General features: G+C 70.3%; 52 protein-coding genes and 1 tRNA gene. 23 read left to right on the top strand and 30 right to left on the bottom strand.

All coding sequences use genetic code 11. From position 1 onward, the window contains the following. Nucleotides 1–400: 400 nt before the first annotated feature. Together VNF07_10950 and VNF07_10945 are read right to left on the bottom strand one after the other, a co-directional pair. Nucleotides 401–1,678: a hypothetical protein gene (locus VNF07_10950; protein HVB06749.1), complete on the bottom strand. Its 1,278-nt coding sequence runs from the start codon at nt 1,676–1,678 to the stop codon at nt 401–403. Further along, nucleotides 1,675–2,292, bottom strand: a complete 618-nt coding sequence (locus tag VNF07_10945; protein HVB06748.1) for an RNA polymerase sigma factor — start codon at nt 2,290–2,292, stop codon at nt 1,675–1,677. The genes VNF07_10950 and VNF07_10945 overlap by 4 nt, the downstream gene beginning before the upstream one ends. A 979-nt stretch (nt 2,293–3,271) precedes the next feature. Between VNF07_10945 and VNF07_10940 the strand changes: the two genes are divergently transcribed. Next, on the top strand, nt 3,272–4,960 hold the full coding sequence (locus tag VNF07_10940) for a glycosyltransferase family 39 protein (GenBank protein HVB06747.1): 1,689 nt from the start codon (nt 3,272–3,274) through the stop codon (nt 4,958–4,960). Nucleotides 4,961–5,309: 349 nt separating this feature from the next. Here the strand turns inward: VNF07_10940 and VNF07_10935 are convergent, their stop codons facing one another. Further along, on the bottom strand, nt 5,310–5,669 hold the full coding sequence (locus tag VNF07_10935; GenBank protein HVB06746.1) for a GNAT family protein: 360 nt from the start codon (nt 5,667–5,669) through the stop codon (nt 5,310–5,312). Between VNF07_10935 and VNF07_10930 the strand changes: the two genes are divergently transcribed. Genes VNF07_10930 through VNF07_10915 form a run of 4 tightly spaced genes read left to right on the top strand, consistent with a single transcriptional unit; the run spans nt 5,602 to nt 7,726 of the window. Continuing rightward, the gene (locus tag VNF07_10930) at nt 5,602–5,832 is read left to right on the top strand and encodes an MGMT family protein (protein HVB06745.1); all 231 of its coding nucleotides are present in this window, start codon (nt 5,602–5,604) and stop codon (nt 5,830–5,832) included. The genes VNF07_10935 and VNF07_10930 overlap by 68 nt on opposite strands. Before the next feature lie 42 nt (nt 5,833–5,874). Next, complete coding sequence (locus tag VNF07_10925) at nt 5,875–6,375, top strand: RNA polymerase sigma factor (protein ID HVB06744.1); 501 nt, start codon at nt 5,875–5,877, stop codon at nt 6,373–6,375. Next, entirely contained in the window at nt 6,375–6,998 is a 624-nt protein-coding gene (locus tag VNF07_10920; protein HVB06743.1) for a methylated-DNA--[protein]-cysteine S-methyltransferase, read from the top strand. The genes VNF07_10925 and VNF07_10920 overlap by 1 nt, the downstream gene beginning before the upstream one ends. After that, a complete protein-coding gene (locus VNF07_10915; GenBank protein HVB06742.1) occupies nt 6,995–7,726 on the top strand; it encodes a 2OG-Fe(II) oxygenase in 732 nt (243 codons plus the stop codon). The genes VNF07_10920 and VNF07_10915 overlap by 4 nt, the downstream gene beginning before the upstream one ends. A 70-nt stretch (nt 7,727–7,796) precedes the next feature. Here the strand turns inward: VNF07_10915 and VNF07_10910 are convergent, their stop codons facing one another. The 4 genes from VNF07_10910 to VNF07_10895 form a co-directional block, all read right to left on the bottom strand. Further along, on the bottom strand, nt 7,797–8,327 hold the full coding sequence (locus tag VNF07_10910; protein HVB06741.1) for a GNAT family N-acetyltransferase: 531 nt from the start codon (nt 8,325–8,327) through the stop codon (nt 7,797–7,799). A gap of 41 nt (nt 8,328–8,368) precedes the next feature. Next, nucleotides 8,369–9,538, bottom strand: a complete 1,170-nt coding sequence (locus VNF07_10905) for an LLM class flavin-dependent oxidoreductase (GenBank protein ID HVB06740.1) — start codon at nt 9,536–9,538, stop codon at nt 8,369–8,371. Between the two features lie 69 nt (nt 9,539–9,607). Next, entirely contained in the window at nt 9,608–11,341 is a 1,734-nt protein-coding gene (locus tag VNF07_10900) for a hypothetical protein (protein HVB06739.1), read from the bottom strand. A gap of 30 nt (nt 11,342–11,371) precedes the next feature. After that, nucleotides 11,372–11,848, bottom strand: coding sequence for a MarR family transcriptional regulator (locus VNF07_10895; protein HVB06738.1), 477 nt, complete (start codon nt 11,846–11,848; stop codon nt 11,372–11,374). 207 nt (nt 11,849–12,055) lie between these two features. Here VNF07_10895 and VNF07_10890 point away from each other — a divergent pair, with 207 nt between their 5' ends. The 3 genes from VNF07_10890 (at nt 12,056) to VNF07_10880 (ending at nt 14,748) form a co-directional block, all read left to right on the top strand. Then, the gene (locus VNF07_10890) at nt 12,056–12,259 is read left to right on the top strand and encodes a hypothetical protein (protein HVB06737.1); all 204 of its coding nucleotides are present in this window, start codon (nt 12,056–12,058) and stop codon (nt 12,257–12,259) included. A 178-nt stretch (nt 12,260–12,437) separates the two neighbouring features. Beyond that, complete coding sequence (locus tag VNF07_10885; GenBank protein ID HVB06736.1) at nt 12,438–13,286, top strand: LLM class F420-dependent oxidoreductase; 849 nt, start codon at nt 12,438–12,440, stop codon at nt 13,284–13,286. Nucleotides 13,287–13,317: 31 nt separating this feature from the next. Continuing rightward, complete coding sequence (locus tag VNF07_10880) at nt 13,318–14,748, top strand: MFS transporter (GenBank protein HVB06735.1); 1,431 nt, start codon at nt 13,318–13,320, stop codon at nt 14,746–14,748. Between the two features lie 14 nt (nt 14,749–14,762). Here VNF07_10880 and VNF07_10875 read toward each other — a convergent pair whose 3' ends face one another. Beyond that, complete coding sequence (locus VNF07_10875; protein HVB06734.1) at nt 14,763–15,353, bottom strand: carboxymuconolactone decarboxylase family protein; 591 nt, start codon at nt 15,351–15,353, stop codon at nt 14,763–14,765. A gap of 22 nt (nt 15,354–15,375) precedes the next feature. Next, the gene (locus VNF07_10870) at nt 15,376–15,894 is read right to left on the bottom strand and encodes a GNAT family N-acetyltransferase (GenBank protein HVB06733.1); all 519 of its coding nucleotides are present in this window, start codon (nt 15,892–15,894) and stop codon (nt 15,376–15,378) included. A gap of 98 nt (nt 15,895–15,992) precedes the next feature. Between VNF07_10870 and acs the strand changes: the two genes are divergently transcribed. After that, nucleotides 15,993–17,975 carry an acetate--CoA ligase gene (gene acs, locus VNF07_10865; protein HVB06732.1) on the top strand — a complete coding sequence of 661 codons (1,983 nt, stop codon included), beginning with the start codon at nt 15,993–15,995 and terminating at the stop codon, nt 17,973–17,975. 60 nt (nt 17,976–18,035) lie between these two features. Beyond that, complete coding sequence (locus VNF07_10860; protein ID HVB06731.1) at nt 18,036–19,157, top strand: hypothetical protein; 1,122 nt, start codon at nt 18,036–18,038, stop codon at nt 19,155–19,157. A gap of 1 nt (nt 19,158) precedes the next feature. Here the strand turns inward: VNF07_10860 and VNF07_10855 are convergent, their stop codons facing one another. The 4 genes from VNF07_10855 to VNF07_10840 all read right to left on the bottom strand — a co-directional run bounded on the left by VNF07_10855 (nt 19,159) and on the right by VNF07_10840 (nt 26,119). After that, nucleotides 19,159–20,235: a hypothetical protein gene (locus VNF07_10855; protein HVB06730.1), complete on the bottom strand. Its 1,077-nt coding sequence runs from the start codon at nt 20,233–20,235 to the stop codon at nt 19,159–19,161. Then, a complete protein-coding gene (gene tmk, locus VNF07_10850) occupies nt 20,232–20,855 on the bottom strand; it encodes a dTMP kinase (protein ID HVB06729.1) in 624 nt (207 codons plus the stop codon). Before tmk ends, VNF07_10855 begins: the two co-directional genes overlap by 4 nt. Before the next feature lie 47 nt (nt 20,856–20,902). Continuing rightward, nucleotides 20,903–23,695 (bottom strand): type I DNA topoisomerase, encoded by a 2,793-nt coding sequence (gene topA / locus VNF07_10845; protein HVB06728.1) that lies wholly within the window; start codon nt 23,693–23,695, stop codon nt 20,903–20,905. A 72-nt stretch (nt 23,696–23,767) separates the two neighbouring features. Next, nucleotides 23,768–26,119 (bottom strand): amino acid permease, encoded by a 2,352-nt coding sequence (locus VNF07_10840; protein HVB06727.1) that lies wholly within the window; start codon nt 26,117–26,119, stop codon nt 23,768–23,770. A 94-nt stretch (nt 26,120–26,213) separates the two neighbouring features. Between VNF07_10840 and VNF07_10835 the strand changes: the two genes are divergently transcribed. The 3 genes from VNF07_10835 to VNF07_10825 are packed head-to-tail and all read left to right on the top strand — an operon-like array spanning nt 26,214 to nt 28,401. Further along, complete coding sequence (locus VNF07_10835; GenBank protein ID HVB06726.1) at nt 26,214–26,900, top strand: TrkA family potassium uptake protein; 687 nt, start codon at nt 26,214–26,216, stop codon at nt 26,898–26,900. Continuing rightward, nucleotides 26,897–27,559, top strand: a complete 663-nt coding sequence (locus VNF07_10830; protein HVB06725.1) for an NAD-binding protein — start codon at nt 26,897–26,899, stop codon at nt 27,557–27,559. The genes VNF07_10835 and VNF07_10830 overlap by 4 nt, the downstream gene beginning before the upstream one ends. Next, nucleotides 27,556–28,401, top strand: a complete 846-nt coding sequence (locus tag VNF07_10825) for an HAD-IB family hydrolase (GenBank protein HVB06724.1) — start codon at nt 27,556–27,558, stop codon at nt 28,399–28,401. Before VNF07_10830 ends, VNF07_10825 begins: the two co-directional genes overlap by 4 nt. Nucleotides 28,402–28,769: 368 nt before the next feature. Here the strand turns inward: VNF07_10825 and VNF07_10820 are convergent, their stop codons facing one another. From VNF07_10820 to VNF07_10785, 8 genes are all read right to left on the bottom strand, one after another. Beyond that, on the bottom strand, nt 28,770–29,447 hold the full coding sequence (locus VNF07_10820) for a response regulator transcription factor (GenBank protein HVB06723.1): 678 nt from the start codon (nt 29,445–29,447) through the stop codon (nt 28,770–28,772). Then, nucleotides 29,448–30,860, bottom strand: coding sequence for a HAMP domain-containing sensor histidine kinase (locus VNF07_10815; protein HVB06722.1), 1,413 nt, complete (start codon nt 30,858–30,860; stop codon nt 29,448–29,450). Nucleotides 30,861–30,942: 82 nt separating this feature from the next. Continuing rightward, a complete protein-coding gene (locus VNF07_10810; protein ID HVB06721.1) occupies nt 30,943–31,452 on the bottom strand; it encodes a hypothetical protein in 510 nt (169 codons plus the stop codon). A gap of 277 nt (nt 31,453–31,729) precedes the next feature. Next, nucleotides 31,730–33,076 carry an NADH-ubiquinone oxidoreductase-F iron-sulfur binding region domain-containing protein gene (locus VNF07_10805; protein HVB06720.1) on the bottom strand — a complete coding sequence of 449 codons (1,347 nt, stop codon included), beginning with the start codon at nt 33,074–33,076 and terminating at the stop codon, nt 31,730–31,732. Continuing rightward, nucleotides 33,073–33,816, bottom strand: a complete 744-nt coding sequence (locus tag VNF07_10800; protein HVB06719.1) for a hypothetical protein — start codon at nt 33,814–33,816, stop codon at nt 33,073–33,075. Before VNF07_10800 ends, VNF07_10805 begins: the two co-directional genes overlap by 4 nt. Continuing rightward, the gene (locus VNF07_10795) at nt 33,801–34,727 is read right to left on the bottom strand and encodes an FAD:protein FMN transferase (protein ID HVB06718.1); all 927 of its coding nucleotides are present in this window, start codon (nt 34,725–34,727) and stop codon (nt 33,801–33,803) included. The genes VNF07_10800 and VNF07_10795 overlap by 16 nt, the downstream gene beginning before the upstream one ends. Before the next feature lie 73 nt (nt 34,728–34,800). Continuing rightward, on the bottom strand, nt 34,801–35,337 hold the full coding sequence (locus VNF07_10790) for a hypothetical protein (protein ID HVB06717.1): 537 nt from the start codon (nt 35,335–35,337) through the stop codon (nt 34,801–34,803). Further along, complete coding sequence (locus tag VNF07_10785; protein ID HVB06716.1) at nt 35,318–35,836, bottom strand: hypothetical protein; 519 nt, start codon at nt 35,834–35,836, stop codon at nt 35,318–35,320. The genes VNF07_10790 and VNF07_10785 overlap by 20 nt, the downstream gene beginning before the upstream one ends. A 333-nt stretch (nt 35,837–36,169) precedes the next feature. Between VNF07_10785 and VNF07_10780 the strand changes: the two genes are divergently transcribed. Further along, the gene (locus tag VNF07_10780) at nt 36,170–37,111 is read left to right on the top strand and encodes a helix-turn-helix transcriptional regulator (GenBank protein ID HVB06715.1); all 942 of its coding nucleotides are present in this window, start codon (nt 36,170–36,172) and stop codon (nt 37,109–37,111) included. A 31-nt stretch (nt 37,112–37,142) separates the two neighbouring features. Here the strand turns inward: VNF07_10780 and VNF07_10775 are convergent, their stop codons facing one another. After that, nucleotides 37,143–42,560 carry a hypothetical protein gene (locus VNF07_10775; protein ID HVB06714.1) on the bottom strand — a complete coding sequence of 1,806 codons (5,418 nt, stop codon included), beginning with the start codon at nt 42,558–42,560 and terminating at the stop codon, nt 37,143–37,145. Here VNF07_10775 and VNF07_10770 point away from each other — a divergent pair. Next, nucleotides 42,535–43,293 (top strand): hypothetical protein, encoded by a 759-nt coding sequence (locus tag VNF07_10770; GenBank protein HVB06713.1) that lies wholly within the window; start codon nt 42,535–42,537, stop codon nt 43,291–43,293. The genes VNF07_10775 and VNF07_10770 overlap by 26 nt on opposite strands. Before the next feature lie 243 nt (nt 43,294–43,536). Here VNF07_10770 and VNF07_10765 read toward each other — a convergent pair whose 3' ends face one another. The 3 genes from VNF07_10765 to VNF07_10755 form a co-directional block, all read right to left on the bottom strand. Continuing rightward, nucleotides 43,537–44,475: a sigma-70 family RNA polymerase sigma factor gene (locus VNF07_10765; protein HVB06712.1), complete on the bottom strand. Its 939-nt coding sequence runs from the start codon at nt 44,473–44,475 to the stop codon at nt 43,537–43,539. Nucleotides 44,476–44,670: 195 nt separating this feature from the next. Continuing rightward, a complete protein-coding gene (locus VNF07_10760) occupies nt 44,671–45,195 on the bottom strand; it encodes a hypothetical protein (GenBank protein ID HVB06711.1) in 525 nt (174 codons plus the stop codon). Then, nucleotides 45,192–46,928 (bottom strand): NAD+ synthase, encoded by a 1,737-nt coding sequence (locus tag VNF07_10755; protein HVB06710.1) that lies wholly within the window; start codon nt 46,926–46,928, stop codon nt 45,192–45,194. Before VNF07_10755 ends, VNF07_10760 begins: the two co-directional genes overlap by 4 nt. A 111-nt stretch (nt 46,929–47,039) precedes the next feature. On the opposite strand from VNF07_10755, the gene VNF07_10750 reads away from it, so the two are divergent. Together VNF07_10750 and VNF07_10745 are read left to right on the top strand one after the other, a co-directional pair. Then, the gene (locus VNF07_10750) at nt 47,040–48,377 is read left to right on the top strand and encodes a glutamine synthetase family protein (protein ID HVB06709.1); all 1,338 of its coding nucleotides are present in this window, start codon (nt 47,040–47,042) and stop codon (nt 48,375–48,377) included. 2 nt (nt 48,378–48,379) lie between these two features. Then, nucleotides 48,380–49,060, top strand: a complete 681-nt coding sequence (locus VNF07_10745) for a response regulator transcription factor (protein ID HVB06708.1) — start codon at nt 48,380–48,382, stop codon at nt 49,058–49,060. 18 nt (nt 49,061–49,078) lie between these two features. On the opposite strand, the gene VNF07_10740 is transcribed toward VNF07_10745, so the two are convergent. Genes VNF07_10740 through erpA form a run of 3 tightly spaced genes read right to left on the bottom strand, consistent with a single transcriptional unit; the run spans nt 49,079 to nt 51,002 of the window. After that, nucleotides 49,079–50,239, bottom strand: a complete 1,161-nt coding sequence (locus VNF07_10740) for a YncE family protein (protein ID HVB06707.1) — start codon at nt 50,237–50,239, stop codon at nt 49,079–49,081. A gap of 13 nt (nt 50,240–50,252) precedes the next feature. Beyond that, the gene (locus VNF07_10735) at nt 50,253–50,624 is read right to left on the bottom strand and encodes a RidA family protein (GenBank protein ID HVB06706.1); all 372 of its coding nucleotides are present in this window, start codon (nt 50,622–50,624) and stop codon (nt 50,253–50,255) included. Nucleotides 50,625–50,633: 9 nt separating this feature from the next. After that, a complete protein-coding gene (erpA, locus tag VNF07_10730) occupies nt 50,634–51,002 on the bottom strand; it encodes an iron-sulfur cluster insertion protein ErpA (protein ID HVB06705.1) in 369 nt (122 codons plus the stop codon). A gap of 110 nt (nt 51,003–51,112) precedes the next feature. Between erpA and VNF07_10725 the strand changes: the two genes are divergently transcribed. Beyond that, the gene (locus tag VNF07_10725) at nt 51,113–52,261 is read left to right on the top strand and encodes an Mrp/NBP35 family ATP-binding protein (protein HVB06704.1); all 1,149 of its coding nucleotides are present in this window, start codon (nt 51,113–51,115) and stop codon (nt 52,259–52,261) included. Here the strand turns inward: VNF07_10725 and VNF07_10720 are convergent. Both VNF07_10720 and VNF07_10715 read right to left on the bottom strand, forming a co-directional pair. Further along, on the bottom strand, nt 52,245–53,096 hold the full coding sequence (locus VNF07_10720; protein ID HVB06703.1) for an MBL fold metallo-hydrolase: 852 nt from the start codon (nt 53,094–53,096) through the stop codon (nt 52,245–52,247). The genes VNF07_10725 and VNF07_10720 overlap by 17 nt on opposite strands. A gap of 20 nt (nt 53,097–53,116) precedes the next feature. Then, a complete protein-coding gene (locus VNF07_10715) occupies nt 53,117–53,380 on the bottom strand; it encodes a WhiB family transcriptional regulator (protein ID HVB06702.1) in 264 nt (87 codons plus the stop codon). 164 nt (nt 53,381–53,544) lie between these two features. Between VNF07_10715 and VNF07_10710 the strand changes: the two genes are divergently transcribed. The 5 genes from VNF07_10710 (at nt 53,545) to VNF07_10690 (ending at nt 56,872) form a co-directional block, all read left to right on the top strand. Then, on the top strand, nt 53,545–54,495 hold the full coding sequence (locus VNF07_10710; protein HVB06701.1) for an ArsA-related P-loop ATPase: 951 nt from the start codon (nt 53,545–53,547) through the stop codon (nt 54,493–54,495). Then, a complete protein-coding gene (locus VNF07_10705; GenBank protein HVB06700.1) occupies nt 54,492–55,556 on the top strand; it encodes an ArsA-related P-loop ATPase in 1,065 nt (354 codons plus the stop codon). Before VNF07_10710 ends, VNF07_10705 begins: the two co-directional genes overlap by 4 nt. Nucleotides 55,557–55,560: 4 nt before the next feature. Next, complete coding sequence (locus VNF07_10700) at nt 55,561–55,977, top strand: response regulator (GenBank protein HVB06699.1); 417 nt, start codon at nt 55,561–55,563, stop codon at nt 55,975–55,977. A 16-nt stretch (nt 55,978–55,993) separates the two neighbouring features. Then, on the top strand, nt 55,994–56,794 hold the full coding sequence (locus VNF07_10695; GenBank protein ID HVB06698.1) for a transporter associated domain-containing protein: 801 nt from the start codon (nt 55,994–55,996) through the stop codon (nt 56,792–56,794). Next, nucleotides 56,795–56,872, top strand: a tRNA-Pro gene (locus tag VNF07_10690). The last annotated feature ends 364 nt before the right edge of the window (nt 56,873–57,236 follow it).

The raw sequence follows: 57,236 nt of genomic DNA, 5'->3' as shown, positions 1-57,236 counted from the left end.
CTCCTGAAGGTCCGGAGGCATCGATTGGCCGTGATCTGAGACCGTCCGGCGGGAAGCCGGCGTCTACCGACACACAGATCGCAGATCGCCGGGGATCGGGCCGCTCGGCGCCCTGAGGAACTGTGCGACAGCCTCGTCAGGAGCCATAAAACAACAGACGCCTCCGGCGATCCAGAGGACCGCTCTGCCAAGAGATTGTGAGCGAGGGGGGTCCTTGTCTTTCTCGGACCCCTTCACGTTGTCGCCGCGAGAGGCGACAACGCAATCACCAAGGATGCGTCAGGTCGTCATCACGCTCATTGACGCTCCAGCTGCTCATCGTGAGCAGGCAACGTGTCGCTCAACAGTGCCTCGCGTATGCCACGCGGGAGTAACGATTGCCGCATCGTCGCGGCCAACGTCAGCTGGTACCTGCTCCCGAGCTGCCCTCAGACGGACGGGCACCTACACCGTTCACAACTGAGAGCGGTCCGAAGGTCGTCGAATAGTCGACCGTTCCGAGCGGATTGTCGGAGGTGGTGCTCGACCCGCTGACTTCCTCCTGTTCGAGGAGTTGCCCGGTGGATGGGTTGATCACGAACACCTTGCCGGTGCTCGGGTCCTCGATCGCTGTGCCTGATCGACCGAGCGCGTCTGTCACCGTGCCGACGTTCTCGACGCCGGGGAGCTGGGCAAGCAGGTTATAGAGCGCGGGGCCGAGGAGCGCTGGTCCTTGCGGCGCACCCAGCAGGTTCTCCGCGATGTCGAACTGTGCCGAGACAGGGCAGACGGCTCCGGGTGGGAAGACTTCCTGAGCGTCACCTGCCTTCGATGGGCACCGGCCGCTGGCCGGAAGCACCTGTCCAATGTCGTTGACGCGGCCCGCCGCGATCAGTGCGCCGAGCTTCTCTGGGTCGGTTGGCAGGGAGACGATGACCTCGCCGCTCTTCGCCGATTCGTCGAATGTGTTGAGTTGCGACAGGACGGGATAGGCACAGAGCTGCAGTGACGGCGAACCCGCCGCTTGCCACGCTTGTTCCTCGCTCGGAGAGCCGAAGGTTCCGGTCCCATCCACGCTCTCTTGAAGACCACCAGCGAAGTCATCGTTCTGCCACTCCTCGCGAAACAGCGGTTGGGTGTACGCGAAGGCTGTCGAGGTCGTTGGCTGCGACGGGGAGGTAGTTGTCGCGGAATCGGACGGAGCAATCGTGCTCGCAGGCGTCGAACTGCCAGCAGAGCCCGCGGAGACACTCGCTTGTCCGGAAGCGACCGTCGTCAACTGACAGGTTGTACGACTTGTGACGATGTTCTTTTCGTAGAAGTACTGGCCGGGCGCAAGCGTCGGAACGCTCGTCGTCTGCGCAGCGACCTTCGCGGCGTCGGTCAAGAACACAACGACGCTGGCATGGGACGGTGACTGGCTGTGTCCGGTCGACGCAGCCTGACGCGGGGAGGATGGTTGGGGAACGTCGATTGCAATGATCAAGGCCGCCGCCGCGCACGCGGCGAGCAACGCACCAGCGGCCATCCGTCGCCGCTGACGTGAGCGCCGAGGGTGCCACGCGACGCGGGCTTCGTGGCGCGATGTCGCCAGGATTGACGAGAGCAGGGCGTGGTCATCCGCTGACGCCTCGTCGCCCGAGTCCGATCGGGCCGGATTGCGCACGGCAAGGTCGTCGAGGACGTTTGGCGACTTCATAGTGACTCTCCTTGAATTGACAACGAACTGGTCTCACCGGCGCGAACGGCCCGGATCACGGGCGTTTCGTTCGGACTGCTCTTTGACAACCGTCTGGCATCCGAGGTCGATTGCGATTCCGGCGCGTCTTCCAGTTCAAGCAGTCGAAGAAGACGGCGACGCGCTCGGTGGACGCGGACTTTGAACGTGGGCAGAGAGCATCCGAGAACGAATGCGGCGTCCGCTGCACTGAGCGACTCCCAGGCGATCAAGCGCAGCACCTCCCGATCGGATTCGCTCAGACGACGAAACGCAGTGGCCCAACTATCCAGCTCGACGACTTCCTCGCTCGGGTCTGGTCCTACCGGTTCCGGTGCGAGGCGAACTGGTGCCCGCTCCTCCGATCGCGCCAGCGACCGCCGCCAGTTGCTCACCTGAAACGCGGCAGCGCGATACAGCCAGGGCAGCGCAAAAGCTGGCACGTCGTCCAGATTCCGCCAAGCGACGAGGAACGTATCGGCCACGATGTCTTGTGCCGAGTCGTCGCCAACGCGACGGCGTGCATAGGCAAGGACAGGCGCTCGGAACGCGTCGAAGATCGCGGTGAAGCGTTGCTCGTCGGATTGTTCGCTCATCACTCCACTTACATCCGCTCGGCCTCAGAAGTTACAGGCGACCGCAGAATGCGCTCGGAGTTGTTCCGAACCGAGTCCGCGCGGTCACGGCGGCGTTCGTCGTCTGTCTGAATCGCCGCCAGAGCCAGCGCGCGGAGACGCGGCCTGAGGACGCGGGCATCACCGGGGCCGCGCCCCGCGCCCCCGTTGCCGACGGGTCCTCGGGCGGACGCGAAGAACGTCCTGCCCTACATTTTCGACCTACCTGAGATTTCGCCGGTTCCGGCGGCCCGCCATGTTTGGGAACTTGTGCCAGAACTTGTCGCGTACCCTCGGGCCAGATTGTTCGCCCGCTGAGCACCGCCCAGGGCTCGCCGTGACGAATCGCGACCGGCGTCTCGACGTCGAGTCCGGCCGGTCGCTGAGCGGGCCGAGAGGCGAAAGGGCTTTGCGACTGGACGGGGCCGAGGAGGATCCTCCTCGGGCGGGCCGAAACCGTCCAAGCCCTCGACCCTCGAGAGATACCAAAGTGATGGAGAAGCTACGCCGCGTTGGCAGCGTCCGTTCTGGCGCGCTCGACCCCGAGCACCTTGGTCGAAGTCGAGGGGTATGGAGTCGGTGTAGGTGACCTCGAGCTCGATGGGTGCCGCAGCCTCGTGGATCGCCGCTTCGTCCGCGTCGGGACGCAGCCGGATGGCAGCTGTCCAGCGGCCGTTCTCGAATCGCGCGCTGAACCTGGCGATGCCGTTGAGACGTCGACGAGCGAACCGGTGTGCCAGCCAGCCGTCCACCTCGCCGGCCGCCTCGCCCGGGCCGGGCGGCCAGAGCGCCTCGAGGTAGTCGCCAAGGTCGCTCCCCGTCGTAAACGAGGGCCGATGATCCCCCGGCGTCGCTCGCCCGTAGAACGAGTCGATTCGTTGCTGCGAGTGGCAGACGTCGATTAGTCGAAGCCTATGGCGGCCCCTCGGCGAAGGGCCTCAGGCTGCCATTACTCCTCCTGTTGACCCGAACCACGATCGTCACGCGACGCAGGCGCATCGTCATTTGGCATACCCGCGAGCAGAGAGGTCGGATCATGGAAGGTACTGGCTCGGACAGCGCACTCCTCGGGGGCGCCACTTCGACGCCCTCGGGCCGAGGCGGAGTCGCTTCGTTGTTGGCGCCCTCGACGATGCTGATGCCTGCGGCCGGGCGCGGCGAGGCGAGCCGAGCCCGCTTCGACCGTCGCGTGATCGTCGTCGCATTGACGCTGTTTTCCGTGCTTATGGCGTTCTCCGCACGCTACGGGTTCCACCGCGATGAGCTCTACTTCCTCGACTCCGCTCGGCACCTACAAGCTTCTTACGTCGACCAGCCCGTCTTCACGCCACTGATCGCCAGGCTCTCGCTGGCGCTGTTCGGACTCTCCCTCGTCGGCCTGCACCTATGGGCGGCGCTTGCCGGCTTCGGCACGGTCATCCTCGGCGGGCTGCTCGCTCGTGAGCTCGGCGGCGGCCAGCGCGCTCAGCTGATGGCCGCAATTGGCGTCGCCACCATGCCGGCGCTGCTCGCCGCCGACCACCTCACCGGCCCGACCGCCTTCGACGTGCTGGCCTGGTCCGGGCTCGCCCTGATCGCGGTGCGCATCGGGCGCACCGGCGATCCCCGCTGGTGGCTGGCCGGCGGAGCTGTGGTCGGGCTCGGGCTCACCAACAAGCACAGCATCGCGTTCCTCGCCCTCGCGCTCATCATCGGCACCGTGCTATCCGGGGGTTGGCGACTGATGTGCAACCGCTGGTTCGTGGCAGGCGCGGTCCTCGCCAGCGTATTCACGATCCCAGATCTCGTCTGGCAGGCAGGACACGGCTGGGCGACGGTGACGATGACCCGCAATCTCAACGTCGAGAACGGCGGAGCGGGCAGGATTGCCAACTTCGTCGTCGGCCAGGTGATCATGGCCTCGTTGGCGCTCGTGCCGGTGTGGGCGACGGGGGTCCGCTTCCTCTGGCGCTCAGGCCGACCGGCGTGGAAGGGCCTCGCGTGGGCGTACGCCCTGCTGCTCGTCTTCTTCGCCCTCACGACCGGCTCGAAGATCTACTACCTGCTCGGCGCCTACGTCTACCTGCTGGCGGCTGGCGCCGTCGCCCTCGAGGGCTGGCTCGCCGTCGGGCATCGATTGCGCAAGCTGCTCGCCGCGACGGCCCTCACAACGGTCGCTGCTGTGCCGCTCGTCCTTCCGGTGCTGCCGGCCGACGACATCGGATGGACCTACGGCGTCAACCAGGCTCTTGCCGAGTCAGTCGGCTGGCCCGGATTCGTCGGCACGGTTGCCGCCGCTTGGCACGGCCTTCCCGCGGCGACTCGAGCGCGATCGGTGCTCATCGCCCAGAACTACGGCGAGGCCGGGGCGATCAACGAACTCGGCCACTCGAGTGGGCTGCCCGTCGTCTTCGGAGACCAAAACAGCGGGTGGTGGTGGATGCCCGCCGGGATGCGCCCCGACGCGGTCGTCGCCATCGCGCCCGGGCCGGGAGATGTGACCGGTTTCCGGGGTTACTTGCTGGGTTTCTTCTCCTCGGTGCGCACCCTGGCGACGGTCGCCAACGATGCTGGGCTGCACAACCAGGAATGGGGTGGCCACATCTACCTCTGTACGGGACTGCGCCATTCCTGGCCCTCGGTCTGGCAGGCGCTGCGTCACTACGGCTGAACGTGATCGCGACCTGCTGACTAATGAGGCCACTCGTCATGAGCGGTTCGACACAGGTACTGGCTCGGCGATGCGCCGCGAGGTGCACAACACGCGTTCGTCATTGAGCAGAACCGCATCAGCACCACCGATCGGGTGATGTCACCGGGCTGGACCCACCAGTCGCCTCGACGTAGACGGCTGAACGAGTTCTCGACGAGGTTGGTCGCGTAGGCCGGCGCGTAAATCAGACGAATGGGTGTAGAAGCAGCGCAAGCTTGCGGAACGTCGCGATGCCCGCGAATACGCGATCTGTGTGCCATCGTGGTCCGCCACGGTGGCCGTGTCGTTGGTCGGTTCCTGGTTCATGTCACACCGCCTCAGGACTGATCTGGCAACGGTCGCCTCCGTCGAGCGGGTGGAGGTGGTTTTCGCCGTCGAGCAGTTGGCGGAGATGTTGTCGAATCATGGGCCATTCTGCGGCGATGATCGAGTAGTAGGCCTTGTCGCGGATCGTCCCGTCGAGCGCTGGCATGTGGGCCCGCCGAATTCCCTCAGCTCTCGCACCGATCCTTTCGATGGCGGTGCGAGACTGGACATTGCACGCGTCGGTCTTGAGCGTCACCCGGCGAACGCCCCAAGCCTCAAAAGCGTGGGCGAGCATGAGCAGTTTTGTCTCGGTGTTGACGCCCGTTCGCTGGACGCTGGCCGCCAGCCACGTCCCGCCCACCTCGGCAGCACTAGGCCGCAACCCGGTCTGCATCCTCGTGCCGTGCCACCGGGTGGTCGGTGCCGGCGGAAAGTTGACGGGGTATGCCGGAGGACTCGCTCGCAAGCAACGTCTCCTCGATCTCGAGGCCGAGGAGCTCGGGTGGCCCTGGCGGCTGTTCTGAGATGCGACCTCACGTTTCGCATCGGCCGGGCGTCTACGGACCGTGACCGACAAGCAACCCTTCTCTGAGGTGGTCTCGGTGCACGGCCCGACCGTCCTGCGAGTGTGCAGGACCATCGTCGGCGCGGTGGACGCTGACGATGCCTGGTCCGAGACCTTTCTTTCAGCGCTGCGGGCGTACCCCGGTCTCCCGGCCGACGCCAACGTCGAGGCCTGGCTCGTGACCATCGCCCACCGCCGCTCCATCGACATCCTGCGCAAGACCAAGCGCACCCCGACGCCGGTGGCAGAGGTCCCTGCGACGACCACCGAACTCGACCTCGGCGGCGCACTGGACCTTCCTCAGTTGCTCGCCCGGCTCCCAGACCGACAGCGGTCCGCCGTCGTCTACCACTACCTCGGCGGCCTTCCCTACGCGGAAGTCGCCGCCGTGATGGGCGGGAGCACCGTCGCCGCACGCCGGGCCGCAGCCGACGGAATCGCCAACCTCCGCACGGCCCGCACGGCCCGCACATCCAGACACGAGACGGAAGGACCGGTGTAATGACGATGACCATCGAACAACCAGACAAGGACCTCGCCGAGTTGTTCGGCCCATCGCCTGGTGAGGACGAGCTCGCGCCGCTGTACGCGCAACTCGTCGACCGTGCCGATTCCGAGGGGCTGCTCGACCTCGCCTACCGCACACTCGACACCCCGGTCGGCGCCCTGTTGCTGGCCGCTACCCCGGCCGGCCTCGTCCGGGTCGCCTACGAGCGCGAAGGGCTCGACACGGTGCTCAACACCCTCGCCGACAAGGTCAGCCCGCGGATCCTCGAGACCCCGCGGCGGCTCGACGAGGTTGCCCGCCAGCTGGACGAGTACTTCGCGGGACAGCGGACAGCGTTCGAGCTGTCGATCGACCTCAGCCTGTCGGCCGGCTTCCGCCGTTCGGTGCTGACGTACCTGCCGGCGATCGCCTACGGCGAGACGGCGAGCTACCAATCCGTCGCCGCCGCGGTGGACAACCCGAAGGCGGTGCGGGCGGTCGGCACGGCCTGCGCGACGAACCCGTTGCCGGTAGTCATCCCGTGCCACAGGGTCATCCGCTCGGATGGGCAGCTCGGTGCCTACCTCGGCGGGGCGGAGGTCAAGCACCAGCTGCTCGACCTCGAGGCGCACCGATGAGCCCGGCCGCCGAGACGGCGTCGGCGTACCGTCGCCGCGTCGACGGCGCCGACTGGACGGCGGTCGCAACCGAACTCGACGAGCTCGGTTGCGCTCTCCTTCCGCGGCTGCTGACCGCAGCCGACGCCCGGGACCTCATCAAGCTCTACGACCGCGACGACGCCTTCCGCTCGACGGTGGTGATGGGGCGCCACCGCTTCGGCGAGGGCGAGTACCGCTACCTGGCTGCGCCGCTCCCAGTGGCCGTCAACGAGCTGCGCCACGCGCTCTACCCGCACCTGCTCCCGATCGCGCGGGACTGGTACGAAAAGCTCGGGCGTCCGACGCCGTGGCCGGACACATTTGGCGAGTGGCTCGACCAGTGCCACCGCGCCGGGCAGACAAAGCCGACGCCGCTCATCTTGAAGTACGGGCCGGGCGACTGGAACGCCCTTCACCGCGACCTCTACGGCGACCTCGTCTTCCCGCTGCAGGTGGTCATCAACCTGACCGAGCCGGGCAAGGACCACACCGGCGGCGAGTTCCTCCTGGCCGAGCAGCGGCCACGAGCGCAGTCGCGCGGCACATCAACGACTCTCCCCTACCTTCAGGGGCTGGTCTTCACAACCCGGGATCGGCCGATCGCCACCCAGCGCGGCTGGTCGGCAGCACCCGTCCGCCACGGCGTCTCGGTGGTGCGCTCCGGTCGGCGCTTCACGCTCGGCATCCTGCTCCACGACGCAGCGTGATGACACCGCCGACGAGGGCCTCCGCCCTGAGCTGAGCGGTGACGCAGTACCTGCTGATCGTCGACAGCCGCTATCCGTCCGACGACGGCGTGAACGGGCTTCCCGGGGAGTCGTGGTCGAGGACGAGGCCCATCCCGATCGCGTCCCACAGCTGGCCGTTGTTCCGCCGGTAGTGCCGGCGGAGGACCGCCTCTTCGGCGAAGCCAAACTTCCGGTACAGCGCCTGCGCCGCGGTGTTGTGCGGCCACACCTCGAGCACGACCTTGTGGGCGCCGCGCTCGCGCGCCCAGGCGATCCCCGTTTCCATGAGCTGCGAGCCGACACCCCGGCGCCGCCACGCGGCGTCGACCAGCATCCCGAGCTCGGCGAGCCCCCGGGAGAGCTCCATCCCGAGCACGCCGATCAGGCGCCCACCGTGGTGAGCAAGGAAGGTCTCCTGGTCGGCCGAGTCGAGTGAACGCTGGAACCGCTCTCGGCGCGCCTCCTGGTCGAGCGGCGCCTCGCTCCCGACCCACTTCCCCTCCGCGGCGACCTCGGAGAAGAGGCTGAACCAGCCCGCGAAGTCCTCGCTCGCAGCGCTCCGGATCTCGACGCCCTCCACGGCACGAGTATGGGCCCGCGGGCCGTACCGCGACGTCCGGCTCAGCCCGGCGCGCCCTCGCCGCGGGCGCGCCGCTCGGCGTCGTGCTTGTCGAACATCCCCTGCGCGGCTGCACGGCGGAGCTCGCTCAGCTCGGCGGTGCGCTCGCTCACCCAGCGGTAGGAGTCCTCGCGGGCGCTGTTCGCCCCGCTGAAGTGCGGCATCACGTAGCGGGCGTAGAGCTCGTAGGAGCGCTTCGTCGCCTCCCAGTCCGCCCAGTTGTGCGCCTGCAGGAGGACCGCGCCGAACTCGCCCTGCTTGTCCTGCAGCTGCTCGATGCGGGCGATCGCGTCGTCGGGGGTGCCAATCACCGCGATCTGCTGCTCGATGTACCAGTCGACGGTGTCGGCCCCCTCGGGGACGAAGATCCGCGGCATGTTGTTGTTGAAGTAGTCGACGAAGGCCTTGAGGCCGAAGCGGACATCGAGCGCGGCCTGCTCGCGGCTCTCGGCGAGGTGCATCAGCACGACGAGGCGGAGGCGGCTGGGGTCCATCTGCCGCCCGTGCTCGGCGGCGACCTCGCAGGCGATCTGCCAGTTCACGGCCAGCGCGTCGAACCCGGCGCGCTCGCCCGCCGCGACACAGAGCATCCCGAGGTCGTAGCGGCCGGCAAGGCGACCGCCGGAGGGGGTGACCGCACTCGCCACCGCGACCTCGGGGAAGGGGCGGGTGTAGGGGAGGAGGTGGAGGCGTGCGTCGTGCAGGGAGTACCAGTCGGTCTCCTCGGTGACGACCTCGCCGCGGAACAGGCGCAGGATCACGTCGAGGGACTCGGCCATCCGGTCCCGCTGCACCATCGGGTCGATGCCGAGCATCAAGGCGTCCGAGGCGAGCAGCCCAGGGCCGGCGCCGAACATCACCCGCCCGCGCGTCATGTGGTCGAGCTGGACGATGCGGTTCGCGACCATCAAAGGGTTGTGATACGGGAGGGAGACGACGCCGGTGCCGAGGCGGAGATGGCGGGTGCGGGACGCCGCAGCAGCGATGAAGAGCTCGGGCGAGCTGATCGTCTCGAAGCCCGCGGAGTGGTGCTCGCCGATCCACGCCTCCTGGAAGTCCAGGCGGTCGAGGAGCTCGACGAGCTCGAAGTCCCGCTCCAGACAGAGCGTCGGGTTCTCGTGCGCCTGATGGAACGGGGCGAGGAAGATGCCGTGACGAAGCGGGGTGCTCACCGCCGCCTCCCCCGCCTCACCGGTCCCTCCGCGCGCCGCCGACGGAACGTCGCAGGGCCGTGGCGCGCCTCATCGGAGAGCCGATGGTAGAGCGCCGCCGTCGGGTGTGTCGCCGGCCGCGCGTGCGCGGTCGCGTTCCTGCTCGCCGAGCACCTGCTCGAGGAGGGTCTCTGCCGGCTCGTAGGCCGCGTCGAGGGCGAGCGCCGACCGCAGCGAGGTGATGGCGTCCTCCACCCGCCCGAGGTGCAGCTCGCAGAGGGCGGCGTTGTACCACGTGTTGGCGCGTGGGCCGGTCCGCTCGATCGAGCGCCCGAAGTACTCGAGCGCCGCCGCGTACGCGCCCGCCGGGGCGAGGATCGCCGCGATCCCGTAGGCGAGGTCGGTGTCGTCGATCGGGAAGTCGTGCAGCCAGGTGCGCCCGAGCACCCGCGCCAGCTCCTCGAGCTCGGCGTCGTCGAGGACGTCGTCCTCCTTCGCGAAGCCGTCGACGCTGAGGCGGAGCAGGTAGGGGTCGTAGCCGCCGAGGCGGAGGACCGCCAGGTGCTCGGCGTGGACCGGGCGACGCTCCCCCTCGCCGAGCGCCGCCTTCACCAGCAGGTAGATGTCCTCGGGGCCGGCCTCGCCGACGACGCGGGCGTAGCAGCGGCGCAGCGCGGCGGCCGGCGCCTCCTCGCCGAAGCACAGCGCCGCGACGAGCAGCGCCGTGGGCGGGGCCTCGGGAAGCAGCACGCGGCGCGGCGCGGCGGCGCGGGCGAGGATCGAGAGGTCGACGGGGAGCGACATCGAGCCCCCGTGCACGCCCATCGCGATGAGGGCGCCGGGGCGGTGGGCGGTGGCCCCGCCGGCGGGGAGCACCGCGGGGCCGGGGCGGACCGCCGGGTCGGCCTTGATCGCCTCGTCGACGGCCGAAGCCTCGGGGTTGGCGAGGGGGACACGGCCCGGCCGCTCACCGATCAAACAGAGGAGGCGGCCGCCCGAGAGCCGGAGGAAGGTGTCGAGGGTCCGCAGCGCGTCGGCCGGGAAGAGGAAGCGCCCCTCGGGTCGCGCGGCCGCGCACTCGCGGAGCAGCCCGTCGATGCGCGCCTCCTCGTAACGCCCGGGCGGGACCTCGACGGGCGTCGTCGAGAGGAAGACCCGGCGGAAGAAGTCGGGGTCGCCGAGCTCGGGGAAGGGGGTCTCGGCACAGGTCGTGACGAGCTCCTCGCGAAGCGCTCCCCCGGCCGTGGTGAAGAGGTCCTGGGGGATGACGTCGAAGAGGTAGTTGGCGACGAGGACGAGCGGGTTCACCACCTCGTCGAGGGGCGCGCCCGAGCCCTCGCGGCGGAGGGCCGTCGAGGTGCCCGCCTCGAAGTACGCCCAGTCGACCTCGCCCGCGGCGATCAGCGGGGCGAGCATCGGGTGGGCCGGGTAGCTGGCGATGTTCTCGGCGACGCGGTCGGTGAGGACGTAGACGACGTGGAAGGGGGCGAGGGCCTCCCGGTCGAGCGCCAACAGCACCTCGAAGGCGAGGCGTCCCGAGCCGGAGCCGACCTCGACGACGTAGAGGGGGGCTGCCGGGTCGACCGGCCCCATCACCCCGGCGCGGCAGTCCGCGACGAAGGACTCGATCAGGCGGGCATAGCTGCGGGCGAGGATCGGGCCGGTGGTGAGGGTGTGGGGCACCTCCCCCGAGGCCCACGCCTGCTGGCCGGCGCCCTCGTAGTAGCGGTTCTGCGCCCGCCAGAGCACCGACTGGGAGAGCGGACGGGCGCTCTCGAAGATCTGCCCCTCCGCCCCCGCAACACCGCCAGGGAACCCCGCCACCTGCCCGACCTTAGAAGAGGCGGGCGGCGGTCACCGCCCGGCGGGGACTCCGAAGGGGCTTAACTCGCGCGACGCGTTGGCGAAGGAGGCGATCGCCTCGAGCAGCGCCGGGTAGCGCTCCTCGTCGATCTCGGCGAGGATCGCGCGGATCGCACCGAGGCGTCCGCGGGTGACCTCCTCGACGAGGAAGCGGCCGTTGTCGGCGAGGGCGACCTGCACCTCTCGGCGGTCCTCGACGGAGCGGTTGCGGCCGATGAGCTGCTTCGCGACGAGCCGGTCGCAGAGCCGCGTCGCCGTCGAGGGGCTGACGTGCAGCGCCTCGGCGAGGGCGGCGACGCGGCTGCTCCCCGACTCCGCGAGCACGACGAGGGCCCGGTACTGAAGGACGGTGAGCTCTTCCTGGGCGGCGAGGGTGCGCGCCGCGATCTCGGCCATCACCCTCGTCACTTCGAGGAAGGCCTCCGACAGCTCCGCAAGCAATCCGTCGGTATCAGGGAGCGGGGGCATCTCGTTTCTCACCATACGCTTGCACGCCTGATGAGGATTTGCACGGGAACCGGCTACACATTTCATGTCTGTCGCGTCATGTCTGTCGCGCTGTTCCCTCGCGGGTGATCTGTATAATCGATCATACGTATTCTTTAAAACAGTTTGACAGATAGACCCAGTAGGAGCACAATGGTTCCAACGCCACAGCAGAGGAGGTGACAGACAATGACCAACGCCAACAACGAATACAGCAACCGGGTGTTCGAGACCGCTCGTTTCGGGGCCTACATCCCGAACGACCCCGAGCTCGAGGCACGGAGCGGCGGCACCAACTACGCCGGCATCCGCGACATCGCCCGCAACACGCTGCGTTCCACCTGGGAGGTACTCGCCCTCGTGCTGCGCAACGACTCCCCCGAGACGTTCTGACCCCGCCGCTACGCCGCTCGCGCAGTCCCGCCGCCGACCGGCGGCGTCACATCCGGCAATCCGACGAGGCTGCGGTACCCCCGCACCCCGTTGGGCGCCGGAGCCGGGCCGGGGACGCCTCCCCACCCGAAGGCTGACAGCTCCCCGCCGCAGCGGGCACCGTGGTAGACCCGATCCCGTGCAGATCGGTGTTGTCTTCCCCCAAACCGAGATCGGGAACGACCCCGGCGCCGTACGCGCCTACGCGACGGGCGCCGAGGAGCTGGGCTACCGCCACCTCCTGGCCTACGACCACGTCGTCGGCGCCGACCGCGAGGTGCACGAGGGGTGGTCCGGCCCCTACGACCTGCACAGCACCTTCCACGAGCCCTTCGTCCTCTACGGCTACCTCGCCGCCTTCACGAGCCTCGAGCTCGTGACCGGGATCATCATCCTCCCGCAGCGCCAGACCGTGCTCGCCGCCAAGCAGGCCGCCGAGATCGACCTGCTCACGGGGGGCCGCTTCCGTCTCGGCATCGGCCTCGGGTGGAACGCCGTCGAGTACCAGGCGCTCGGCAAGGACTTCTCGGACCGCGGCGCGCGCGTCGTCGAGCAGGTCGCGCTGCTGCGCCGGCTCTTCACCGAGGAGAGCGTGAGCTTCGAGGGGCGCTTCGAGACCGTGCACGGCGCGGGCCTCCGCCCGCTCCCGGTGCAGCAGCCGATCCCGATCTGGTTCGGGGCCAACAGCGAGCCCGCGCTCCGGCGCGCTGGCGCGCTCGGCGACGGCTGGTTCCCCCAGCGCAAGCCGGGCGACGGCCTCGAGGAGGCGAAGGCGATCGTCGACGGGGCGGCGAGCGACGCCGGGCGCGCGCCGGGCGACCTCGGCATGGAGGGGCGGGCGCGCGTCGACGACTCCCTCGCCGAAAGCGTCGCCGCCTGGCGGGCGGCCGGCGCGAGCCACCTCTCGCTGAACACGATGGGCACCGGCCGCGGGGACGTGGAGGGCCACCTCGAGGCGCTCCGCGAGGCCCGCTCGGTGCTCGATTGAGGGCGCGGCGGCCGCACAACAGCGGGCGCCAATGAGCACTCCGGGCGCCGCGCTGCCGCCAGCCGTCGCGCCGGCAGAGGAGCGTCCGCTCTACTCGCGGCGCAAGCGCTGGACGATCTTCGCCACGGTCTCGGTCAGCCTGATGATGTCCTCGATCGACCAGACGATCGTCGCCACGGCCTTCCACACGGTCGGCCACGAGCTGCACTCCTCGGTCGCCTGGACGGCCTGGACGATCACCGGCTACCAGCTCGGCACGATCCTGGCCCAGCCGGTGATGGGGAGGATGAGCGACCAGTTCGGCCGGCGGCGGGTCTTCATCGCCTGCATCCTGATCTTCACCCTCGCCTCGCTCGCCTGCGGCCTCGCCCCCGACATCTACGTCCTCGTCGCGCTGCGCGTCGTGCAGGCGCTCGGTGGCGGCGGCTTCATGCCCTCGGCGACGGGGATGGTCTCCGACGTCTTTCGCGAAGACCGCGACCGGGCGATCGGGATGTTCACGAGCATGTTCCCGATCGGCTCGTTGGCGGGGCCGATCTTCGGCGGGATCATCATCACCTACGGCTCGTGGCGGGAGATCTTCCTCATCAACGTCCCGATCGGGGCGGTGCTGCTGCTGCTCGCGTTGCGCAACCTCCCCGACGGCCGCGGCCGCTCCGCCCGCCGCGCCGACTTCGGCGGCATCGCCCTGCTCGCCGCGTTCACCGGCGCCCTGATGACGGCGATCACGGTGCTCGGCAACGCCACCGGCACCTTCTCCTCGGCACTGGTCTCCCCGGTCTTCCTCACCTGCGCCGTGGCCTTCGTCGTCTTCCTCGTCGCCTTCGTCCGCCACCTCGGCCGGACCGCCGAGCCGCTCATCCCCCTCAAGCTCCTCTCGACCCGCGCCTTTGGGACGATGAACCTCCTCAACTTCATCTTCGGCGGCAGCGTCGTCGGCTTCGGGGCGCTCGTGCCCCTCTACGCCCAGGTCCGCTACGGCATCAACTCCCTACAGGCGGGGACGCTGCTCACCGCCCGTTCGGCGGGGGCGGTCATCGTCGCCGGCCTCACCTCGTTCGCGCTGCGGCGCATCGGCTACCGCCTGCCGATGGCGGTGGGCTTCGGCGTCGCGGTGTGCGGCCTCGTCCTCCTCGCCATCGGGCCGCCCGCCGTCTCGGTCTACGCCTGGCTCGCCATCGGCTCGGCCCTCATGGGGATCGGCAACGGCATCGCCGCCCCGGCGACGAACAACGCCGTGCTCGCCCTCGCGCCGGGCGACGTCGCCTCGATCGCCGGGCTGCGGGGCTCGATCCGCCAGCTCGGTGGCATCGTCGCGATCTCGGTGACGACCGCCTTCGTCACCTACCACCGCGGCGATGCAGGGGCGACCTTCTCGCACTGCTTCATCGCCTTCGCGGTGCTCATCGTCCTCGTCTCGCCGCTCATCTTCACCGTCCCCGAGCGCCGCGCCGACTGGTAGGACGCGGCCGTCGCTCAAAAGGCGGGCGCCACCCCCGGCGGCAGCGGGACGCGGAAGACGTTCAGGCTGAGGGCGAGCGCCTCGTAGTAACCGGTGAGGTACACGAGGTCGGTGACGAGCTGCAGGCCGAGGGACTCGTGCGCCTGGGCGTACTGCGCGTCGGAGAGATCCCGGTCGCGCACGAGCGCCTGCACCAGCTCGCGGATGCGCCGCTCCTCCTCGGAGAGGCTCGCCGCCTCACCACCGGTGCGGATCGCCTCCACCTCGTCCGCGCTGAGCCCCGCGAGGTAGCCGGTCTCGCGGTGGGCGTACCACTCGAACTCGCTCTTGTGCGCCCGCGCCACCTCGAGGATCGCGATCTCGCGGGCGCGGCCCGAAATCTCGGTGCGGTAGCGGATGGCGGCGCCGAGCGCCTGCAGGATCTCCCCCACGCCGGGATCGACGAGCATCGCGTTGAAGGGGCCGAACAGGCGGCCCTCCTCGTCCAGGCGCTGGATCGCCTGCGGGCCGACCGAGCGGGGGCCGCCGGTGATCGCGTCGTAGACACGGCGCTGGTCCTCGTTGAGCTCTCCCGGCTCGTACCAGTGCAGGCGTCCGTGGTCCATGGTCCGTCCTCTCCGCGGCGGCCTACACCGCTCGCCAGTAGATGATCGCGTCCCGGCCCTCGACGGCGCGCGGGACGCGCCCGATCTCGGCCCAGCCGAGCTCCTCGTAGAGCGCCCGCGCCGGGTTGTCGACGAAGACGAGGTTGAACTGCACGGCGTCGAAGCCGAGCAGCGGCGCCCGCCAGATCGAGTCCTCGCAGAGCAGGCGCCCGATGCCCCGCCGGCGCTCAGGCGCGGCGACGAGGTAGCCGGCGTTGGCGATGTGCGCGGCGCGCCCGGGCGAGTTGGGCTTCAGGTAGTAGGCGCCCGCCAGCTCGCCCCCGAGGCGGGCCGCGATCACCGTCGTCACCGGCCGCACCCAGGTCTCCTCGAAGACCTGGCGGGTGAGCGGCGGGGCGTGCGGGTAGCCCTCGCCTGCCGTGACGACGTCGGCGAAGAGGGAGAACAGCGCCGCGTGCTCGTCGTCGCGCAGCGGTCCGAGGGCGACCGGCGCGCCGTCGCGCGCGCTCCTCGTCTCCTCGGCTGCGGCGCGCTCGCGCATCGGACCTCCCTCGGGGGCCCATCGTGCCAGAGGGCCGGGAGCGGGTGGGCGGTCCGCGCCGGGGCGGCGTTTAGATTGGCGCTGGACAAGGAGGGGAGATGAGCGACACCTCGCACACCATCGCCGCGCTCTTCGAGGAAGGGCGGACCTTCCCCCCGCCGCCCGAGTTCGCCGCCCAGGCGCTCGTCAGGGACCGGGGGCTCTTCGACGAGGCGGCCGCCGACCCGCTCGCCTACTGGGGGCGCCAGGCGGAGGCGATCGAGTGGCGCAGCCCCTTCGAGGAGGTCCTCGACTGGTCGGGCGCGCCCTTTGCCCGCTGGTTCGGCGGCGGCACCCTGAACGTCACCGAGAGCTGCCTCGACCGTCACCTCAGCACCCACCCCGACCGCGTCGCCTACCACTGGGAGGGCGAGCCGGGCGACCGCCGCAGCCTCACCTACGCCGAGCTGCACGCCGAGGTCTGCCGCCTCGCGAACGGCCTCGCCTCGCTCGGGATCGAAAAGGGCGACCGCGTCGCGATCTACATGGGGATGGTCCCCGAGCTCCCGATCGCCCTCCTCGCCTGCGCGCGCCTCGGCGCCGCCCACTCGGTGATCTTCGGGGGCTTCTCCGCCGAGGCCCTCGCCGACCGCATCAACGACGCCGCTGCCAAGGCGCTCATCACCTGCGACGGCGCATGGCGCGCCGGCCAGGTCGTGCCGCTCAAGGAGATGGCCGACGACGCGCTCACCCGCACGCCCACGGTGACCTCGGTGGTGGTGCTGCGACGGACCGGCAACGAGATCGCGATGACCCCGGGGCGCGACGTCGACTACCACGAGCTCGTCACCGACCAGCCGCCGACCTGCGCGGCGGTCGAGTGCGACAGCGAGGACCTGCTCTTCCTCCTCTACACCTCGGGCACGACCGGCAAGCCGAAGGGGATCATCCACACCTGCGCCGGCTACCTCGTCGGCACGGCGACGACCCACAAGATGGTCTTCGACCTCCACGAGGACTCCGACGTCTACTGGTGCACCGCCGACGTCGGCTGGGTCACCGGCCACAGCTACGTCGTCTACGGGCCGCTCGCCAACGGCGCCACCTCGGTGCTCTACGAGGGCGCGCCGCAGCACCCGGCGCGCGACCGCTTCTGGGAGATCGTCGAGCGTTACAAGGTGACGATCCTCTACACCGCGCCCACCTCGATCCGCACCTTCATGAAGTGGGGCAGCGAGCTCCCCGCCGCGCACGACCTCTCGAGCCTGCGCCTCCTCGGCAGCGTCGGCGAGCCAATCAACCCGGAGGCCTGGATCTGGTACCGGGAGGTGATCGGCGGATCGGCCTGTCCGGTCGTCGACACCTGGTGGCAGACCGAGACCGGCTCGATCATGATCTCGCCGCTCCCGGGGATCTCGGTCACCAAGCCGAGCTCGGCGAGCGCGCCGCTCCCGGGGATCGCCGCCGACGTCGTCGACGACGCCGGGCGCAGCCTCGCACTCGGCGAGGGCGGCTACCTCGTGCTCACCGCGCCCTGGCCGGCGATGACCCGCGGCATCTACGGCGACCCGGAGCGCTTCGTCGAGACCTACTGGAGCCGCTTCTCGGACCCGGAGAAGGGGCGTTGGGTCTACTTCGCGGGCGACGGCGCGAAGCGCGACGGGGACGGCGACTACTGGCTCCTCGGCCGCGTCGACGACGTGATGAACATCTCCGGCCACCGCATCTCGACCCTCGAGGTGGAGTCGGCCCTCGTCGACCACCAGGCCGTCGCCGAGGCGGCGGTGATCGGACGCGCCGACGAGGTGACCGGGCAGGCGATCGCCGCCTTCGTCACCCTGAAGGGCGAGCGCGTCGGTGACGAGGCGCTGCTCCAGGAACTGCGCGAGCACGTCGCCGTGAAGATCGGCAAGATCGCCCGCCCCGCCTCGATCGTCTTCACCGACGAGCTGCCGAAGACCCGCTCCGGGAAGATCATGCGCCGGCTGCTGCGCGACATCTCCGAGCAGCGCCAGCTCGGGGACGTGACGACCCTCGCCAACGCCGCGGTCGTGGAGGAGATCGCCGAGCGGGCGCGCCTCGCGCCGGCGACCGAGGACTGACACCGGCGCTCCCGGGCCGGCACCCCCCGCCGGGGGCGGGGCGAAAGTAGCGTCGGGCGCGTGCCGCCCCGCGTCCCGAAGCTCCCCTCGGCGAGAAAGTTCCCCGGCCCGAAGCTTCCGAGCGGGAAGCGGCCCGCGGGGCCGAAGCTGCCGACGGCGAAGAAGCTCGCGCTCCCAAAGGCGGCGGGGGCGAAGCTCCCCGCGGCCAAGCTCCCCGCGGCGAAGAAGCTCGCCGGCCCGAAGCTCCCCGGGGGGAAGAAGATCGCGCCCCCGAAGGCCCCCGGCGCGAAGAAGTTCGCCGGCCCGAAGCTGCCCGGGGTGAAGAAGCTCGCCCCTCCGAAGGCGCCGGGGGCGAAGAAGCTCGCCGCCCCGAAGGTCCCCGGGGGCAAGAAGCTCGCCCTCCCGAAGGCCCCCGCGGGGAAGAAGGTCCCGGTCGGCCGGCAGTCGGCGAAGAAGCTGAAGGGGCCGAAGCTCCCCGCGCAGAAGAAGATGGGGAAGCAGAAGCTCGCCGCGAGACGGCTGAAGGCGCAGAAGAAGCTCTCGGTAAAGAAGCTCACCGGGGCGAAGAAGGCGCGTCTCAAGCACTCCGAGCAGCTGGCGAAGAAGCAGCAGGCCCCCAAGGCCGCGGCGAAGAAGCTCCCGAAGGTGAAGAAGCTCCCGAAGCGGCCACCGGCGAAGAAGCTCGCCCCCCCGAAGGCGGGCGGCAAGAAGGTGGCGCCTCCGAAGATCGCCGCCAAGAAGCTGCCCGCCAAGAAGCTGCCAGCGGCCAAGGCGCTCCCCGGGGCGAAGGACGCGAAGAAGCTCGCCGCGCCGAAGCTCGCGAGCAAGCGCCCCCCGGGCAAGCTGAAGATGAAGGCGATGGCCAAGGGCAAGGCGACGCCGCCGACCAAGGCCGCGCCGAAGCTCCCCGCCGCCGGGGGCGCGGGCGCTGCGGCGGGGGGGCCGGCCGCGAAGCTCCCCAGCGCGGCCAAGGCACCACATGCGGGCTCCGGAGGGCCGCCGCGGCCGCCCGGCAAGCTGAAGATGAAGGCGATGTCGAGGGGCCAGCTCCCGCCCCGCCAGCCACCACGAGCGCCGGCGCCGAAGCTTCCGAGCGCGCCGCGGGCACCGAAGCCCCCGGGCAAGCTGAAGATGAAGGCGCTCGGCGCGCAGGCGCCGCCGCTCCCCTCCGCGCCCGGCTGAGTCAGCCGCTCTTGTCGAGATCGAGCAGCAGCGCCTGCAGGAGGAGCGGCTCGCTCGGGTTCCGCTCGACCCACTTCGCCGCCTCGTCGATGCGCTCACAGGCGCGCACCAGTCCCGCTGCCCGCCTGGGCGGGAGGTTCGGGGCGTCGAGGCGCGCCCGGTAGGCGGCGGCGAGGGTCGCGAGGCCGGCGCGCAGCTCGTCGGTGCGCAGGCGGCGTTGCTCACGGCGGTGGCGCTGTTCGATCTGCTGGCGGCCGGCGATGGTCCGGTCGCCGCGGCGCGTCGCCTCCTCGGCGAGCACCGCGAGCTCGGCCTCCTGGCGCTCCCGCACCACGGCGAGCAGCTGCTCGGCACCGGAGAGGAGCTCCGCGACGGTCCTCGCCACGGTCGCGCCGGTGCCGTCGAGCGCCTCGGGGACCGCCCGCCAGCGCGCCTGGCGCGCCGCGAATTGCGGGTCCGCGGCGATGAGCGAAGCCCGGTCGAAGCGACCGTGCGCGGCGGCGGCCGCGGCCGTGGCGACCCCCGCTTCGACGCCGCCCTCGAGGAGCAGCGCCTCGATGCTGCCCTCGTCGAGCGCCGCGAAGTGCACCGGCACGCAGCGGCTCGCGATCGTCACCAGCTCAGGGGGGAGCGCATCGGCGAGGACGACGAAGACCGTGGAAGCGGGCGGCTCCTCGATCGTCTTCAACAGCGCCGGAGCGGCCTCCTCGACGAGGTGGAAGTCGACGAGGACGACCAGCTGCAGCCGGCTGACGGCAGGTGCCCGCTGGGCGATCCTCGCCACCTCGCGCGCCTGATCGACGCTGATCGCGGCCCCCTGGCGCTCGACGAAGGTGACGTCGGGGTGGCGGCCGGCGAGGACGTCGCGGCACGACGGGCAATCACCGCAGCCACCCTCGGGGCACAGCAGCGCCGCCGCGAAGGCGGTCGCGGCGCGGCGCTTGCCCGATCCGGGAGGGCCGAGGAACAGGTAGGCGTGCAGCGGGCTCGCCGCCGAGGCGGCGAGCAGGTCGACGGCGTGCGGTTGGCCGATGACCCGCCCGAAGACCGGAGGGGCCGGCGTCGCGCCGGCCGTCACGCCGGCACCGCCGGTGGCCCGAGACGCGCCGTGACGACCTCCCGGACGCGACCCTCGACCTCGTCCGGGCTGCCGCTCGCGTCGAGGAGCGCCCAGCCGCGGGGGTCGGCGGCGGCGATCGCCCGGAAGCCGGCGAAGACCCGCTCGTGGAAGGCGTCCCCCTCGGCTTCGATGCGGTCGGCCTCGCTCTTGCGCCGCGCCTTCGCGACCGCGGGGTCGAGGTCGAGCAGCACGGTGAGGTCGGGCTGCAGGCCGGCGGTCGCGAGCTCGCTCGCCACCAGCACGTCCTCGAGGGGGAGGCCCCGCCCGTGGCCCTGGTAGGCGAGGGTCGAGCCGGAGAAGCGGTCGCAGACCACGTCGCGCCCCGCGAGGAGCGTCGGGGAGATCAGCTCGACGACGTGCTGGGCGCGAGCCGCGGCCACGAGCAGCAGCTCGGCGCGCGGTGAGATCACTCCGACCGCCTCCCCGAGGAACAGCGCGCGCACGGCGTCGCCGAGCGCGCTCCCCCCGGGCTCGCGGGTGAGGAGCGCCCCGAGGTGGCGGGCGAGGCGTTCGGCCTGGGTCGACTTGCCCGTCCCCTCACCACCTTCGAAGACGATGAACCTGCCGCGCGACGCCACCGGCGCAGACTACGGCCGGACCGCGACCGCGGGGCCGCCCGCCGGGGTCATTCCGGCGCGGGCGCTGCTGCCTTGCGGACGGCGGCCTTCTTCGCCGTGGCCTTCTTCGCCGCCGCCTTCTTCGCCGCCGCCTTCTTCACGGTGGCCTTCTTCGCCCCGGCCTTCTTGGCGGCGGCCCTCTTCGCCGGGCGCTTCGCGCCCGCTGCCTTCTTCGCGCCCCGCCCGCGGGCCGGGGAGGGCCCAGCGGCGCGCTTGTCGGCGAGGAGCTCGGCGGCGCGGTCGAGGGTGAGACTGTCGGCGTCGTCGCCGCGTCGCAGCGAGGCGTTCACGGTGCCGTCGGTGACGTAGGGGCCGAAGCGCCCCGAGCGGAGCACGATCGGGGAGTTGGTCGCCGGGTCGGTGCCGATCTCGCGCAACGGCGCCGCCGCCTGGCGCCCGAAGCGTCGCTCCTTCGGCTGCGCGAAGAGCGCGAGCGCCTCCTCGAGGGTGATCTCGAGGAGGCGCTCCTCGCCCTCCACGCTGCGCGAGTCGCTCCCCTTCTGCAGGTACGGGCCGTAGCGGCCGTTGCGGGCGACGATCTCCTCGCCGCCCTCGGGGTCGCTGCCGACGACGCGCGGCAGGCGCAGCAGCTGCAGCGCGTTGTCGAGGGTGACGGTCTCGGGGGACATCGACTTGAAGAGCGAGGCGGTGCGCGGCTTGTCGCCTCCACCGGCCTCCCCCGCCTGCACGTAGGGGCCGTAGCGGCCGTTGCGGACGACGACGGTCTCGCCGCTGTCGGGGTCGACCCCGAGCTCGCGGTCACCGGAGGGGGCGGCGAGCAGCTCCTCGGCGCGCGCCATCGTCAGCTCGTCGGGGGCGAGGTCCTCTGGGATCGAGGCCCGCTCCTCACCGCGCTGCAGGTAGGGGCCGTAGCGGCCGACGCGGATGACGACCATCTCGCCGTCGTCGGTGACCCCGAGGGGGATCGAGTTCACCTCGCGGGCGTCGATCGTCCCGAGGCGGTCGAGGACCGCCTGCTGCAGGCCGTCGCCGCCGCCATTGCCGGCGGCGTCAGTCGGGCGGGGCCGCGGCCCGCCGAAGTAGAAGCGCTCGAGCCAGGGGACCGCCTCCTCGGTGCCGCTCGCGATCTCGTCGAGGTCGTCCTCCATGCTCGCCGTGAAGCCGTAGTCGACGAGCTTCGGGAAGTTCGTCTCGAGCAGGCCGACGACGGCGAAGGCGGTGAAGGAGGGGACGAGCGCGCTCCCCTTCTTCCAGACGTAGCCGCGGTCCTGGATCGTCTGCAGGATGCTCGCGTACGTGGAGGGACGGCCGACGCCGAGCTCCTCCAGGCGCTTCACGAGCGAGGCCTCGGTGAAGCGGGCGGGGGGCTTGGTGGCGTGCTCCTCGCGCTCGAGGCCGGTGAGGTCGAGGGCGTCACCGACGGCGAGCTGCGGCAGGCGGACGTCCTCGGCGCGCCGCTCCTCCTCGGAGTCGTCGTCCTCCCGGTAGACGCGCAGGAAGCCCGGCCGGGTGATCACCGTCCCCGAGGCGTGGAACTCCGCGGTCGTGCGGGCGGCCGCCACCGAGCACTCCCGGACCGTCTCGCCGGTGATGCGCAGGCGCGCTGTGACCCCGGTGGCGTCGGTCATCTGCGAGGCGACCGTCCGCTGCCAGACGAGCTCGTAGAGGCGCTGCTCGTCGCGACCGAGCGAGAGCGAGGAGGGCAGGCGGAACTCGTCGCCCGCCGGGCGGATCGCCTCGTGGGCCTCCTGCGCGTTCTTCACCCGCCGGTCGTAGGTGCGCGGCGCGTTGGCGACGGCCTCGGCGCCGTAGAGGGCGGTCGCCTGCGCGCGCGCGGCGCGCAACGCGGTGTCCGAGAGCGTCGTCGAGTCGGTCCGCATGTAGGTGATGAAGCCCTGCTCGTAGAGGTGCTGCGCGACCTGCATCGTGCGCTGCGGGGAGAAGCGCAGCTTGCGCGCCGCTTCCTGCTGGAGCGTCGAGGTGATGAAGGGCGCCGCCGGCGAGCGGCGGTAGGGGCGCTCCTCGACCGCCGCCACCGCGAAGCTCGCCCCCTCGAGGGCGGCGGCCAGCTCTGCGGAGTGCGCGTCGTCGAGGACGAGGACGCCCTCGCGACTGAGCTCCCCGGCCTCGGAGAAGTCGCCGCCGTCGGCGAGCTGGCGATCGCCGAGGAGGCGCAGCTCGGCGTCGAAGGACTCGGCCGCCGCGGTGCGGAACTGCCCGCTGAGACTCCACCAGGCGGCGGAGCGGAAGCGCATCCGTTCGCGCTCGCGCTCGACGACGATGCGCGTCGCGACGCTCTGCACCCGGCCCGCGGAGAGGCCGGCCATCACCTTCTTCCAGAGCACCGGCGAGAGCTCGTAGCCGTAGAGGCGGTCGAGGATGCGCCGCGCCTCCTGGGCGTCGACGAGGCGGCGGTCGAGCTCGCGGGGGTTGGCGATCGCGTGCTCGATCGCCGAGGGGGTGATCTCGTGGAAGACCATCCGCTTCACCGGCACGCGCGGCGCGAGCACCTCGAGCAGGTGCCAGGCGATCGACTCGCCCTCGCGGTCTTCGTCGGTCGCGAGGTAGACCTCGCTCGCGTCCTTCACCAGCGCGCGCAGTTTGCGGACCTGCTCCTGGCGCTCCTTGGCGACGACGTAGAGGGGCTTGAAGTCGTTGTCGACATCGACGCCGAGGCGCGCCCAGCTCTCGCCCTTGTAGGCGGCGGGGACCTCCGCGGCGGAACGGGGAAGGTCGCGGATGTGGCCGATCGAGGGCTCGACGACGTAGCCGCTGCCCAAGAAGCGCGCGATGGTGCGCGCCTTGGCAGGCGATTCGACGATGACGAGGGCTTTCGGCATGCTCCTACCTGGATCGCGACGGAGGCGAAGGATAACGACTGCGTGGGGCGGCGCTGACCACCGCCTCGCCGGTCAGCCCGGCGGCCGCTCCTCGACGGCTCTCGCGAGGATCGTATAGCTCGGGTTGAGCATCGCCACCCGCCCCCCGCGCTCGCCGACGGTCCCCTCGACGAGGAGGTGGGCGCCGGGGACGATGCCGGGGAGGGAGCGGCGCCCCTGGAACACGACGAGCAGCTCTCCGCTCGCGTCGACGAGGACGCACTCGAGGCTCGAGAGCCCCGAGCCCGGCTGCACCCGCACCGCGTGCACCCGCCCGCCGGCGCGCGCCCGCTCCCGCCAGCGGAGGCTCCCGATCGGCGTCGTGCCGCTGCTCGGCTCGGGTGCCGGGAGGGCGCCACCCTCCGGCGCGGCGAGAGGAGCGGTGCCCTCCTCGAGGAACGGGCCGCGCTCGCGCCCCGGGCGGAGGCGGTGACGGCGGCCGAGGAGGAAGGGGACGATCGTCGCCGCCGCGTTCGGGATCTCGCCGACGAGAGCGGCGATGCGCTCCGAGGTGCGGTCGTGGAGGAAGCGTCGGAGCACGCCGTCCGACACGCGCCGCGGCAGCAGCACGGTGACCTCGGTCTCGCCGTCCGCCGCCGCGGCCGCGACGAGCTCCATCGCGGCGCGCCCGAGGCGGCGGTCGGGGCACTCGATCAGCTCCAGCGGGACGCGCGAGATGCCGAGCGTCGACCACTGCACCTCGAGCTCGCGCGCCGCGGTGGTGTCGAGGACGAAGTGCACGACGCGCGGCTCGCCGGCACCGAGGGTCCTCCCGTACTGGAGGGCCCTCGCGGCAGCGAGGTCGAAGGCGCCGATGAACAGGAAGATGACGTGGCGGCGGAGCATCGGCGCCTCGGCGGCGCGGGTGACGTTCTCCTGCAGCTCCGCCTTCTCCTCGGCGTAGACGTGGTGCATGCGGATCAGCACCGCGACGAGCACCGGGAAGAGCACGACCACGACCCAGGCGCCCTCGGTGAACTTCGCGACGGCGAGGATCAGCACGACGATGAAGGCGAGGCCCGAGGCGAAGCCGTTGACCACGAGGCGGTGCCGCCAACCGGGCGGGCGGTGCGCGAGGTGGTAGCGGACCATGCCCGCCCCGGCCATCGTGAAGCCGGTGAAGACGCCGATCGCATACACCGAGACGAGAGAGTTCACCCGCGCCTGGGTGATGACGAGCAGGATCGCCGAGAGGGCCGCGAGGATGAGGATCCCGTTCGAGAAGACCAGGCGGTGGCCGCGCCGCGTCAGCTGACGGGGGAGGAAGGCGTCCTCGGCGACGAAGCTCGCGAGGTTGGGGAAGCCGTTGAAGCTCGTGTTGCCGCCTGTGTAGAGGATGAGCATCGTCGCCCCCTGCACGAAGTAGTAGCCGACCTTCGCGAACAGCCCGCTGCCGAAGACGTAGCGCGCCTCTTGGGAGAGGACTGTCGGGCTGCCGGTCATGAACGGGACGGCGTGGGTCACCGTCGCAAGGAACGAGACGCCGAGGACGAGCGAGCCGAGGGTCACCGACATCACGACGAGCACCCGCCGGGCGTTGCGCCCCTCGGGGGGGCGGAAGGTGGCGACCCCGTTGGAGATCGCTTCGAGGCCGGTGAGCGAGGAGCCGCCGTTCGCGAACGAGCGGAGGATGATGAACAACGACGCCCCGTAGAGCAGGCCGCTCCCGGGATGGCCGGCGGGGACGGCCCCGGCCATGTGGACGCTGTGGTGGTGGAGCTCGCCGAGGGCGCTGCGGACGATGCCGAAGACGATCACGAGCGCGCAGGCGGTGACGAACAGATAGGTGGGGAGGGCGAACATCCGCCCCGCCTCGCGGATCCCCCGAAGGTTCCCGTAACACATGAGCACCACCACGCCGAGGCAGATCGCCACGTTGTAGGGGGAGAGCGCCGGGAAGGCCGAGGTCACCGCGTCGGTCCCCGCCGAGATCTGCACCGCGACCGTGACGACGTAGTCGATGATCAGCGCGACCGCCGCCACCTGGGCGACGCGCGGCCCGAAGTTCTCGCGCGCGACGACGTAGGCGCCGCCCGCCTTGGTGTAGGCCATCACGACCTCTCGGTAGGAGAGGGTGATGAAGATCAGCACCGCGATCACCGCGAAGGTGATCGGGACGAGGAGGCTGAAGGCGGCGACGCCGACCGCCGGGATCAGCTCGGTGAGGATCTCCTCCGAGCCGTAGGCGGTCGAGGAGATGCAGTCTGGGGCGAGCACGCCGAGGGCGATGGGGTTCGCGAGGCGCTCGTCGGCGAGGCGCTCGGTCACGAGCGGCGGCCCGAGGAGGCGGCGCTTCCAACGGTAGCCGAGCGGCTCGGGGAGGACGACGCGCGGCGGCGCCGGTCGGGGGCCGGAGAGCCCGAGCGGTACCGATGGCTCGGACATCGCCGTAGTCTGCCCAATTGCCAACTGACGTGTCAGCCGGCGCCGGCGCCCCGCCCGGCGGAATGAGTTGTGCGCGGCGGAATGGGCGTGTTCGATGGATGCCGTGCACATCGTCGTGGTCGGCTGCGGAAGAGTCGGCTCGAGTCTCGGCATCGCGCTCGTGCGAGCGGGGCACAGCGTGGTGATCATCGACAAGTCCGAGCCCGCCTTCCGGCGGCTGCCCGCTGACTGGGGGGGCCGCGCGATCCACGGCATGGGCTTCGACCGTCACACCCTCGACGAGGCCGGCGCCGAGCGTGCGGGGGCGCTCGCGGCGGTGACGAACGGCGACAACTCGAACATCCTCTGCGCCCGGATCGCGCGCGAGACCTACGAGATCCCCGCGGTCGTCGCCCGCATCTACGACCCCCGCCGCGCCGAGATCTACCAGCGTCTCGGCATCCCCACCGTCGCCACCGTGACCTGGACCATCGAGCAGGTGCAGCGGCGCCTCTTCCCGACCGAGACGATCACCGAGTGGACCGACCCCTCCGGGCAGGTGCAGCTCATCGAGCGCGCCATCCCCTTCTCCTGGTGCGGCCGGCGCCTCCAGCAGATCGAGGGCGAGACGGGCGCGCAGGTCGTCGCCGTGACGCGCGCCGGCATCGCCCGCGTCGGCGCCGGCGAACTCGTCGGCCAGGAGGGCGACGTCCTGCACCTGGCGGTGAACGCCCTCAGCCGCGAGCGCGTCGGCGAGGCCTTCCACGAGGCGCACGAGGAGGCGAGGGTGGCCCGCTCGTGAAGGTCGTCATCGCCGGTGCCGGCGCGGTGGGCACCTTCCTCGCGGACGACCTCGCCGCGGGTGGCCACGAGGTGCTCCTCATCGAGAAGAACCCGAGCGCCATCGAGCAGCTCCCCGAGGACCCCCGAATCCGCCTGGTGCGTGCCGACGCCTGCGAGGTGGACGTCCTGCAGACAGCGGAGCTCGACAAGGCCGACGTGGTCGTGGCGGCGACGGGGGACGACGAGGACAACCTCGTCATCTCCCTCCTCGCCAAGCAGGAGTTCGCGGTGCCGCGGGTGATCGCCCGGGTCAACCACCCCCGCAACCACTGGCTGTTCAACGAGACCTGGGGCGTCGACATCGCGGTCTCGACGCCGCACCTGCTCTCCGCTCTCGTCGAGGAGGCAGTCTCGGTCGGCTCGATGGTGCAGCTCCTCTCCTTCGAGGGGGGCAACACCCGGCTCGTCGAGGTGACCCTCGACGCCGGCTCCCCCTCCGCGGGGACGAGCCTCGAGAACCTCAACCTGCCCCGCGGCGCGACCATCGTGGCGATCGTGCGCGAGGGGCGCCTCGTCGTCCCCCGCGGTGACACCCGCGTGCTCGTCGGCGACGAGGTGGTGCTGCTGCTCACCGAGGAGTCCGAAGAGGAGGTGCGCGTCCTCTTCGTCGCCACGTGACAGCGGCGCACGACGGGGCGAGCGCCAAAGGGCAGGTCGCGGCCTACTTCGACCTCGACAAAACGGTCATCGCCAAGGCCTCGATGGCGGCCTTCCGCGGTCCGCTCTACTCCGGAGGGCTCCTCGACCGGCGGGCCCTCGTGCGCGCCGCCTTCGCGCAGATCGTCTACCTCCACCTCGGGGCCGCCGAACATCGCCAGGCGCGCATCCGCGAGGTGATCCTCACCCTCAGCCGCGGCTGGTCGGCCGAACGGGTCGGCGTCATCGTCGAGGAGGCGCTCGAGCGGGTGGTCGAGCCGATCATCTACGCAGAGGCGATGGACCTCATCGACACGCACCGCGAGGCGGGCCACCGCGTGGTGATCGTCTCTGCCTCACCCGAGGAGATCGTCCTCCCCCTCGCCCGCCACCTCGGGGTCACCGAGGCGATCGCGTCGCGCGCCGCGCTCGACGCGCGCGGGCGCTACACGGGGGAGATGGCGTTCTACGCCTACGGCCCCTACAAGGCGGAGGCGCTCCGTCGCCATGCGGCCGAGCACGGGGTCGACCTCGCCGAGTCCTACGCCTACAGCGACTCGTACACCGACGTGCCGATGCTCGAGAGCGTCGGCCACCCCGTGGCGGTGAACGCCGATCGCGTCCTTGGCCGCCTCGCGCGCGAGCGGGGCTGGGAGAGCCGCCACTTCAACTCCCCCGTGCGCCTGCGCGACCGGGTGCGGGGACACGTACGCGTGTCACCGCCGGTCGTCGCAATCAGCCTCGGTGCCTGCGTGATCGGAGCGGCAGCGCTCGTGCTCGGCTGGTGGCTGGGCAGCAATGCCCGAGTCAGGCGAAGTGGCTGAGTGCGCTCAGTCGGTGCGAAGTCGCCGCGCGGCGACAACGCCCAGGCCGACGAGGGCGAGCAGGATGATGAGCTTCTTCAACATGCCGTGATGCTACCCGCCGCCCGGGCTGACGCTCCGGGCGCGACGCACTTCGCTGAGGCGGAGCCCCTGCTCGCCGAGCGCCAAGCTGAATCGTCCCCGCCACCTGCTCCAACCGGCTCGGGGCGGGTCGCCCGGCTCAGCCAATGCGAGGTGCCCGTGACCGAGGCGACGAAGCCGATCTGAGGCCCGTGAACGAGACGCTGCGGCGAGGATCACCTTCCCGGCGCGCCGGCGAGTTCGGCGAAGCAGCGGGCGGCGGCCCTTCGCGCTGGGCCAGACCGTCGCTATGGGGTGGTGAACCGGTATCCGGCTCCTCGTACGGTCTTGATGTAGGTCTCCTCACCCGGTGCGTTGATCTTGCGCCGGAGATAACCGACGTAGACGTCGACGACATTGGTGCCGGTGTCGAAGTCATAGCCGAACACGTCGTTCATGATCCGCGTCCGCGTCATGACGTGGGTGGGGTGGCGCATGAAGAGCTCGAGGAGCGCCCACTCTCGTGGCGCCAGCTCGATCTGCCGGTCGCCGCGTCGGGCGACCTTGGTCAACAGGTCGAGGACGAGGTCGCCAACCGTGAGCTCAGTTGCGACCTGTTGAGTGCTCACCCGCACCGCCGACCGGATACGAGCGAGCAGCTCTTCGAAGGAGAACGGCTTGGTGACGTAGTCGTTCGCACCGAGATTGAGCACGCGCACCTTGTCCTCGGTCTCGGCCCGAGCGGTGAGGACGATGACCGGGAGTCGAGAGGCACGGGAGCGGACCGACCGCAGGACCTCCTCCCCGGAGACGCCGGGGAGGCCGAGATCGAGCAGGACCAGGTCGAAGGAGGCGTCGGCGCGCGCCAACAGCCCTGATGCGGACTCGCCGTCTCGCGCAACCGAGGTCGCGTATCCCTCGGCCGCGAGGCCCTTCTCGATGAACGAGACGATCCGGGCATCGTCTTCGACGACGAGGATGTGCATCTAGCGCATCGAGGTGAGGACGCTCGTGCGTGGGAGCACGATCGCGACGCGCGCACCCCCGAACGTCGGTGACTCATCGACGGAGATCTCGCCTCCATGAGCGATCGCGACTGCTTTCGCGATCGCGAGCCCGAGCCCGGATCCACCCGCGGTGCGCGCACCGGGCCGCGCGAACCGCTCGAGCGCCGCCTCCCGCTCGGATTCGGGTATCCCTCCTCCGGAGTCTTCGACGACGACGGAGACGTCGCCGGAGAAGGGATCTTGTTCAGCTCCGAGGGCGATCGCGTCGTCTTGCCCAGTGGCGTGGATCGCGTTCTCGAGCAGATTCACGATTGCCCCGCGCAGTTGCTCGGGGTCTGCAGCGATCGCGAGCCGCGGCATCGCTGCCAGGATGAACCGTCGGGGAGCGAGGACGGCCACGGACTCGACGATCGAACCGAGGAACTCACGCAGGTCGATCGCGGCGACCTTGAGCAGATCGGGCTCCATCGCGCGTCCCAACATCAAGAGCCGTTCGATGAGCACGGCCATACGGTCGAGTTCGTCGATCACGAGCATCACCGTCTCTCGGACCGCAGCCGCGTCGTTCGTGCCGGTTCGCCCGAGGACCTCGAGATGACCACGGACGACGGTGAGCGGCGTGCGGAGCTGGTGGGAGACGTCCGAGAGCAGACGTCGTTGGCCAATCATCGCCGCTTGGAGGTGGTCGAGCATCGAATCGAAGGTCCTTGCCAGCTCCCCCACCTCGTCATCGATCTGCGGATCACCGAGGCGCTGGTCGAGATCGCCGCTACCGATCTCCTCGGCCGCTTCGGTGATCCTGCCGACCGTGCGCAGGAGGCGCCGCAGTAGGAAGAACGCACTGGCCACCCCCACGAGCAGGGCGACTGCACCTTCGGCGAGCGAGAGCGCGAGCACCCTCGATCGCTCCGACGCGAAGGGTCCGAGATCGGTTGCGGCAATGTAGGTGCCGATCGCCGTCCCTCCCGACCAGATGGGTGCCGCGACGATCTCGAGCGGTGTCCGACCGACGGTCGCGGAGAAGGTGTCGGTCGCAAACGGTGGCGTCACAAACCAGCGCGCGATCTGGGGATCGTGGACCAAGCGGTCCGAGTCGCCCGTGACGACGAGCCCCGCACCGACGACTGCCACCACGACCGAGTCGCCCGCAGCGAGCGAATGGGTCTGGAGAAACCGGATGGAAAAGGTGCGGAAGCTCTCACTTGCCGGTCGGGCCTGCGCCGCCTGCCCGAACTGGCGGAGCTGAACGCCGATCTCGGAGGCAGCGGCCGCCTCATAGCTGGCCGAGAAGCTGCGGAGTAAGGCGACGGTGACGACGCCGATCGCCGTCGCGAGCACGACCGCGTGAAAGGCCGCGAGGCGGCCAGCGGAACCGACGCGGTGCAGCCGCAACTTCCGGAGCTTCACGGGGCCGATGTCTGGTCACTACAGCACCGTCGCGTCGGTCGACGGTACGTTCGACCGACCGAGCTGATCAACGGTCACCCTTGTTCTCATGGTCGGTCGTGCCCGAGACCGCCTCCACTCCCTCGCTGTCGGTGGAATCGCCGTGGTCATCTTCGACGTGCACAGGGCGGATGGGGGTGACGACCGTCGTCGATTCGCTCCCGCCGCTCCCGGACACACCCGTCGCACGAGGCAGCGTCGAGGAGGTGATGGTCGCACGCGGCACGCTCGTCGAGGTCGTCGACGCAACGGGTGAAGACGAAGTCGTAGCGATGGTGGGGGTTGTGGTCCGCGGCGGCACCGTGGTCGGCATCGAAGGAATCGTCGCCGCCGTGGTGACGGCGATATCGAGGTGGCGCGGGAGCTCAGTGCGGGCCACGGTCGAACTTGTCAGCACGAACGCCAACGCGGACGCCGCCCCCACGAGTCCGAGGCCGACGAACATGCCGGACCGCCCGATCACATCGCCCCAGCCCCGGTGCGCCTGGTCACGCGAGGCCTGGGGACGGTTCGGTCGTCGGTTCGCGCGCGCCGCCATTGCATCATTCTCTCTCCCGGTCATCTCGAAGCTGCGCGGCCCGACGGTCGCGCGGCCCCGACGGCGGGCGATCGCAACTCCAACGCCCGCTCCGGACAGGCCGAGACAGCGCGACGGGCGCGTGCGAGCGTCCTGTGGTCGATGATCAGCTCAGAGCTCACCGACGCATATCCCCACTGGTCGAGCCCGACCCGTTCAGGGCAACACCGCGCACAGATGCCGTGCGCATCGCAGATCGAGGCGTCGACCTCGAGGCGCCAGCGCACCTGCTCTTGCCTCACCGCTTCGACCCGGCCCGCCTGGGGAGCGGAAATCCCAGCGCACTCGGCGCGCACGATCGGCCGGCGAGATGCTCATCGACCTCAGGTGCGAACGTGTCGAGGGCGCTCTCGACCAACGAGACCACGCCGCTCGGGTGGCCGCACGCTCCTCGTCCGGCCACCGCCGCACAGAGCTGACGGAGCCTGCGCAGGTCGCGGCGGGTCGCGGCCCCGCCGCCCAGCGCGTCGAGCACGTCGGCGATCGCCGGGAGCCCGGAGGCACATGGGCCACACTGACCTGCGGATTCACCGGCGAGCCAGCGGACGATTCGGGCAGTCGTGGCAACGCCACATGACCGCCCTCCCAAGACAGCAACGAGTCCACATCCGATCGACACCCCTGCCCGGAAGAGCGATCCTCGACTGAGCGGCGTCACGCGGGCGATCTTGCCGTCGAGCCAGATCCCCTCGTATCCCCCGATCAGGACTGCCCGCGGGGCTTCGTCGAGCCCCCCGACCGTCGAGAGGAGCGCGCCGAGAGGAACGGGCTCGAGCACCTCTGCGACGACTCCGGGCACCGTCACCTCTCCTGCGAGGGTCACCAGCGTCGAGCCGGGCGACGAGCGATCTCCGGCCTCGGCGAACCAGCGCGACCCATACCTCGCGACGAGGGCGAGGTGCGCGATGGTCTCGGCGTTGTTCACCGTCGTCGGACGACCGAAGAGCCCCGACGCCGCCGCGGGCACCGAGCGGTGGCGGGGCAAGGCCCCCGAACCTTCTAGGTACGAGATCACCGCACTCGTCTCGCCCGCGACGTACCGAGCGGGCGCCTCGACGAGGCGGACCGGCACGGCATCGTTGCCTCGCTCGGAGATCGCGCCTTGCAGCGCTGCGATCGACGGCCCTCGGCCCTCGTGGAGGTAGAAGACGATCTCGTCTGCCCCGATCGCCCGAGCCGCGACCATCGCGCCGTCAATGACCAGATGCGGGCGCATCTCGATGAGCGTGCGATCTTTGCGACTCGCGGGCTCACCTTCGGATGCATTGACCACAACGACCGCGACGCCCGGGGATTCCGCGGCAACTGCGCACTTGGTCGCGATGGGGAACTGTCCCCCGCCCCGCCCGAGAAGCCCGCTTCGCTCGATGATCGCCCGAAGCTCCGCGGGATCAACTGCGTCGAGCTCAAGCGGGTTGAGGCGGCGGTTGTGGTCGACGAGGCTCTCTGTCCCTCCGGCGTGTGGCGGTCCTGCGAGCAGTCGCGCACCTGGTCCGCCGAGGACCGCGAACGACGGCGCGCCCCCTCGGTTCCCATCTGGATCGAGCGACCCCGATCGCATCGACTCGATCGACAGCGACGTCATCGCGACGTTCCGAGCAGATCGCGGTCATCACGACGATCGAAACGACGGACCGAGGGCTCCAACGCGACAGGCGCGCCCTCGCCCCGGCCAGCAAAGGTGCGCGTCGCGTAGAGGAACGCCACGGAGGTACCGGTGACCACGTAGACGATGCGCAGCGCCGCGGTGTCGGTCCCTGCAAGCACGCCGTGGAACCAGGTCATCGCGAAGGTCAGCAATGCGAGCCGATGGATCACGAGCCAGTGCCGCGTGACCGCGCGCCCAGCGAAGCGCGCCGTGGCGGCGATGAGCACCATCAGCTCGAACGCCCCGACCCCGACTCCGACCGCAACGCGTCGGTAGTGCGAGAGACCGGGGACGAACGCGCCGACCCATCCGACTCCGGCGTAGTGATCGCTCGCGAGAAAAGCGAGATGTCCGACGATGAGCGCCACCACCGCGACACCGAGCGCCGCGTGCGCGTGCAGGCGGCTCTCCGGGTGGCCCCCGCCAAACCGGAGCCGCCAGGGATGCCGCATCCACAGCCCCAGCGCGACGAGCGCCGACAAGGCCAGGTAGCCGGCGACGCCCAGCGCACGCCCGGTGATCCAGGGGAAGTTCCGCGTATGGATCGTGGGCGCGAGCGCCCACGCGAAGACGAATCCGCCTGCGAGCGGGAGGGTGATCGCGACGGCGCTCGCGAGCAGTCGCGATGCCCCCGAAACCACCTTCTCGTATCCACTCGGGGTCACGTGCGTCGCCACTGGACGTACCTCTCCATCGCTTTGCTCATCGCCAGTGACCCTTCCTCGTCGATCCACAGCGCCGCGATCGCGTGCCGGTGAGCAACCGCAGCGATCTCGGATCGACCGCTGATGAACAGCGCCTTACTCCAGACCTCCGAGCGCGCCGGATCACGACCGACGACGGTTACGGCAACGAGACCACGCCCACCCGGCTCTCCGGTGGCCGGGTCGATCAGGTGGTGGACGCGCCGTGAGCCGGCAACCCAGCGGCGGAGCCGGGTCGAAGAGGTGGTTACCGCTCGGTCGCGTACCGACAGGACAGCGATGGGCTCGAGGTTCCCGGTCGGGTCCTCGACCGCGATCCGCCATGGCTCGTCATCGTCGGCGAGGCCCGCGCAGTAGCAGTCGCCTCCCGCCTCGACGAGGAAGCTCGCGACCGATTTCGCAAGGATCTCGCTCGACCAGCGGACTGCAAGGCCCTTTCCGATCCCGCCGAGGTCGATCGGATCGGCCCCGAGCAGCACCTCGAGCGATGCGTGGCGCAGCCGAGGACGCCACGGCATGGATGCGGCGTGGCCGCCCCGGAGCGGTTCGGCCCTCACCGAGAGGTCCCCGTTGCCGAACGGAAGCGTCCGGGTGTAGCCGAGGGCGACGAGCCGGCGCAGCACCCGGGGATCGAAACGGCCTCCCGTGATGTCGTGTGCCTGCTTTGCCTCCGCAATGGCACGAAAGAGGGTCTCGGGAACGTGGTGCCACCGGTGCGGCGATCGGTTCGACTCCATCAACGGGCTCGTTGGGACGAACCGGGTGCATGCCCGGTCGACTTCGTGGAAGACCGAGGTTGCCGCTGCAATGGCGCTGTGGAGGCGCTCTGTGGCCCCTGCAGTGCATTCATGACTTGGGACCGTGACCGTGACGCGCGTCGCCATCGCTCGAGTGGTGACGACTAGATCACCCGTCGCGCATTGCGCTGCGGCCTCCTCAGACGTCGACGCCAGGACGTCAAGGGACGACAACGGAGGCTCCCGTGGTCGCGTGGGTGGTCGGGGCGGGCGTGGCGACCGTCGGGCTCGAGATCGGCGCGATCGACGGAACCGGAGGCAGGCTCGGAAGGCTCGGCAGCACGACGTTCGGCAATGAAACCGATCCCCCGTCGCCTGCGGCGGAACGGGCGAGCTGGCTCTGCGCCTTGGCGAGCGCTGTGATCGCCTGTTGGTCCGCAGCGAGCGTCCGGGTGACCTTCGCCAATGCTGCAGCGTTCGATGACGTCGCCGGAAGCGTTGTTGTGGTGGTCACCGCGGCGGTCGCGTGCGTGAGGGTCGATTGCACAAACCGATCGGCGAGCCCGGCGGTGACGAGGAGTGCGGAGCCCACGATGGCGGAGGGAAGGACGCGATGCCTGTTCCGCGCTCGTCCGATCGTGCGCGCCGCCTTGGCCCGGCCCTGTGCGACACGGTCCCGTGCCGCGAGGAGCTCATCGGGGAGGATTTCCTGGGAAGTGTCGGCATACGGGTCGAAATCAGTCGTCATGATGGTCACCTCCGTACGAAGACCCCGCGCTCGGCGCCACTTGCTGCCGGGTTGCAACGGCGCTGGCCTGCGCTGCGGCGCGGGCCTGCGCTGCCTTGAGCACAGCGGACTCCCGCTGCAAGGTGACGCCTTCTGCCGAGAGCGCAGCGGCACGCGCCGCAAGCTGCTCGGTCTCAGTCACGATCTGACGTTGCTCGGCGGCCAACTGGGAACGCTCTGACCCGATCGCGGCCTGCGAACGGGCGAGGGCCGCGAACGAGGTGGCGAGGACGGTGGCTGTCTCTGTCCTCGCATTCGCGATCGACACCGTGAGTCCGTTCGCTGCCCGGATGACAGCTTGGGTGGCGTTCCTCTCGGAGCGGCTGGCCGACGTCGCGGCCGGCCGACGTACGACGACCACGGCTGCGGTCTTGTTCGCCCGAGGCACCACAATCGACAGCGCTCCGACTGCGCCAACGACGCATGCGCTCAGCCCGAGCAGTCCGACCCACCGGTGCGAATGTTCCATGTCCACTCCTTGCGATCCGCGTCGAGAGGACCTCGCCGGCAGTATCGAGGAGCGATCTAATTGGTTCGTGAGCTGAAGATGAGTATCTGCTCATCTTCTGGAGATCCCGGTCGCCGTCTGGCGGATGCCAGGGCGGTGCGTCAGTAGCCCCTCGACGGCGCGCAAACCGCGAGAGCGTTGCTCAAAAGGGCGGGGGACCCGGGTCGCTCCCAAATGGAACCGATGGCCGGTCCAAACGAAAGCGCGTCGTCCACAAACATCGAATGGAACAGGGCGGATGCCCTCCTTAACCGGAGACGACCGCCGAGGTAGCGATCCACCTATGGTGCGCCCATGCTGACCGCCGACGAGGTCGTACTGCTCCAAGCGGTGTTCCGCTCCCGCGCGCTGGACGTCGCATACCTGTCGACGGCCTTGCGACGTCCGCAACGTGAGGTTCGTGCGGCGATCGAGCACCTGCGCGACCGGGGGCTACTGTCGACGAACGCCGCAGGTGACATCCTGGATCCCCCGCAGGACTCTGTAGTAAAGGTCGCTGTCGACGCGCTCGCCGCACAGGCGAGGACCGCAACTGAGCTCGGACGGACCCTCGCCGAGCTCCCTTCGCTCATTCGCGACTGGGAGTGGGGACGTCCCGGGGAGGCGAGCTCGATCCCGGCAGAGGTCATCGAGGGGCCGACGGCGATCATCGACGCGTGGTGGCGGTACGTGGACCGCAGTCAACCGATCTCGACGGTCTGCATCGCTCCCGACGCCCACGCCTTCCTCCGGGTCCCGCCCGAGGACGCCGCGCGCCTCTCGGCGTTCGTCGGGCCCGACACCGGGGGCATCCGGATCATCATCGACCCGAACACCCTGGACCAGGAGAGCCGGCCGGTCGTCGACGCGCTCCGCGTGATCGGGCTCCACTTCCGCGTGCTCGCGAACCCACCGAGCTGGTTCATCGCCGACGGCGACCGCGTGGCGGCACTACCGGCGAGGTGGGGCGATCCGTGGCCGCAGCGGGTGCTGCTCGTCCGGAATCCCGTGATCGCCGATCTCCTGCGTGGTTACTACGAACTCCTCTGGCGCTACGCCGTCGAGATCGAGGTTCATGGTCAACCGTGGGCGCCGATCATGCGGTTGCTCGACGAGGGCCTCACCGACGAGGAGATCGCGAAAAGGCTGAACGTTTCCGCACGGACCGTCCGGCGGCGGGTGACCGAGGCCATGCAGGCGTTCGACGTGACGAACCGCTTCACGCTCGGCCGAGCCTGGTCGCGATCGCTGCAGTAGTCGGGCCGTCAGCGGAACTCGGCCGGGAGCGCTACTGCGCCACCATGCTCGCGATCGCAACCTGCATCTGGAGCGCGTTGCCGGCAGGCGTGTTCGCGAGGTCGAGGGTGACCTCGAAGTGTTCCAACGTCGGCATGTTCGAAAGCATCGAATCGATCCACTGCTGATCGTTCGCGAGTGCATTCGTGAAGTTGTCGGCCTCCGCCTGTTGCGCCGCTGCCGAGCCGATGAGCGCAAGCGCGCCGACGATGACCCCGATCGGCCCAATCGCGGCTGTGATCGTCGCCGCCGCCTCGTCGGCGACGGTCGCCGCCGCCTCAGTCGCCGCGGTGGTGACCGCGTCAGTCGTCGCGTTGCCGACCTCAGTCCCAGCCTCACCTGCAGCTGTGGCTGCGCCGGCGGTGTCACCGGAGGAAGTTGCCTCGCCGATGGCGTCGATCGCCGGGAGATCGGCCTCCGGCGACGGAGGCGCGTCCAGCGTGTTGGTCAGCTGCCAGTCCCCGTACGTGCCGTCCTGCCACGTGCTCGCCGCGTCGGCGGACTCGGTCGGCGTCGGGTTGTCGATGGCCTGTTGGTACTGCTGACCGACGTTGACGCGGGGCGCGTACGGCTTCTCGATACCGAGCCGGTTCATGATCGTCCCGCGCGGGACGATGGTCGCGGCACCCGCAGCTCCGTCCGCCGGGTACACCAGCACGCCCGAGATGTTGAAGAAGGCGGTCCATGCCGCGACCGCTGCGACCGCGGAGGCGAGCGGGACGGACAGGCCGAGCCCGACATCTAGGTCGTTGGGGTCGTACGTCCCGCTGCCGCCGGGAATGAGCCCGTCTTCGAAGGCGACTCGCTGATCGGTGGCGTTGCGCGAGTAGTCGATCGCGGCGAAGAGCCGTTCCAGCACCACCGAGGTGCTGTCGACCGCGCTCGAGCCGGCGGAGGGCAGCATCAAGGCCTGGAGGCCTTGTTGGAGGTCGCCCGTCGGCGCAGGGTCGATCTGGAAGAGGGAGCCCAGGCTGAGCTGACTCCCGGACCCGCCGGCGGCGGTCACCTGGGTGTCGGCCTTCAGCTGGTTGTAGTCGTGCTCGACCTGGTTCCTCGCGCCCTGCTCCTGTCCGAGCATCTGCCGAAGCACTCCCTGCTCGAACGCCTGCGCGGTCGGCGAGAGCGTCGCTCCCGACTGTTCGAGCGAGAGATCCTCTTCGGCCTGGAGCAGCAACACGTACGACTCGACTCCGCACGAGATCGGGTGCACGGTGTCCGATCCGGCTCCGGACCACGAGTACCCGGTCACCGTGACCGTCCCATTGGGATTGCGGACGACGCTCGGCGAGCCCTGGGTGGACGGCGCGGTCTCGCAGCCGGCGCCCAGATCGGACAACGCCTGGACCAGGGTCGTTCCGTAGCCGGGGTCGGCAGGGTTGCCGCCACTCGCCGGCCGGAGTACAGCGAGGAGCCCCTTCAGCAGTTCCGCCGTGGCGAGGATGTTGGTCGGCAGCGCGACCGAGTCCCACGCCGTCTGCGCGACGTCCTCGGGGATCGTCACGGAGTACCGGTCGGCGCACGTGTTGGCGAGCGGGGCCGCGTGCACGAGCGCGGACGAGAAGTAGTCCGTCGTGCAGTACTGACGCGTCGTCGTGGTCGCCTGCCATCCAGGACTCGCACTGATCGACGGCCACGCGGCGAGGATGTCGAAGTAGGTGTGGTCCTGCAGCACCCGGTCAAGGAGCAGGTTCATCGCCTGGTTGGGCGTGGAGCAGTTGCCGTTGTCCAGGCAGAGGTTCCACGCGAAGTCGACGATCGCTGCGTCGCCGGGATAGGTGTCGGTCGTGTCCGCGGGCCAGATCGAGTGGTGGATGAAGTTGATCAGGGAGGCTGCGCTCGAGAACGCGCTGAGCGAGTCGCCGAGGTCCCAGCCCGCCATCTCCACCGTGCTCGCGGGCTGACGGACGGCGCGCACGTCGCCGTTGTCTGTGTCCGCGACGTAGACCGTGTCGTTGGCGTCGAGGGCGAGCGCCGTCGGGACGTCGAACAGCGACAGGTCCGCTTCCGCGTCCTGGTAACCGGCCTCCCCGCCGTAGACGCCGGTGATGTTCGTTCCGGCCGACCCCGAGCATGTCGTGGTCGTCTGGGTGAGACAGGAGGGAGGACCGGCCAACGTCGCCACCAGCAGGCCCGACACCGACGCGCTCGGTGCGGAGATCTTCCGGATCGCGTTGTTGGCGCGATCGGCCACGTAGATGTCACCGAAAGCATCGACGGCAAGGCCGCCCGGAGCGTCGAACTCCGCGACGTCCGCTCGCCCGTCGAGGAACCCGTTCGCGCCGTCGCCAGCGAGGACGGTGAACCCAGTCGCCGACGTGAACTCATCGATCTGTTCGGTGGTGTCGTCGCTGACGAAGACGTCGCCGTTGCCGTCGACCGCGACGCCGCCGAAGCTGTCCGTCGTGTAGTGACCGGAGCCGATCATCGTCGGAGTCCCGGCGCCGGCAGAGAGCTCCAACACACCGGCCGAGGTCGCGATGTACAGGTCTCCCGTAGCATCGACCGAGATCGCCTGGATGCCGGCAACGTTGATGACGGGCGTCGTCTCCACTCCCGCTGGGGTGTATTCGTAGACCGCCTGCTCCTGGGCGTCCGCGACGAAGAGGTCCCCCGCGGCATCCGTCGCGAGCGCTACGACATCGGTGAAGCCGTCGGCGAACGCCGACACGGTGCCGTCGGCGTCCTGCATCCGGATCGCAGCGCGGTCGGCGAAGTAGACAATGCCCCCGGGAGCGGCAGCCACCGCGACCGGTGCGCGCGTCGGCGAGACGGTGCGCTTTGTGGTGCTCGTCGGCGTGACTTCGTAGAAGTTGTCGCTTGTCGTCGCGACGAGCACGTCGTCGTGTCCCACGACGGCGAGTCCGCGCGGCTCGGCGACGCCCGCGTTGAGGTCTCCCTCCACCGAACCCGAGGCCGGGAACCGATCGGTGTAAGTGTGCACCAGCTGCTCGCCGGTCGTCGGGACCTCGGTGACGCCGACCCGACCTGAGACGTAGAGAGCGCACGTGGTGCTTCCGGCGAAGACGCACCCACTGTCGAGCGCGAGGTCGTAGACCTCCGAGAAGCCGTCGTTCTCGTCGAGAACGACGCCCGCAGGGATCGTGACCGAGTCGGAAGCGACCAGCTGCGTGCCCACCGGGATCGCCGTTCCCGCCGGGATCGTCCCGTTCAAAGTGAGGGTGTCGGTCGTTGACGCAAGCGGCACCTCGGTGGTGATCGCGTCTGTGATGACCCCGACGGGGACGGTGGATCCAGCGGGAATGTGCAGACCGATGTTGGCGGGGATGTTCACCGCGTAGGCGGCCGGCACCAACGTGCCCGCCGGGACCGGGTTCGGATTGCTCGGCCCGTAGATCGATGAGCCGATGACGATGACGCCCGTCGGGATGAACGATTCCTTGATCGTGACGTCGGCAGACGTTCCTGCGAAACCCTTGAAGGGGACGTCGACCGGCGCGGTGAAGCGTTGCCGAACCTGGACGGCGCTGGCCGATCCGACACTCGTCAACGCGACGGCCTGGGACGCGGTCGAGATCTGGAGGATCGGTTGGTAGACCGGGTCGACCGTGTTGGTGGGGTCGTGTTCCACCGTCGCCTCGGCGCCGAAGAGTGTGCCGCTGCCGTCGACCGCCATGGCGGTGAACACGTCACCGCTCCCGGCCGGGAGAATCGTGGCCACCGGTCCCGAGACCGAGACCTTGTAGAGGGCACCGGTAGAAACCGAGACGAACAAGTCGCCGCTCCCGTCGACCGCCAGCGCGGTCGGGCTCGCGAGACCACTGACCGGCACGTCGATCTGTGTTCCGCTCGCGTCGAACTCACGGACCTCGCCGGTGCCCGTCCCGGTGCCCGCGTCGGCGACGTACACGTCCCCGGCACCGTTGATCGCGATCCCCGCCGCACCGTGGAGACCGGAAACGAAGACCGACACCGAGTCGTCCGTCGCCGCCACCTTGTCGACGGTGTCGCCCCCCGTGGAGAGGGAGTAGAGATCGCCCGCCGCGTCGCGCACCACATGGTCGGGGTTGAGTTCGCTCCACGAGGTGGAGACGGCGGTCTGCCAGATGCACTCGATAGCGAGGGTCGTGAGGTCCGCCCGACCCATCGTCCCTGTGTCCGGCGCACCGGACATGGGCTGGCACTCCCAGTCGGCGGGTTGTTTGCTGACTGTCAGGTCGTACGCCTGGCCGACCGTCAACGGATGAGCGAAGGAGAAGGTCGACACCGTGGTCTGCGCGTTGTACTCGGCGGTCGCGCTGTCGTCGTTCCCATCGGCGAGCGTGACGGTCTCGTCGGGACCGCGGCCCTCCCAGTAGACGACGCCACCGAGTGTCTGGGTCTCGGGTGTGCACGAATAGGTGGTGAGCGCCGGGTCCACCTCACCCACATCCAACGTGCCGTTGGCGTTCGCATCGACCCCCCACTCGGTGGCGGTCCCACCGTTCGGGCAGGAGGAGTTGCCCACTGAGAGCGTCGTCGGCGGCCCGGAGAGCAGGGCGGCGGTCGGCAACCCGTTGGGCACGAACGGCACGCACTCGATCTGGATGTCGGGGACCGACGGGGTACCGCTGCTGTCGTTGAGCGCGCAGGTGGCACCGCTCGGCTGCATCGCGATCGCCAGATGAGGGATCTGCGCCGACGACAGGTCGCTTGGCGTCATTGTCGCGGAGGTGCCGATCGTGATGTCACCGGCGTGGTCGATCTCCAGCGTCTTTGCAGGAGTCGCGGACGTGTTCTCCAGGACGAGCGGCGCCATGGCCAGCGCGTCGATCGTCGGCAGGCCGACCACGGACCCGAACCAATTGCCGGATGCGAGCTCGGTCAGCTGCGTCGACGGCGACGCACCGGAGACCACCGCACCGGCCAACTGGCCGAGCAACGCTGAGTATGCGGACTGACCAGCCGTCGCGTCATGGCCGTCAGAGGGCAAGGTCGCCGGGGTGATGCCAGCACCAGACGCTCCAAGCGTTCGTTGCACGAGATCGCCGAAGGCCGTCGCAAAGTCCGCTGGGGTCAGTCCACCCGTCTCGTCGAGCGCTTGATCGACCGCGGCAGTCGTGAGTGGCGTGGCGGGCGCCGACGGGGGCGCGGCGTCCCCGCTGATCTGGACAAACGTCTGCAGGGCGTCACCGGTGGCATCGATCAACTGGCCCGTGCCGCAACGGCCATCACTGGACTCCTGCGACTCGTCACTGCAGTAGGTGCCACCGGTCGCGACCACCAACACCTCACCGGTCGTCCCAGATGGGGTGACGACGTCGTAGGTGCCGTCGAGGCCAGTCACGTAGCAACCGGCGCCGTCGGCGTGGCCGCTGTCCCCCGCAGCCGCGGTGACCGAGATCTGTGCCCCCATCGCGCCGTTGACCACCCAGTAGAAGCAGACCGTGGCCCCGACGACTGGACCGTTCATTGCGACACCGGAGATCTCCGGGCCTGCGCCGGCAGGTGCCGGGCTGGGCAATGTCGTGGTCGTCGGCGTCGGCGATGGAGTGGTCGTCGGAGTCGATGTCGGCGATGGAGTGGTCGTCGCGGTCGGCGTCGGAGAGGGTCTGGTCGGGGGTGCCGTCGTCGTGGTGGTCGGTGCGAACGAGTTGGGATTTGAAGAGGTAAGCCTCAGCGCGGAAGACGTCGTTGGCGCCTGCGGAGTTGTATCCGGGATGACCATGTGGATCCCCGACATCGGCGTGGTGGAGTTCGAACTGTGCGAACGCGACGGTGGAACTGGTCGATTTCCTGCGGGATTGGACGCTTGGGACCGGGCGGGCGGCGAGCTACTCGAGGCGATGATTGGCACAACCGCTGCACCGGCAATGACGACGATGCTGCCGAACAAGAACCCTTTCCTGCGCACGGCTGCAGTATCGACGGTTTCCAAAATGGTCGCAACGAGAAAAGAGGACGGTCCTAAAACGGCCAATCCGCACCATCAATGCGTCATCTTTCGAAGCCCCGCGAGCTCACGAAGCAGCATCGGCCTGGGGGCGAGGTCCACTCGATCGATCTCCGCCGCGTCGCGATGGCGCCTGAGCGGCCAATACCGCCACGAACCCGCTTCGAACGCGGAACTGAGTTGCAGCGAGCGATGCCGCGGCACGGACTCCGCGATCACATCCGCGAAGCGATGCGCTAGCAACCTCAACTGACGAATGAAGAAGGCGGAGGGACGAAGCCCCTCCGCCTTCTTCGCGTTCACCCTCAGACCGCGAAAGCCAGTTCCATCTTTCTGTCACTGGAGCGGCTCCAAAGGCCGCGAAAGTCAATTCCATCTTTCTGCCACTGGAGCGGCTCCAAAAAGTTGGCACCGCTGGTTCCCTTGGCGGGTCCAAACGGCTGTCACAGCCGGTTCCAAAAACTTGTCCTTTTCAGGTACAAGTGGGCGTCACTTGTCAGACCGTCAGAAGGTCCCGCGCTCCGGTGTCGCTCGAGGGGTGGCGGAGCTTGGACATCGCCCGCGCCTCGATCTGGCGGATGCGCTCGCGTGTGAGGTTGAAGTGCTCTCCGACGTCCTCGAGGGTCCGGGGCTCACCACGGTCGAGGCCGAAGCGCAGGCGGAGGATCTCTCGCTCGCGCTCATCGAGCGGCGCGAGGAGGCGGTTGATCTCGATCGGGAGAAGGGCGGTCGCGGCCATCTCGAAGGGCGACTCAGCCGAGCGGTCTTCGACGACGTCACCGAGCTCCGCGTCGCCGTCCTCGCGAAGCGGCTCGGAGAGCGAGAGCGGCTCGGCGCGGAAACGCAGCGCCTCGATGAGCTTGTCCTCGGGGAGCTCGACCTCGATGCCGAGCTCGGCGAGGGTGGCGGGACGGCCGAGCTTCAGCTCCAGGCGTGCCTGCGCCTTCTGGACACGAGCGAGCGTGTCGCCGGCGTGCACGGGGAGGCGGATCGTGCGACCGGTGTTGGCGATGCCACGAGTGATCGCCTGGCGGATCCACCAGGTCGCGTAGGTCGAGAACTTGAACCCCTTCCGCCAGTCGAACTTCTCGACGGCGTGCATCAGGCCGAGGTTGCCCTCTTGGATGAGGTCGAGGAGGGGGAGGCCGGAGGCCTGGTACTTCTTGGCGATCGAGACCACGAGCCGGAGGTTCGACTGCACGAAGGTGCGCTGGGCCTCCTCGCCCTGGCGCACCTGGCGCTTCAGCTCGCGGCGGCGGGTCGGCGTGACGTCCTTGGCGGGCTTCTTCAGCTCCTCCTCGGCCTGCCACCGGGATTCGATCGCCTGCGCGAGGCGAACCTCGTCGTCCTTGGTGAGCAGCGGATACTGCCCGATGTCGGTGAGGTACAGACGGACGAGGTCTTCTTCATCCCGCTCGACTCGCTCTTTCGCCAATGCCCCGCGGCCCTCCATCCTCAGCCGAGCCCGATAGCCCCTCGGAAACAAGTGGCGCATCCAGCGTCGAACCCAACTTCCCTACGTCGTCGCAGGGGAGTTTCAAGTACTGGATCAGTGTAACGATCGAGTCAAGGGGCACCGCCAAGGCGCTGACCAGGGAGGACGCGATCCGCGCTTTTCGCGCTGCTCGGGTTAGGGGGCGCTCGGGAGGACCCCGCCGCGTGCGGAGAGGCGCTCGAGGAGCGCCGCCGGCCCTCCGCTCGCGGCCGGCCCGAGGGCGGAGGCCTCGCCGAGGACCCCCTCGAGGTCGGCGATCAGCCGGCCGAGGAGGCGGGCGACGGGGGGGTCGGAGAAGGGCGAGCAACGCCCGAGGTGTGCCCGGTAGGCGGCGAGCAGCGAGGGGTAGAGGCCCTCGACGAGCGCGCCGAGAAGCTGCTCGTCGGGAACGCCGAGGAGCTCGTCGAGAAGGCCCTCGGACTCGAGGTCGGGGGCGACGGTCAGCTCGGCCGCGTGCGGGATGCCGATCGAGAGCGGGAGGCGCGCCTCGAGGAGGCCGGCGCGGTGGGCGTGCGCACGCGCCGCGCCGGCGAGGAAGCCGGCGAGGGCGGGTGCGGCCCGAGGGGCCCGCGCGCCGAGACGGGCGAAGCCCCGCAGCTCGACGTAGCGGTAGTGCCCGAGGCGCGCGGCGGAGTCGAGGAGGGTGAGCGGCTCGCTCACGCGGAGGTGGAGCCGGGCTCGTGCGCGGCGCGGTAGGCGTTGGTGATCGGCATCCGCCGGTCCTTCCCGAAGGCCCGCGAGGTCACCCGCGCCCCGGGGGGAGCCTGCCGGCGCTTGTACTCGGCGCGGTCGACCATCTCGATCACCCGCCGCACCACCGCGTCGTCGTAGCCGAGCGCGACGAGCTCGGCGACCCCGAGGTCCTGCTCCACGTAGCCCTCGATGATCGGGTCGAGCACCTCGTACGCTGGGAGCGAGTCGTCGTCGCGCTGCTCGGGGCGGAGCTCGGCGGAGGGCGGCTTCACAAGGATCGCCTTCGGCACGAGGTCGCTGCCGGCGCGGCCGTTGCGGTGATCGCACAGGGCGTAGACGAGCATCTTCGGCACGTCCTTGATCACCGCGAAGCCGCCCGCCATGTCCCCGTAGAGGGTGGCGTAGCCGACCGCCATCTCGCTCTTGTTGCCGGTCGTGAGGAGGAGCCAGCCGAACTTGTTTGAGAGCGCCATCAGCACCGTCCCCCGGATGCGCGCTTGCAGGTTCTCCTCGGTGAGGTCGGGGGCGAGACCGGCGAAGCCGGGCGCGAGGAGCTCGAGGTAGGCCTGGTGGACCGGCTCGATCGGCACCACCGACCAGTCGATCCCGAGGTTGACGGCGAGCTGCTCGGCATCGGCGAGCGAGGAGGAGGCGTTGAAGCGCGAGGGGAGGCCGACGCCGTGCACGTGCTCGGCGCCGAGGGCGTCGACGGCGATCGCCGCCACGAGGGCGGAGTCGACGCCCCCCGAGAGGCCGACGACGACGTCGCTGAAGCGGTTCTTGCGCACGTAGTCGCCCGTCGAGAGGACGAGCGCCTCGTAGACCTCGGCGACGGGGTCGAGGCGGGGAGCGTTGGGGAGGAGGCGCTCGCCGGGGCGGTCCGTCGGCGCGCTCACCTCGACGACGGGCAGGGCGGAGGCGGGGTGCCGGCCACGGGGCTCGAGGATGCGCTTGCGGAAGGCGTGGCGGACCTCGAGGTCGACGAGGACCGTCGTCTCCTCGAACTGCGGCCCGGCGGCGACGCGCCGTCCGGCGAGGTCGAAGACCATCGAGGCGCCGTCGAAGACGAGCTCGTCCTGGCCCCCCACGAGGTTCACGTAGGCGAGCGCGCAGGAGGCGTCGGCGGCGCGGGTGGCGAGCATCCGCTCCCGCTCCTCGAGGATGCCGCGGCGGTAGGGGGAGGCGTTCAGGGAGACGACGAGCTCGGCGCCACCGGCCGCCTGGCGGGCGACGGGGCCGACGGGCGACCAGGCGTCCTCGCAGATCGTGACGCCCACCGTCACCCCGGCGATCGAGAAGAGGGGCGTGGCGCCGTCACCGGGGGTGAACCAGCGTCGCTCGTCGAAGACGCCGTAGTTCGGCAGCTCCTCCTTGTGCCAGACCCCGTGCACCGTGCCACCGGCGACGACGGCGGCCGCGTTGTAGAGGTCGCGGCCGCCCTCGACGAAGCCGACCACCGCCGCGCACCGGGTGCTCGCCGCCGCGACCCGCTCGAGGGCGCGCCGCGAGCCTTCGACGAAGACGGGCTCGAGGAGCAGGTCCTCGGGGGGGTAGCCGGTGAGCATCAGCTCGGGGAAGACCGCGAGGTCCGCACCCTGCTCGCCGGCCGCCGCGAGCGCCGCGATCACCTTGTCGGTGTTGCCCTCGAGATCGCCGACGGTGGCGTCGAGCTGGCAGAGCGCCAGGCGCAGATGGGACATGGGACAATGGTACTGAGCACGGGATTCGCCTCAGAGCCGGCGTGCGCCCCGTGGAATCGCTGGCTCTCCCCGTCTGGAACAATTGTGCCTCCACCGGTGCGCGGGAGAGCGATGCAGAGCCAGCACGAGTACGTCCTGAAGACCGTCGAGGAGCGAGGCGTCCGCTTCATCCAGCTGTGGTTCACCGACGTGCTCGGGATCCCGAAGACCTTCTCGATCACCCCCGCGGAGCTCGAGGACGCGCTCGCGGAGGGGATGACCTTCGACGGCTCGGCGATCGACGGCTTCTCGCGCGTCCAGGAGAGCGACGTCATCGCGATCCCCGACCCGAAGACCTTCCAGATCCTCCCCTTCACCCAGAAGAGCGGGGCGCCGGTGGCGCGGGTCGTCTGCGACATCGCCAACCTCGACGGCTCCCCCTTCGAGGGCTGCCCCCGCCACGTGCTGCGCCGCCAGCTCGAGCGGGCGCACGATTCCGGCTACTCGTTCTTCGCGAGCCCCGAGATCGAGTACTTCTACTTCGCCGACGCCGACCCGAGCGGCCCCCCCAAGCCCCTCGACAGCGGCACCTACTTCGAGCTCACGGTGGCCGACCTCACCACCGACCTGCGGAAGAAGACGGTGCTCACGCTCGAGGAGATGGGGATCCCCGTCGAGTACGCGCTGCACGAGGACGCTCCGAGCCAGCACGAGATCGACCTCCGCTACACCGACGCCCTCACGATGGCCGACACCGTGATGACCGTCCGCCTCGTCGTGAAGGAGATCGCCCAGGAGGTGGGGGTGCACGCCTCGTTCATGCCGAAGCCCCTCGCCAACGTCCAGGGCTCGGGGATGCACACCCACTTCTCGCTGTTCAGCGAGGGCCAGAACGCCTTCTACGACGCGGGCGCCGACCGTGGCCTGTCCACCGTCGCCCGCCAGTTCATCGCCGGGCTGCTCGTGCACGCCCGCGAGATCACCGCCGTCACGAACCAGTGGGTCAACTCCTACAAGCGCCTCGTCTCGGGCTACGAGGCGCCGGTCACCGTCTCGTGGGCCTACAACAACTCCTCGGCTCTCGTCCGCCTGCCGGTCGTGAAGCGCAACAAGTACGAGTCGACGCGCGCTGAGTACCGCGCCGCCGACCCGGCCTGCAACCCCTACCTCGCCTTCTCGGTGATCCTCGCCGCCGGCCTCGCCGGCATCAAGGGCGGCTACGACCTCCCCCCCGAGGCCGACCGCAACCTCTACACGCTCTCTGACGACGAGCTCCGCAAGGCGGGGATCGCCCCCCTCCCGCGCACCCTCGACGAGGCCGTGGCGGCGATGGCGAGCTCCGAGCTCGTCGCCGAGGCCCTCGGCGAGCACGTCTTCGAGTGGTTCATCCGCAACAAGCGGCGCGAGTGGGAGCAGTACTGCCGCGAGGTCACTCCCTACGAGCTCTCGCGGTACCTGCCGGCGCTGTGAGCATGGAACCGGTCCTGTGCTTCCCGGCGCCGGTGGCAACCGCGCTGCAAAAGGTGCTCGTCGACGCCGGCTACGACTACCTCGAGGCGAGCAGCGCGGAGGAGGCCGCGCGCCAGGAGCCGACCGACGGCTGGACGGCGGTGCTCGTCTCAGCCGGCGAGCACCACGAGGACGCCTTCTCCTTCGCCCGCGCCGTCCGCCAGCGCGAGGGGGCCCCCGCGCCGATCCTCCTCCTCGTCGAGCAGGGCCAGCTCGCCGAGCTCGGGCTGCACGAGGAGACCTTCGACGACTTCATCGTCGCCCCGATCAGCGCCGACGAGCTCGATGCGCGCATCGGGCACCTGCTCTTCCGCACCGGCCGCGGCAAGCACCACGACGTGATCGTCTACGGGCCACTCGCCCTCAACCTCGAGACCTACCAGGCGGTGATCGGCGGGCGGCCGCTCGACCTCACCTTCATGGAGTACGAGCTGCTCCGCTTCCTCGCCGCCCACCCCGGCAACGTCTTCACCCGCGAGGTGCTGCTCTCGCGGGTCTGGGGCTACGAGTACTTCGGCGGCGCGAGGACCGTCGACGTCCACATCCGGCGGCTGCGGGCCAAGCTCGGCGAGGAGCACGCCCACCTCATCGACACCGTCCGCAGCGTCGGCTACCGCTTCGGCAAGGCCCGCTGGGCGCCCTGAGCACCGAACGGGCGGTGCTCAGCCTGTGACGGCCTTCTTCTTCGCCGGCTTCACGCCGAAGGCGCTCGCGAGCTCGGCGGCCGGCACCCCCGCGAGGGCGATCGCGTAGGCGCCGCCCGGGACCGAGACCGTCGCCGTTTTCAGCACTGTGTTCGACGTGAGGTCGAGCGACTCGAGCTTGCCGGTGCCGTTGCAGACGACGTAGGCGGTCTTCCGGTCCGGCGAGATGGCGAGCCCCGTCGGGTTGGCGCCGGTGACGATCGGGGTGCCGGCGCTGCCGGAGGAGAGGGCGATCGGCGTCACGTTGTTGCCGGCGGTCGAGGAGGCCGAGTCATCGGCGACGTAGACCGTCGTCGCGGTCGCGGCGAGCGCCTGCGGCGAGCCGTTGACGGTGATCGGGACCCCCGCGCTGTTACCGGCGACGGTGAGCGGCGTGACGCTCCCCGAGCCGGTGTTCGCGACGTAGACGGTCGCGCCGTCGGGGGTCATGGCGAGTGCCGTCGGGGCGTTGCCGACGGTGATCGGCGCCCCCGCCTTCCCGCTCTTCAGGTCGATCGGAGTCACGGTGTGGCCGAGGGGGGCGTTCTGCCCGGTGACGATGCCGCCGGCGTTCGCCACGTAGGCGGTCGCACCGTCGGGGGTGATCACGATGCCCTGCGGGCCACCGCCGACGGTGATCGGCGCGAGCGCCTTGTGCGTCTTCAGGTTGATCGGGGTGACGGTGTCCCCGATCGGACTCGAGCCGGCGTCAGTGACGTAGGCGGTCTTGCCGTTGGGGGCGATCGCGATCCCCGCCGGACCGGCGCCCACCGGGATCGCCTTCTCGACGGTGCCAGTGGCGACCGCGATCGGCGTGACGGTGTTCGAGGCGTAGTTCGTGACGTAGAGGGTCTTGCCGTCGGGGGTCACCGCCGCGGCGTCGGGGAAGGTGCCGACGGTGAAGGTGCGCGTCGAGCCGCCCGCGCCCTCGCTCAAGTTGATCGCCTCGAGGCCGTTCCCGCTCCCGAGGTTGCTGGCGCTGCCGATGAGGGTGACGTAGCCGACCGTCGTCGGCGGGAGGGGCGGCAGGGTCGAGGAGGTGGTCGTCTTCGCCGGCCCCGAGCCGCAGGCCGCGAGCACGAGCGGCAGCGCCCCGAGGCCGAGCAGCAGTCGGCCCCGCGGTGTCGCGGTGCCCCTCAAGACGCGGCGGTGCTCACGAGTGCGCCTCGGCCTGTGCCCACGCCTCGATCTCCACCCGTGCGCCGCGTGGCAGCCCCGCCACGCCGATGCAGGAGCGCGTCGGGCGGTGGCCGCGAAAGGCCGCTGCGTACGCGCCGTTCATCTCCTCGAAGTCGGCGATGTCGGCGAGGAAGACCGTCGTCTTCACGACGTCCTCGAGGGTCGCCCCCTCGAGGGCGAGTGCCGCCGCGAGGTTGGCGACGGACTGCGCCGTCTGAGCGGCCACGCCGTCGACGAGCTCGCCGTCACGAAGACCGAGCTGTCCCGAACAGATCACCCACATGCCCGCGCGCGTGACCGGCGTGTAAGGGCCGAGCGGGGTGGGTGGCCGTGCCTGATCGGCCATGGTCGGTGGCTAGCTGAAGGAGGAGCCGCACCCGCAGGTGCGCTGGGCGTTCGGGTTGGTGATGTGGAACCCCGCGCCCTGCAGCCCGTCGCGGTAGTCGAGCGTCGAGCCCTTGATCAGCGCCGCGCTGTCCGGGTCGATGACCAGACGGACCTCGCCGAAACTGCGGACGATGTCGTCGTCGGCGAACTCGGAATCGAAGAACATGTCGTAGCTGTAACCGGAGCAGCCGCCCGGGCGGACTGCGACGCGCAGCGCCAACGACTCGCCGCCCTCCTCGCTGGAGAGCAGCTCAGCGACCTTACGGGCAGCCTCGTCGGTGAGCGTCACGGGGCTCGGACGGCTCCCGATCTGCACGGTGCTGGTGGCAATGCTCACGAATCGATCCTCCTCGGACTCCGCTGGGGACATCCTAACCAGCCGGTGGTCAGGCGCCGCACGGTTAGGATCGGCAGCGTGATCACGCCCCCTGAACTGGGGAATTGAGGGTGACCGAGGCCATCGACGCAGAGCTCGCCGAGGCGCTCAGCCACGTCGTCGACCCCGAGCTCGGCACCGACGTGGTGACGCTCGGGATGATCCGCGCCGCGGTGCGCGAGGGCTCCACGGTGCGCGTCGAGCTGGCGCTCACGATCGCCGCCTGTCCGCTGCGCAGCCAGCTGCAGGGCGACGTCGAGCGGGCGCTGCGCCACGTGCCGGGGATCGAGTCGGTCGAGATCACGACGGTCGCGATGGACCGCGAGGAGCGGGCCGCGCTGATGTCGATCGCCCGGCGCGAGGCCCAGCAGCGGCCGATCCGCTCGAGCGTGCCACCGACGGCGCGCGTGCTCGCCGTCGTCTCGGGCAAGGGGGGCGTCGGGAAGTCCTCGGTGGCCGTCAACCTCGCCGTCAGCCTCGCCCGCCGCGGCGCGCGCGTCGGCCTCCTCGACGCCGACATCTGGGGCTTCTCGGTCCCCCGCCTCCTCGGCCTCGACGACAAGCTCGAGGTGCGCGCCGGCAAGATGCTGCCCATCGAGCTGCCCCTTGACGACGGCCTGCTGAAGGTCGTCTCGATGGGCTTCCTCTCCGGTGAGGACGAGGCGATCATGTGGCGCGGGCTCGTCCTCAACCGCGCCGTCCAGCACTTCTTGGAGGACGTCGCCTGGGGGGCGCTCGACTACCTCGTGGTCGACCTCCCGCCGGGCACCGGGGACGTGCAGATGGGGCTCGCGAGGATGCTCCCGCACAGCGAGCTGCTGCTCGTCACCACCCCGGCGCTCGCTGCCCAGAAGGTCGCCGGGCGCGCCGCCGACATGGCGCGGCGCGGCCACCTGCGCGTCGCCGGGGTGATCGAGAACATGTCGAGCTTCGTCTGTGACCACGGGGAGGAGTACGCGCTCTTCGGGAGCGGCGGCGGCGAGCGCCTCGCCGAGGAGATCGGCGTGCCCCTCATCGGCCAGATCCCGATCGACGCCGCGGTCGCCGCCGGCGGCGACGAGGGGCGGCCGGTGGCGCTCGACTCGACGAGCCCCTCCGGCGCGGTCTTCGCGGCGATCGCCGAGCTGATCGCGACCGAGATCGCGCCGGCCGTCGAGATGAGCAACTGCAGCGCGATCCTCTTCGGGCTGGCGCGCGAGGCGGTCAGCGCGCCGAGCTGAGCCGCCAGGTCGACGCCAGGTCGTCGACGTCGGGCGAGCTGACCAAACCGTCGGCGGCGAGCTTTCTGAGGTGCGCCCAGAGCTGGCGGCCCGCCGCCTCGGTGAGCGCGGGGTCGAGGTCCCGGTAGATCGTGGCGACGAGGGCGGCCGGGGTGGACGGCCCGTCGGCGAGGAGGGTCATGACGCGCGCTTCGCGGTCACGCCGGTGGGCGAGGCAACCGCGGAGCACCCCCTCGGGGTCCTCGAGCACCCCGCCGTGGCCGGGGGCGATGGCCCCGATCGCGGGCCTGATCGAGAGCAGCCGCTCGAGGCTCGCGAGGTAGGCGGCCATGTCGCCGTCGGGGGGCGAGATCACGACGGTCGAGCCGCCCATCACGTGGTCGCCGGAGAACAGCACGCGGACCGGGACCTCGGGCGAGTCGAGAAGGTAACAGAGGTGGTTCGAGGCGTGACCCGGCGTGTGCAGCACGTCGAGGCGGTAGCCGGCGACCTGCACGCGGTCGCCGTCGCGGAGCGGGCCCGCCGGCTCGAAGCCGTCGCGGGCCCCGAAGCCGAGGAGGGTCGCGCCACAGCGCCTGGCTACCTCGGCGGCGCCCGGCGAGTGGTCGCGATGGGTGTGGGTGACGACGACGTAGCGGAGGTTCCCCCCGGCGAGCTCGACGAGGCGGTCGAGGTGCTCGGGGATCTCCGGGCCCGGGTCGATGAGCACGAGGTCGTCGCGGCCGACGAGATAGCTGTTGGTCCCGCGCCCCGTCATCGGGCCGGGATTGGGCGCCCGCAGGCGGCGGACGCCGGAGAACGGCTCTGCGAGGACCGGGTCGGCGGCGTCAGCCATCGCGCCGACTCGCGCGGCGCTCAGCCGGCGAGCCGGTCGATGAGCTGCTTGCGCTCGAGCTCGTTGAGGCCGCCCCAGATCCCGTGCGGCTCGCGGATGCGGACCGAGTAGTCGCGACACGCCAACCGCACGCTGCACGTCGTACAGATCGCCTTCGCGGCACGCTCTCGCTCCTGGCGGTCCTCACGTCGCTCGGCGTGCGCCGGGGGGAAGAAGACGGCTGCCTGTGGTCCTCGGCAGGCGGCCTTCAACTGCCAGCTCTCCTCCACATGGCTCGCGACCACGGTCCCTCCCCTGCACAGGTGCCGGTCCGCAGTGGCACTCAGGCATCACCCCGGCCCCCCGGAGTGATTTCGACGCTACCGCCGACCTCCAGAGCCTGACAAGAGGCATGTCAGGCGGCGGCCAAACCCGGTGCCGCCCTGCTCAGCGGTAGTGTCGCCGCCGGATGGACGTCGAGGCCTTCTGCCGCCAGAGCCGCTTCGTCCTCGTCGTCGGGAAGGGCGGCGTCGGAAAGACCACCGTCGCCGCCTCGCTTGCCCGCATGGCCGCCGGCGCCGGCCTCGAGGTCCTGCTCCTCGCCCTGGACGAGCGCGGCGACCTCGCGCCGCTCTTCGGGCGCGACGAGCCCCTCGACTACGCGGGCACCCGGCTGTGGGAAGCCGAGGGCGGCGGTGCCGTCGACGCCCGCCTGCTGACGAGCGACGCGGCGCTGCTCGAGTACCTGGGCTCGCACGGCCTCGGCCGCGTCTCGCGCCGGCTCGTGCAGAGCGGCGCCCTCGACGTCGTCGCGACGGCGATCCCCGGGATCCGCGAGGTCCTGGTGCTCGGCAAGGTGAAGCAGCTCGAGCGCGACCGGGCGGCCGACCTGATCGTCCTCGACGCCCCCTCCACCGGCCATGCGCTCTCCTTCCTCACGAGCTCGGGGGGCCTCGCCGGGGCCTCGCGCGGCGGCCCCCTCCGCCGCCAGGCGGAGGAGGTGCTGGCGCTTCTCGGCGACCCCGAACGCTGCCAGGTGCTCCTCGCCACGATCCCCGAGGAGACCCCCGTGAACGAGGTGATCGAGACCGCCTACCGGGTCGAGGACGAGATCGGGGTCGCCCTGCGGGCGGTCGTCGTGAACGCCTGTGAGCGCGAGCGCCCGGCGCTCGCCGCGGCGCCCGCCGAAGCGGCGCGGAAAGCGGGCGCCGCGGCGGAGGTCGGTGACCTCGAGCGCGTCGCCGCGGCCGCGGCCTTCCGTCGGGCACGCATCTCGCTGCAGTCACGCGCCCTCGAGCGGCTTGCCAGCGAGCTCCCCCTCCCCCAGCTCCGCCTGCCGCTCCTCGCCGCGGGGGCCATCGGGCCCGCCGAGCTCACGACGTTGAGCGCGGCGCTCGAACAAGCGGTCGCTCGGCTGTGAGCCTCCGCGAGCTCGCCGACGGGCGCTCGGTGATCGTCTGCTGCGGCGCCGGCGGCGTCGGCAAGACGACGAGCGCTGCGGCCGTCGCCCTCGCGGCGGCGAGCCTCGGTCGTCGGGTCTGCGTCGTCACGGTCGACCCCGCGCGCCGCCTCGCCGACGCCCTCGGCATCGGGGAGATCTCCGACCTCGCGCGACGCGTCGAGGGGCCGTGGCCGGGCACGCTCGACGCGGTGATGCTCGACCCGGCGAGCACCTTTGACCGCCTCGTCGAGCGCTACGCCCGCGACCGCGAGCAGGTGCGGCACATCTTCGACAACCGCATCTACAAGAGCCTCATCTCGACGCTCTCGGGGACCCAGGAGTACATGGCGACCGAGCGCCTCTACGAGCTCGTCGACGGCGGGGAGTACGACCTCATCGTCGTCGACACCCCTCCCTCGCGCGACGCCCTCGCCTTCCTCGCCGCTCCCGAGCGGCTCGCCTCGTTCCTCGACAACCGCCTCTTCCGGCTGCTCGTCGCCCCGGGCAAGGCCTCGCTCCGGGCGCTCTCGGCCGCGGCGCAGCTCTTCATCCGGACGATCGGAAGGATCGCCGGACGCGAGATCGTCGAGGACACGATGGCCTTCTTCCGCGCCTTCGACGGCATGGAGGAGGGCTTCCGCGAGCGTGCCGGGGCGGTCGGCAAGCTGCTGCGCGACGAGGGGACCGCCTACCTCCTCGTCACCACCCCCCGCCGCGAGGCGCTCGCGGAGGCCGCCTACCTGGCGACGCACTTCGGGGAGGCCGCGCTCGGCGTCAGCGCCGTCGTCGTGAACCGCGTCACCCCCGACTTCGGCGCACCATTCGCAGCCGGCAGTGGTGCGGGCGACTGGGCGGAGCTCGTCGAGAACCTCGACGAGCTGGTCGCCCAGCACCGCGGGGAGCGGCGCGCGCTCGACGAGCTCCTCGGACCGCTCGAGGGCGCGACCGTCGTCGAGCTCCCCCTCCTCTCGGACGACGTCCACGACCTCGACACCCTTGGGCTGCTTTCTCGCCTGCTCATCGGGGAGGCGCTACCGTGACGAGGTGGCGAAGATCCTCCTGGTCAGCGACGCGCAGACGGTCCTCGAGGACTTCCGCGCGGTCCTCGACGACGGGGTCAACGAGATCAGCGAGCTGCGCTCGGGCGAGGCCGTGCGGGCCGCCGTCGCCGCCGACCCACCGGACCTCGTGGTCACCGACTGCCAGGTGCAGAACATGGGCGGGATCGCGATCTGCCACGACCTGAAGCTCGAGGAATCCGGGGGACGCATACCGGCGATCCCGGTCCTCATCGCCCTCGACCGCCGTGCCGACGTCTTCCTCGCGAAGCGGGCGCTCGCCGAGGGCTACCTCGTGAAGCCGCTCGACCCGATCCGCCTGCGGCGGGCGGCGGCGGCGCTGCTCGACGGCGGCACCTACCGTGACGAGTCCTTCCGGCCCGTGACGATCGCCCGCTCCTGAGACGTCGAGCACCCCGGTGAGGCGGCTCTTCGGCGGCCACCGGCACCCCCACGAGGCCGCCAGCGCGCCGAGCGAGCAGGAGCGCCTGATCACCGCGCGGCTCGCGTCGCTCCGCGACGCGGCCGCCCTCGAGGTGATGACCCCCCGAGTCGACGTCGTCGCGCTCGAGGCGCCCGTCCACCTCGCGGACGTCGCAGCGGCTGTCCGGCGCTCCGGTCGCAGCCACTACCCCGTCTACGAAGGCGATCTCGACCACCTGCTCGGAGTGATCTTCGTGAAGGACCTCTTCCCCCTCCTCGGTGAGGACCGCGGCGAGGTGAGCCCCGATCTCGACGTGACGAGCCGGCGGCGGGAGCCCTATCTGCTTCCCGAGTCGCGACCGGCGCTCGAAATCCTCTCCGACATGCGTCGCGGCCGGCGCGGCTTCGCGCTCGTCGTCGACGAGCACGGCGGCCTCTCAGGGGTGATCACGATCAACGACCTCGTCTCCGCCCTCGTCGGCGAGCTCCACGACGAGTTCGACCGCAACCCGGCGCCGACGGTGCGGCGGATCGACGCCAACCGCTTCCTCGTCGATGGCCAGACCTCGGTGACCGAGGCGCGCACCGAGCTAGGTGTCGACATCCCCGACGGCGAGTACGTGACGATCGCCGGGTACCTGCTCGACGCCTTCGGACACATCCCCGAGGTGAACGACACCTGCGAACTTCGGGGTGTCGCCTTCAAGATCAGCGAGATGGACCGCCGACGCATCGCCAAGGTCGTCGTCGAGACACCGTCGACTACCATTGGCAGCGAGAGCGGCTCGGACCGCTGACGGGAAGTAGCGCAGCTTGGTTAGCGCGCAGCGTTCGGGACGCTGAGGTCGCGGGTTCGAATCCCGCCTTCCCGACCAATTTGTTCCCTGTTCAGGGCACCTTTCGGGGTGCCCTGGTTCTTTTGTCCAGCGTGCCATCGCGCGTCCATCGCGCGCGCCGGACGAACAACAGCGGATTGACCTGGACGAAAGCGATCACCAAGACGGTTCGCCGCGTCGCGCTCACCTGCCTTAGTGACCTGCGCGTAGAGCCCGATCGTGAGTCGCGGATCGGAGTGACCGAGTCGTTCCTGCGCGGTCTTCACGTCGACTCCTTCTTGCACGAGCGCGGTCGCGTTCGTTCGACGGAGATCATGAAACTGCAATCCGGGTCGCTTGATCTTGAACGTGGCTGGCACCCACACGCGGTGGTACCAGTTGCTGTAGTCGAGTCCTTCACCAT

This window comes from Acidimicrobiales bacterium (genome assembly GCA_035533595.1).
Taxonomy (GTDB): Bacteria; Actinomycetota; Acidimicrobiia; order Acidimicrobiales; family Bog-793; genus DATLTN01.
Note: the sequence above shows the minus strand (reverse complement) of the source record. Positions and strands in the feature narration are given on the sequence as shown.

Bases quoted from the DNA above. Each gene is read 5' to 3' on its own strand.
- VNF07_10950 (HVB06749.1), bottom strand. From the start codon at position 1,678: ATGAAGTCGCCAAACGTCCTCGACGACCTTGCCGTGCGCAATCCGGCC.
- VNF07_10945 (HVB06748.1), bottom strand. From the start codon at position 2,292: ATGAGCGAACAATCCGACGAGCAACGCTTCACCGCGATCTTCGACGCG.
- VNF07_10930 (HVB06745.1), top strand. From the start codon at position 5,602: ATGAGCAGTTTTGTCTCGGTGTTGACGCCCGTTCGCTGGACGCTGGCC.
- VNF07_10920 (HVB06743.1), top strand. From the start codon at position 6,375: ATGACGATGACCATCGAACAACCAGACAAGGACCTCGCCGAGTTGTTC.
- VNF07_10915 (HVB06742.1), top strand. From the start codon at position 6,995: ATGAGCCCGGCCGCCGAGACGGCGTCGGCGTACCGTCGCCGCGTCGAC.
- VNF07_10895 (HVB06738.1), bottom strand. From the start codon at position 11,848: ATGCCCCCGCTCCCTGATACCGACGGATTGCTTGCGGAGCTGTCGGAG.
- VNF07_10890 (HVB06737.1), top strand. From the start codon at position 12,056: ATGACCAACGCCAACAACGAATACAGCAACCGGGTGTTCGAGACCGCT.
- VNF07_10880 (HVB06735.1), top strand. From the start codon at position 13,318: ATGAGCACTCCGGGCGCCGCGCTGCCGCCAGCCGTCGCGCCGGCAGAG.
- VNF07_10875 (HVB06734.1), bottom strand. From the start codon at position 15,353: ATGGACCACGGACGCCTGCACTGGTACGAGCCGGGAGAGCTCAACGAG.
- VNF07_10870 (HVB06733.1), bottom strand. From the start codon at position 15,894: ATGCGCGAGCGCGCCGCAGCCGAGGAGACGAGGAGCGCGCGCGACGGC.
- acs (HVB06732.1), top strand. From the start codon at position 15,993: ATGAGCGACACCTCGCACACCATCGCCGCGCTCTTCGAGGAAGGGCGG.
- topA (HVB06728.1), bottom strand. From the start codon at position 23,695: ATGCCGAAAGCCCTCGTCATCGTCGAATCGCCTGCCAAGGCGCGCACC.
- VNF07_10840 (HVB06727.1), bottom strand. From the start codon at position 26,119: ATGTCCGAGCCATCGGTACCGCTCGGGCTCTCCGGCCCCCGACCGGCG.
- VNF07_10835 (HVB06726.1), top strand. From the start codon at position 26,214: ATGGATGCCGTGCACATCGTCGTGGTCGGCTGCGGAAGAGTCGGCTCG.
- VNF07_10820 (HVB06723.1), bottom strand. From the start codon at position 29,447: ATGCACATCCTCGTCGTCGAAGACGATGCCCGGATCGTCTCGTTCATC.
- VNF07_10810 (HVB06721.1), bottom strand. From the start codon at position 31,452: ATGGCGGCGCGCGCGAACCGACGACCGAACCGTCCCCAGGCCTCGCGT.
- VNF07_10805 (HVB06720.1), bottom strand. From the start codon at position 33,076: ATGACGTCGCTGTCGATCGAGTCGATGCGATCGGGGTCGCTCGATCCA.
- VNF07_10795 (HVB06718.1), bottom strand. From the start codon at position 34,727: ATGGCGACGCGCGTCACGGTCACGGTCCCAAGTCATGAATGCACTGCA.
- VNF07_10785 (HVB06716.1), bottom strand. From the start codon at position 35,836: ATGGAACATTCGCACCGGTGGGTCGGACTGCTCGGGCTGAGCGCATGC.
- VNF07_10780 (HVB06715.1), top strand. From the start codon at position 36,170: ATGCTGACCGCCGACGAGGTCGTACTGCTCCAAGCGGTGTTCCGCTCC.
- VNF07_10775 (HVB06714.1), bottom strand. From the start codon at position 42,560: ATGAACGGTCCAGTCGTCGGGGCCACGGTCTGCTTCTACTGGGTGGTC.
- VNF07_10755 (HVB06710.1), bottom strand. From the start codon at position 46,928: ATGTCCCATCTGCGCCTGGCGCTCTGCCAGCTCGACGCCACCGTCGGC.
- VNF07_10750 (HVB06709.1), top strand. From the start codon at position 47,040: ATGCAGAGCCAGCACGAGTACGTCCTGAAGACCGTCGAGGAGCGAGGC.
- VNF07_10745 (HVB06708.1), top strand. From the start codon at position 48,380: ATGGAACCGGTCCTGTGCTTCCCGGCGCCGGTGGCAACCGCGCTGCAA.
- VNF07_10735 (HVB06706.1), bottom strand. From the start codon at position 50,624: ATGGCCGATCAGGCACGGCCACCCACCCCGCTCGGCCCTTACACGCCG.
- VNF07_10720 (HVB06703.1), bottom strand. From the start codon at position 53,096: ATGGCTGACGCCGCCGACCCGGTCCTCGCAGAGCCGTTCTCCGGCGTC.
- VNF07_10710 (HVB06701.1), top strand. From the start codon at position 53,545: ATGGACGTCGAGGCCTTCTGCCGCCAGAGCCGCTTCGTCCTCGTCGTC.